This is a genomic window from Comamonas sp. BIGb0152 (genome assembly GCF_024809975.1).
Classification (GTDB): Bacteria; Pseudomonadota; Gammaproteobacteria; order Burkholderiales; family Burkholderiaceae_C; genus Comamonas.
In genome coordinates this window covers 680,466-735,543 of sequence record NZ_JANUDY010000002.1, presented here as the reverse complement: position 1 = coordinate 735,543, position 55,078 = coordinate 680,466, and the positions used below count along the sequence as shown (strand labels likewise).

Below are 55,078 nucleotides of genomic sequence, written 5' to 3'. Positions count from 1 at the left end.
TCGCGCTTTGGCAGCCCAGGCAAGGCCGTGTTTGGCTACAACGTCAAGCTGATCGATGGCGATACCGGCGCCGAGCTGGTCGAGCCCATGCAAAAAGGGGTGATCGCCATTGAAGGCCCCTTGCCACCCGGCTGCCTGATGACCGTGTGGCGTGACGACCAGCGCTTTGTCAACACCTACTGGAAGAGCATTCCCGGCCGCCTGGTCTACAGCACCTTTGACTGGGGCGTGCGCGACAAGGAGGGCTACTACTTCATCCTGGGCCGCACCGATGATGTGATCAACGTTGCGGGCCACCGCCTGGGCACGCGCGAGATCGAGGAGAGCATCTCCGGCCATGCGGAGATTGCCGAGGTCGCCGTGGTGGGCGTGGCGGATGCCTTGAAAGGCCAGGTGGCACTGGCCTTTGCTGTGCCGCGCAGCAATGCGGTTGCCGGCGACAGTGCCGCATGCGCCGCTTTGGAAAAATCGGTCTGCAACCATGTTGATAAGCAGCTGGGGGCGGTGGCCCGGCCAGCACGGGTGTACTTTGTGGCCACCCTGCCCAAGACGCGCAGCGGCAAACTGCTGCGCCGCGCGTTGCAGGCGGTGGCGGAGAAGCGGGATACGGGGGATCTGTCGACCATGGAAGACCCCGCAGCGCTGCAGCAGGTGGTGGAGGCGATGGCGGCGGACGCGCGTTGATGCGCTGGGCGAGGAGGGCGGTGTAAGGCCACGGCGCATCGGGCCTCACCATGCCTCCCCTGCCTGCATAGCCGAAAGCAGGGCGCAGCAAGTGGAATCCGCAGCCCATTGCAGACGCCTGCACAAATCCACACTGACCTGCGACCCGAGTACCAGCGCAAGCGCGAGCGAATACGGAAGAAAGCTTAGCCCAGTCAGCTCGGCGCAGCCACGGCTGGCACATGCTGGCGCACCGCCTCCAGCAGCAGCGTGGCCAGCCGGCTTGCCGGGGCCTCGGAATGGGCCTGCGCGCGATACAACACCAGCGATATCTGCGGCAGCGCTGGCAAGGACAGCACCGCGCGGTCGAGCGGGCGCACATGCGAGGGCAGACCGAACGGCGTGCGCACGGTGAGGCCCAGCCCAGCCGACGTGGCGGCCCACAGCGCGGCCAGGCTGGCACTGCTAAAGGACCGGCGCCAGGGCAGGCCAGCACGGTCGAGTGCGGTGATGACCATCTCGCGCAGCGGGCACGGCGCGTCGAGCATGATGAGCGGCAACGGCTCCTTGCTCTTGGGTTTGCGCGCGCCGGAGCCTGGGTGTTCGCGCTCTGTCCACCAGGGGGCATCGACCCGCTCCAATGCCTTCGGGCCAATCCACAACAACGGGAGCCGAGCCACGTGCTCGGCGTACTGCGAAAGCGGTTGGTCGCCCGCGTCCCATGCCAGCGCCAGGTCCAGCTGGCCCAGTTCGAGTCGCTCGCGCAGCTCGCTGCTGCGCGCCACGCAGGCCTCGATGCGCACCTTGGGGTGCGCGCGAGCGAAGCGGCCCAGCACGGCGGGCAGCAGCGTCTCGCCAAAGTCTTCCTGCAGCCCCAGCCTCACCCAGCCCTGCAGGTCGGCGCCACGCAGAGCGGCGCTGGCTTCGTCGTTCAGTTCAAGCATGCGGTGCGCGTAGGCCAGCAAAGTCTCGCCAGCATCGGTGAGCGCCAGGCCCCGGCCCAGCTTGCGAAACAGCACGGTGCCGGCCTGCGCCTCCAGCTTTTTCAGCTGCGCGCTCACGGCTGAGGTCGAGCGCCCCAGCTTGTCGGCCGCGCGCGCATAGCTGCCGAGCGCGATGCCGGTGGAGAACGTGCGCAGCACGTCGAGATCGAACATGGTCTGGCTCATGGTGGGGGTCTTTCTATCGTCCTGGTTTTCAGGATGATTGTCGCAATATTTTCTGATATTCAAAACATTTGCAGCGGCGGATACTGCGTTGCACCATGAGCTTATCCACTTCTTCTTCAACCTATCCAGCGGGCCACCGCTGGAAAGTGCTGGCCGCGGGTGTCGCCGCCAACGCGGCTTTTTCTGTAGCTTTCAGCGGCATTCCCATGACTGCGGTGCTGATGCGCACCGGCTACCAGCTCGACAACGCCTCGCTCGGCTTGGTGCTCGGCCTCATGGGGCTGGGCATCGCGGTGAGCGAGCTGCCATGGGGTCTCTTGACTGACCGCTGGGGAGACCGACCCGTGCTGCTGACCGGGCTGGGCAGCACCGCGCTTGCGCTGCTGGCGATGGCGCTCTGGGCCGCACCAAACGCGCAGCACATTCCAGGTCTTGGCTGCTTGGGCGCAGGCTTGTTGCTGGTCGGCCTGCTGGGCGGCAGCGTGAACGGCGCTAGCGGACGTGCGGTGATGACGTGGTTCGGCGCCAGCGAGCGCGGTCTGGCGATGAGCATTCGCCAGACCGCCGTGCCGCTGGGCGGCGGTATCGGCGCGCTAGTGCTGCCTTGGGTGGCCCTGCACTGGGGCTTCGCTGCGCTCTACAGCTTGCTGGCGGCGCTGTGCGCGCTGGGTGCGGTGATGGGCTGGGCCTGGGTGCATGAACCGCCCCTGTCTGCGACGACGCCGCGCACGCGCAACACCGCGGCAGATGCTGCTCTGGCACTGAAGGCCGGCCCGCTGCACGATGCACGCGTTTGGCGCATCGTGCTGGGCATCGGCATCCTCTGCGCACCGCAGTTCGCCGTGCTGTCCTTCGGCACCGTGTTCCTGCACGACTTTGGCCACGCAAGTGTCGCGACGATCACCGCCACCATGGTCTTTACGCAGGTCGGCGCGATGGTGCTGCGCGTGTGGAGCGGTCGCTGGACCGATCTTCGTCGCAACCGCCCGGCTTACCTGCGCGCTTGCAGCGCACTCAGCGTGGTCTTGTTCGCAGGGCTCGCGCTACTGGTTGTGGCCGTGGGCACGCAGACCGCCGACCCATTGGCGCTGCGTGTGGCGTTGGTCGTGTTGCTGGGTGTGAGCGGTGTCTGCGTGTCGGCATGGCATGGCGTCGCGTACACCGAGCTCGCCATGCTGGCCGGTGCGGCGCGGGCGGGCACCGCGCTGGGCATGGCGAACACCAGCGTGTTCCTGGTGTGCTTTGTCACGCCTTTATTGATCCCGCAGCTGCTCGCCCTGCAGGGCTGGCCAATGGTGTGGCTGGTTGCGAGCACCTGTGCGCTGGTGGCGATGCCGCTGCTGGCGCCGCGTACTGCGGCGACAGCCGTCGATTCAGAGATCCACAATCAGCAAACTTCCGTGGCTCCCCGATAAAACCGCATGAGGAACGCCGGCTTCGGCAATGTACATCTGACCCGCGTCAATGCGGAGCGCCTCGCCGGCAACTTCCAGCACCATTCGGCCACTGACGACCAGCAAGACCTCATCGTAGTCATGCGCTTCCTCGCCATACGGCAGTTGGTCCATCCGAAGCAATTTGATGTTTGTCGAGCCCACTCGTCCAAGTACTGTGGAGCGCCATGCCGCAGGCAGTGCATTGGCGATGGTAGGGAGGTCAAATAGGGGCATGTTTTTCGGCTTCCGAGTCTTGGTCCATCAGCAGAATTTCGGCGACACACATCGCGAGCACGGCTGCGGGTATACAGGCACGGACTTTAGCTGAAACATGGCATGGAGGGGCACCGTTGACGTCTCCATGAAACCCATCGCTAGGCCAGCGCAAGCCTTGGTGCTCGGATGCGCACTAGGTGCCGGTGACCGAATGCGCAGGATCAGGCCGTGCGCGGCAGCAACCGCTGTAAGGCCAACCCGGCGACGACGGGAGGTCGCAGCAAACGGATCTGAGTTGCTGGCTGACCAGTGCTTGAGCGGCAGCAGTCGCCAGGGCCAGGTGTTGAATGGGCGCTGTACTGATCGAGCGCTTCGGTGGTCTAAAAACAAGGGTAAACCCATGATTGCAAAGGTGTGGCCCACGCTACATTTAGTTAATCAATCAACATTTCCAAACGAGGCAATCATGCGCATCCACACCAGCAGGATCCATTTTGGCGGGGTTCGGCTATGGGCCGTATCGCTGGTTGCCCTCGCAGGGGCTTTTGCGGCGCCGTCCGCCTTTGCCCAGGCAACGCGAACCTGGGTGTCTGGAGTGGGTGATGATGCAAACCCCTGCAGCAGAACGGCGCCGTGCAAGACTTTTGCCGGAGCCATCTCTAGAACTGCCGCTAGAGGTCAAGTCAACATCCTTGACCCCGGTGGCTTTGGCGCGGTTACCGTCACCAAACCTATCTCGCTGGATGGTGCAGCCGCTGGCACGGCTGGCGTGCTGGTCAGCAGCGGCAATGCCATCATCATCGATATCGACACGGGAATCCATCCCAATGCCACCGTGGTTCTGCGCAACTTGAGTATTGAAGGACTCGGCACGAGCGCGTCAGGGATCCAAGTGCGCAGCGCATCCAAGGTTCTGGTCGAGCACACCCAGATCCAAGGTTTTCAAAATGCCATCGAAGTGCAGAGCGGCGCAAACGCCCAGTTGCTGGTGCAACGCGCCGATATCGTGAACAACCGCGCGGCAGCCATTTCCATGGGTGATGCCAATAGCAAGCTCTACCTCTCGGATTCGTCGCTTTTTGGGAATGCCACCGCCTTCAATACCACCGCCGGCAATGTGACCACCTATAACAATAACCGCCTTGAAGGCAATGACAGTCCCAGCACGCCCACCGCGACACTCTACGAGCGCTGAGCAGCAAAGGATCAGCCATGACATGCCCTCCACACTATCGGCTTGGCAGCGGCATTGCGCTGGTGATGCTGGCCTGCACCCTCAGCCCGCTGGCGCGCGCCGCCGAACTCGTGGTCAATGGTGGCTTTGAGCAAAACGCTGGCGCGGGTTCACTGGGCTTTACCGGCTGGCAAGCCATGTCCCAGCCGGGATCGCAGGGAGGCTTTTATGCACAGCAAGGCACCCAAAGTGCCCTGACGCCTGTCAGCGTCGCAGCGCCGCCACAAGGCACGTTTGCAGCGATGTCCGATCAGCCTGGTCCTGGGTCGCATGTCCTGTACCAGGATATCGCTGTGCCCGCAGGCAAAAGCGCGACACTCAGCGCGCAGGTGTATCTGCAAAGTGCGGCACCCCCATCGGCCGCACCCGCTAGCCTGGATTATCAGACGGTACCCAACCAGCAGGCACGTATCGATATCATGGATCCGGCGGCGCCCTGGAACGACCTGGGCACTGGCGTTCTTGCCAATGTCTTCCAATGGTCGGGCGCAAGCGTCGGTAGCGGCTATCAAAGCATTCAGTTCGATGTGACGCCCTATGCAGGGCGCAGCATTCGCCTGCGGCTTGCCGAGGTGGACAATCGCCAGAGCCTTTTCTTTGGTGTTGATGCGATCAGCATCAGCGCATCCGATGTCACGCCCCCGGCCAGCGTTGGTGCAGACAGGCAAGGCAATACCGTCACATTAAACTTCCCTCCCGTCGCATCCACCCCTACGGAGACCGTCACGGGCTACCAGGCCCAGTGCGTGCCCGTCGGTGGCGGTGCCGCCATCACGGCGTCTGCAGGGCAGTCGCCCATCACGGTGCCGGGCTTAGCCCCAGGCGTTGCTTATATCTGTACGGTCGCTGCGCAGACCAATGTGGGCACCGGGCCAAGCAGCCCCCCTATCACTGTTCCAGGCGCATCGACTGCAGCAGCCGCGCCCATACCTGCATGGAGCCTTGTCGCCACGCTGCTGGCATCGTTGTTCATGCTGGTCGGCTTGTTCTTCCGTTCTCGGGATCGCTCCCGCCACCCTCTACGACGCTAGCAACCCTCTGCAAAACGTCCTGCCTGGGTCTGAACGCGGACGCAGGCGCTCCGCTGCGTTGTCTTGCTTGTCCATAGCCCGCTATTGGCTGCAAAGACGCCTTGCGCCTGATCCCGATCCGTGTCCATCCCATGGGCGAAGGCTTGTGCTGAGGGTCCCGGGATGCAGAGGAGGGCACCAAGCCAGCGTTGGATGCGCTTCTCGTTGTAGCCGTGGATGCACGGCTCGACCACCGCAGTGGCCAATGTCCTCGCTAGCGTTGCAAATCAAGGTCATAACTAACCCAGTGGGTCACTTGTGCCAGCTGGTCGTAGAGCTGGCGCGCCGGGGCATTGGAATCCGCCGTTATCCACCGCAACACAGCCCAGTTGCGCTCTTTCCCTTTGGCCGCCACGCCAACGATCAAGCGGCGGCCAATGCCTGAGCCGCGCCTGTCTGGCGCCACAAACAGGTCGTCGAGAAACCCGACGTCCTGTGCGATCAGCGGGTCAGGGCAGGCACGAAAGTGCGCCAGTCCCAACAACTGCTGATCCTCTGCCTCTGCGACCAGTCCCTCCAGGGGATGGTGTGGGTCCATCAGCCATGACCATGACCGATCCAGAATCGCATCGGTCATGGTGGATTGGTAGAAGTCCGCATACTGGCGGTAGAGCTGCGCCCAAGGCGTTCGATCGCGCGTTTCCAGGGGGCGGATTTTCAGGGGGCTCAGCGTGGGGCGGTCTTTGTTCATACGGGCTCTGGCTCTGGCTTTGTCATTCATGGGATGGTCGGAGGTCACCAGGTCACGCAAGCTGCCGGCACTCCTTCGTGCGAGGGGAAGTGCGGCAGCACCTCCCGGGCCAACTCCTCCAGCACTTCGGCTGGCGGGCGCTGTGAGAACTGTATGCCAAGTGCAGCGTGGTTCACCCCTGCTGCCTGCCACTCCTCAAGCAAGGCGATCAGCCCTTTGCGCCCGGTGCGCAGAACATGGCCTCCGTGCAAGGGCGTGCGGGGATAAGCAGGGTCATCCACCAGGTCGATCCACTCGTTGGTCATGTGCGGTCGAAACGCACCCCCAGGAATCAGCGCACGCCAAGCCCGAATCTTTTCCGCCAAGTGCTGTGGTCCTCGGGGTGTATGGGTTGCGTTGGGGTAGGTCAGCCAGCCATCGGCATTCTCAGCAATCCACGCCAGTGATTGTCCCGAGGATCCTGTCACCATCAGTGGAATGCGGGCGGACACGGGCTGGGGCAGAAGCTCGGCGCCTTCAAAGCGCCCCAGCGGAGAGCTGATGTCCAGATGGCCGGACTGCAGGAGCTGGCGCAGGTAGGAAATTGCCTGGGCAAAACGATCGGCGCGGGCAGCATGCGCCAGTCCATAGGCCGGAAACTCCAGGGGTCTGTCGCCAGATGCCACACCCATTACCAGGCGGCCGCCGGAGAGCTGGTCAATGGTGGCGGCTGCTTTCGCCACGTCGATGGGGTGGCGCAAAGAGACAATGGCGCTCCCCGTTGCCAAGGCCAGCTTTGTGGTTCGCGCTGCCAGGTAGGACAGATAAGCGAAGGGATCGAACACCTGCCCTGCATCTCCAAACGAGGGATCGAACAAAGGTACGTCGCGCACCCATACGGCAGCAAAGCCCTGCCCGTCCATCTCGGTGACCAGGTCGGCCTGACCTTGGAGTACCGACATATCCCCTTTGAAACTGCGCAGCGGTAAAAAGATGCCCAGGGTCAGCCGGTCTGGCGCGAACATGCGCCGGTAGCCAGGGTGTGCGTAAAACGAGGCGTAGGAGGCGCCGGCCAGGCGTTGAGAGGGGTTGGATGTGTTCATTTCTAGGATCTGTTGCGGGTTCATGCACTGGTTGCGGGGGCTGGCAATGTGGTGCCCTTGCGTACGGCGGGCCGATCCGCGACCCGCTCAAACCATGCACTGAGGCAGCGGTAGTGGCTGAAGTCAAAGTGGATGATTCGTGCAATGTGCAGCCAAGCGAAATGGGCAATGTCTGCGATGGAGTAGTCGACACCGGCGAAATACGGGCGATCTGCCAAGGCCTGGTCCAGCACTGTGAACGCCTCCTCCGTCAGGCGCTGGTAGCGCTCCGTGGCCGACGGGATGGGCGGATCTGCAAAAAGCGAGAAGTGCACGCGCTGGCCCAGCATGGGCCCGACGCTGGATGCATGGAACTGCAACCATTTGATTGCCTCCCATCGGGCTCGCGGATCCGTCGGCAAAAGCTTTCCAGTCTTGTCGGCCAGGTACAAAAGGATGGCTGCGGACTCGAACAGCACCACACCTGTCTCGCTGTCCGTGAGTACCGGAATTCGGCCATGGGGGTTGAGCGCTAGAAAACCGGGCTGTCGGTGGTCGCCTTCATCGATGCGCACATGGTGCAGTTGGTAAGGCAAAGAAAGCTCTTCAAGCGCAATGGTCGCTTTGAAACCATTGGGGGAACTATCGGAATAAAGGTGCAGCATTGAGTTTGCAGATAAACTAAAATTAAAAGAATGACTGGGAAGGCAAATTCTCTTGTTAAATACGTTGCCTGAAAAGCGATCATTTTTGCTTAGTAAATTTAGTAAATCTAAAGATATATATGGCCTATCCGTTACAGGCACTGCGCACATTTGTAGAGGTTGGGCAGCGCAAAAGCGTCAAGGCCGCAGCGCAGGCCCTGCACGTCACCCCCGGCGCCGTCAGCCAGCAAATCCGTGTGCTGGAAGATCGCCTTGGGGTTGTGTTGCTGGAGCGTGAACGCTTTGGCATGCGCCTGACTGAGGCAGGTGCCAGCGTGTACCCGAGGCTGCGCGACGCGTTTTTTCAGATTGACCAGGCCATGCAGACCTTGGAAAGCGCCAAGGAAAGACGCAGCCTGACGGTCAGCACAGTTGCCACCTTTGCCGCATCGTGGCTGGTGCCTCGCCTTGGGCGGTTCAAGCAACTGCACCCGGATGTTGAAATCCGCGTGGAGGCCACGTCGGAATTGGTCGACCTGCTACGTGACCGCGTGGATGTGGCTTTGCGCCATGGACTGGGAGACTACCCAGGGCTGGAGGTCAGCCCGCTGATGGCGCCGGTTTTGACGCCGGTCGCGTCCCCCGAATTCATGAAGCGCCACAAGGCGGTGATCCGCGAGGCGGGCGATTGCCTTGCCTACCCCTTGCTGCACGACGGCGATCGCGCAGATTGGCCGCTTTGGCTCAAAGCGCATGGAGTGGCTGACGACGGGCGATCAGAGCGGGGCAACGCATTTGAAGACGACTTCCTGCTGATTCGCGCGGCAGAGGCGGGCCAGGGCCTGGCGCTGGTGCCGCAAGCCTATGCCTTGGAAGAGATCGCGGCAGGCCGGCTTATTCAGGTGCTGGACAAGCCTTGGCCAGCAAGATTTGCGTACTACGCGGTGACGCGGCCCGGGGCGGTTGAGCGCCCTGAAGTGCGCGCGTTCTTGGACTGGATCTGTGCAGAGGCGGCCTTGTAAGCGCAGCCAGCCAATAACTACGCTGCATCTCTGGCCAGCTTGTTCGTGCGTCGGCAAGACGAGTCAGGTCCCGTCTGCTTTTGGGCTTTTGGGCCTTTGGCTTTTGGGCTTTTGACGGCCCTTGGACCCAGATCGCTGCGCGACAGCAACGACCCGCAGCGGATATCGCGATCAAGCGTCTAGAACAGATTCGGCGCAAAGCCGGCCCAGAAGAGGGGCCAGGATGACCCCGGGGTGCGCGACCAGCGCAAACAGGCCTTCGATCTCACCGACTGGGCCGCAGAGGGGCTTGCCGTCCGCCGTCATCGGACGCTGTGCAGCGTTGATGGCGACCGGGCTAGGTGCCACTGCAAGCCCGAACAGATGCGCAATACGATCGCCCGTGCGCGCTGCAAGCGCGGACAAGCCGCTGTCACCGTTTTCTGGATAGTCCGCCGCAGAAACCAGCCCACCCGCTAGCGAGGGGCGCAGCTCCAGGTCCTGCGCACAAACGAGGTGCCGAAGGCCATAGGCTTCTGTACCAAATCGAAGCAACACCGCTGGCGATTGCTGGAGGGGCAGATCAACGCCTGCAGTCCAGGCGAGCGCGCGCGCTCCATAGCCATTGGCAAGCACCACTGTGTCGGCAGCCAGTCGCTGCCCTTGCACAACGACGCCCACGACCCGGTTGCCCACCACGTCGACAGCATCAACGGTTGCTTGGCGCAGGCATGTTCCTAAGCCCTGTGCGCCGGCCAGCAGCTGGCGTGCAAATGCGGCGGGCTCCAATGCGAAATCGTCGGGCGCCCAGGCGGCGAGTGGCGGCGGCTTTGCAAGCGTCTGCTCCTTTTCGGTGATCTGGGCGCGCACAAGACCTTCCATTCGCGTGCCGGCGGCCCTGTGCTCCGCAATCATGGCGGCTGTTTCGTCTTCCTGTGACCACCAAAGCAGCGCGCCGCGCGCGGCGATCGGCAACGGGCCGAGTTCGCGCTCGATCGATCCGAACTCTGCCAGTGCCTTCAACCTCTCAGCGAAGGCTGACTGGTTGTCAGAAGGGGTGCTGGCGCTGGCACCGACCCAGCCGAAAGAGGAGGATGTCGCGGTGCTGAGGCTGCCTGGGGCGCTTTCGATCAAGGCCACGGCTGCGCCGGCTTTGGACAGATGCCAAGCAGCCGATGCACCCATGACACCACCGCCCACTACGATGGCCTGGATTCGGCGGTTGGCGGCTGGAATGGGTTTGAACAAGATCGGCATGGGTGTGGAGGTGTTGGGAGGTGATGCGCTGATCCCAAGGGCTGGAACGTGTTTCCGCATCCATTGAAGAGCGCGGGCCTCCATGGGCGGCGGGTCGGTCAGGGGATGCTGCACTCAGACGAAGGGCCGGTACGGGCCGCATTCTGCCTGCCACGCCCGTGCTCCGAAAGCCAGCGACGAGCGGCCCCATGTTCAGCCATGGCGCACGACGTTGTAGCCTTCCTCCACGCTTGGCGCGGCGAAGTGTGCAGTGATTTGGTCGAACTCCGCATCGGTCGTTTCAAAGGGGTGCGCTCCAGCGAGATTTCGAGCACGCAGGCGCGTCTTGCAGACCTCGTCGGACACATCCAAGTAGTGCAGGTAATGGGTGGCCCCCGTTTTCTCGAAAATGCTGCGAGCCCAAGCTCTGGTCTTTAGCGTGTTTGCAGGGAAATCGAGCACGACCGAGGTGCCAGCGCAAAGCAGCGCCTCAATGTGGCCGGCCATCGCTTCACGCAACCTGCCGGCACAACGAACGTAGTCGGCGATGGCGTGAATCTCGTTGGGGTACAGGCGTGCGAGCCAATCATCTTCACTGATGAGAACCGTCCTCGGCTCCGTCGCCAGGCGCTGGGCCAGCGTTGACTTGCCAGCCCCGATCTTCCCGCAGACCATGTGCAGCACAGCGGGCACGCAAACGGATGTGCCGGTCTGCGTCTTATCGAATTCGCTCATTCCTATCTCCTGTGGTCCAGAAAGCCCCAGGAGGCAGAAAAAAACCGCCTCAGGGGGCGGGTTGCTTATGGCTGCTCAGGCCGCGCGCTAACCCACCATCCTCGGGATGGTGCGAATCATCAATGCGATGTGCGAGCAGGCCATGGCGCGCAAGCATAGCGACTGCTTTTGGGCGTGTCAAACCGGTTCATGCCGTTCAAGTTCGAGCTGCACGGCGCTGCTTTATAGAAAAAAATGATAAAAATTAGAATTTATATAATTATCAGTGTATAATAAGCCCCGGCAGAGAAGTGTGCGCTGGATGTGCAACGGCTTCTTGGCCCGCTTGTTCGTAGCGCAGTGCTACCTCAAAGCATCTTTTGCGTAACTCGCCTTGTTGACCTGTAGAGCTGCAGTCAACACAGTACTTCCAAGCTCGCGCAGGTCTGCAAGACCTGTGATCCTGATTGATCCACATTTCTAAGACTTTTATTTCCATGGGCAAGTACGTCGTTTCGCCCACGACCCTCGAGACCAGCAGTGGCCGCTTCAGCGCCTCTTTCTCGGTCCAGCGATCGCAAGGCAATGGCAACTATTGCCGCGTATTCCGCTTTGACAAGACCTTTGCTTCTCGGGAAGCAGCACGGATGTTTGCAGTCACCCAAGGCTGGCTTCAATCGTGCATGCCGCACCCTCCGGCATGTTGAGGTTCTGGTGAACCCAGATCCCATCCAAACTCCCTCGCATATGTGACGTTGATCCTCACGTTCGCATTCGATCAGTGCGCTCTTTCACAGCGCACACTTATTTAGAAAGGCTCCAACATGAGCAACAAAATTTATGTGGGCAACTTGCCCTACTCGGTGACCGATGCCAGCCTCAAGAGCAACTTTGCCGAATTTGGTGATGTCTCCTCCGCCAAGGTCATGATGGACCGTGAAACCGGCCGCTCCAAGGGTTTCGGTTTTGTCGAAATGGCATCCGCTGAGGTGGCCCAGGCAGCGATCTCTGCGTTGAATGGCATGTCAGTGGATGGCCGCGCGATCGTCGTCAACCTTGCCCGTCCGCGTGAAGAATCCAGAAGCGCTGGTGGATATGGCGACGCCGGCTTCCGCTCCAGCGGCCGCTCGGACGTGGGTTATGGCAACGGTGGTCATGGTGGTGGACGCTACTAACGTCCTGACCATGTCAAAGACCTGGCGCGCAATGAACTGAGCCCAAGAGCTTGGACGGTTGAATGCCAGAGGCCCAAGGCCTGAGCACGGTACGTTACCGGGCTCAGGCCTTTTTGTTGGGCCTTTAGTCGCTGATGGTGGCCGTTGTGAATGCCGTCGAGCAGCCGGCATGGGCCGCAAAAGCTCAGCGGCAGGCCGCAGCCATGCGCTGTTGCCGGCCAACACTGCGCTTTGTGGGCAACGCCCACTGAGGCAGGGGGCTGCCTTGGAGACAGCTGGCGCCCCCAGTCAGTCCCCGTCTTTTTTCTGATGCAGGGTCAGTGTCTCTGCCCCATCACACCGCGTCGCCAATCCTCCCCGTCACGCAAAGGCTGATGGCTTTGTATGTCAAGAAACGGGGATGGATGGCTTTGCCTGGCTGGCCGCTGGGCCATGGCTTTGCGTTTGCGCGGTTTTGTTGACTGGCATGCACCGTTGAATGCGCCTGTCCCGCGTGGAATAGCTGAAATAAGGGATATACGCCGCGTGAATGGGCGGCTAAAGTAAGCAATTGTCAAAAAGGCAGTCGCTTGTGACGCGCCTGAGGGGCAGGGGAGGGGCTTTTCTGCACCTGTTCCTTTCGTTTTTTCCAGGCGAACCCATGTTGCATCGACTCCATTCCACTCCCTTTTGCGCCGTACTTGTGCAAGCCAGCGCTGTGCTGGCCACAGCGGCTGCCGCGCCGGCGGCCCAGGCCCAGAGCATCACCGTGGCGCCCCTGGCGGCGCTGGCTCCGGCGGCCATCCCCGTGGGGCATCCCCTGGCCCTTGCGCTTCTTGCGCTGGCCATGGGGGCTTGCCTGGCCTGGGGATTGCGCAAAGGCCACATTTCCCTGCACTCCCTGCGTGCCTGGGCTATGGGCGGCGCCATGGTCGTCACAGCGTCCCTGGCCGTCTGGGGAGATCGGGTCCAGGCGCAGATCCAGGAGTTGCAGGAGGCTTTCATCCAGGCTGCGGGGGAAACGCGCAGCATTCCGGTACAGGCAACAGCCCTGGCGGCCGATGGCGCGCCCTTGGGATTCTTGCCGGTGGTCTACCAGAACCAGGCCCCGGCCAGGCTCAAGATCACGAACCTGACGGAGCCCGCGTGGAACACCTGCTTTCCTCTGGGCGTGCCGGCCATCCTTCCCACCACCACGCCGCGCCCGGGCAGTGCCTGCGCGGTGGGTTTTGTGCTGGAGACCGCAGGTTCAGGCTCCTGCTGGGTGGATGTGGCGCAGCTGTGCGCCGATGCGGCGGCCACCGTGCGCGGCAGCCACCCCAGCGTGCTCACGCCTGACAGCGTGCTGGTGGACACAGCCGGGCAGCGCGCGGGCAATGTGCTGTCCAACGATTCCGATGCCGATGGGGCGCTCGTGGTGGCCAGCTTCAGCTACGAAGGCCAGACCGTGGCGGCCGGCAGCTCCCGCAACGTGGCGGGGCGCGGTACCTTCGCGCTGCAGGCGGACGGTAGCTTCACTTTTCAGGCGGATGCGAACTACAGCGGCAGCTATCCGCTGGTCATCGGCTACAGCGTCCACACCGGTGCGTCCAGTACGCTGAATATTTCTGTGAACCGGGTGCCCGTGGCTGGTAACGATACGGCTACCACCGATGCCGGTAGCTCCGTCACCATCGCCGTGCGCGGGAACGACAGCGATGCCGATGGGGACAGCCTGACCGTCACCGGCGTCAGCCAGGGCGCCAACGGCTCGGTGGTTGTGGATGCTGTCTCGGGCAATCCGATCTACACGCCCCATGCCGGCTTCTCGGGCGTCGATCACTTCACCTATACCGTCGGCGACGGCAGGGGCGGCGGCGTCGCGGCCAGCGTCACTGTGACGGTGAATGCCATCGTCCCGGGAAACCAGCCGCCGGTGACGGTCGCAGACGCGATCTCCGTGAGCCAGGGTGGGACGGCCAACACGCTCGTGGGCGGTGCCACCAGCGTGCTGGCCAATGACACGGACCCCGATGGCAACGCCCTGGTCGCCGTGCTGGTGACCGGTCCTGCGCAGGGAATGCTGATCTTGAATGCGAATGGCACTTTTAGCTATACGCACAACGGCAGCCCTACGGTGACAGACAGCTTCACCTACCGCGCCCATGACGGGCAGGCCAACGGCAACCTTGCCACCGTCACCATTGCGGTCGTGCCGCTCAACCGTGCTCCGGTGGCCAATGACGACCGCTTTGTCGTGAAGGTCAACACGGCGCAGGCCATTTCGCTCTCGCAGCTGCTGGACAACGACAGCGATCCCGATGGCGACAGTCTGGCGGTTGCGTCTGTCCAGTCCATCGTCCATGGCACCCTGAGCGACATGAGTGGCCAGCTTGTGTTCACTCCCGACGCGGATTTCGAAGGCCTGGCGGGGTTCGACTACACCATCAGCGACGGGCACGGGGGCAGCAGCACGGCCAGGGTCCATATCACCGTGGGCTCTGCGACCGCGCCTTCCCTCGTGCTGCTCAAATCCCTGCTGGCCATCGCGCAGGGCACGGGCGGCACCAGCGTAGGATTTCCGGTCAACACCCGACTGGTGGATACCGACGGTTCGGAATCGCTGTCGGTGAGGATCAGCAACGTGCCCACGGGCTTGACCTTCAGTGCGGGCACCAACCTGGGCGGCGGCGTCTGGCAGTTCACGGCAGCCGAGCTGCCCCTGCTCATGCTGAACCTGCCCGGCAGCTATAGCACGAACGCCAGCAATCTGACGGTGCAGGTTACGGCCACCGAGGTGAACGGGGGGGCCACGGCCTCCACATCCAGCGTGGTCACACTCAAGGCGGCCTACACGACCGTGGACATCACCACCACGGAGAGCGGCAGCTACACGGGCAATTCGGCCAATGAGTACATACAGGGGAGAAGCGGCAACAACACGATCCATGCCGGCAGTGGCAACAACATCGTCCTGGGCGGCGCAGGCAATGACACGCTGGCGTCTGGCCCTGGCTCTGACATGCTCTCGGGAGGCAGTGGCAACGACAGCCTCAACGCGGGCGCCGGGTCCGACTGGCTTTGGGGCGGCGCCGGCAATGACACGCTCATCGGCGGCGATGCCGGTGAGAATTTTGTGGATGTGTTTGTCTGGCGTCTTGGCGATCAGGGGGCGGCAGGCACCCCTGCGGTGGACCGTATTCAGAACTTCGCCACGGCTGCGGCAGGGTCTAATACCGCCGGCGGCGATGTGCTGGATCTGCGCGAGCTGCTCCAGGGGGAATCGGTGGGGCCCGGCAATGGCGCGGGCAACCTGGCCGACTACCTGCACTTTGAGGTGTCCAGCGGCAACACCGTGGTGCACATCAGCCACACGGGAGGATTTGCCGCAGACGCGCATGCGGTCGGTACCAGCTACACCGCAGCGCAGGAGACGCAGCAGATCCTGTTGGAGGGCGTCAACCTGCCATCGCTGTACGCCGGCGCCACGACGGACCAGCAGATCATCACGCAGCTGCTGAACAACCACAAATTGATCGTGGACTGACCGGCGCAGGCCCTGCGGCGTTCGGGCGCGATGGGGTGCAGGGCCGGCTTCTGTGGCCACCATGGCATGGCGCAAGCAAACCTGAAGCGACCATCGTGGCGGGTTTCCGAATCGGTGAGCCGCCTGGGTGGAACCAAGTCGCTCCCGTTCAGCGCATGCCGTAGGCCCGCTCCACCTTCGCCACCCGCACCGCGTAATGCGCGTACCAGCGTTCTGTGCCCATGCGCTGGGCGATCAGGTGGTCGCTGTGGGCTTTCCAGCGGCGGATGTCGTCCTCGGTTTGCCAGTAGGACACGGTGATGCCCAGGCCATCGCTGCCTCGGCAGCTTTCTGCGCCTAAAAATCCCGGCTGCTGCCCTGCCAGCGCCACCATGGCATCGGCCATGTCGGCATAGGCCTGGTGCTCGGTGTCGCTGCGTTGCGAGGTGAAGATGACCGCGTAGTACGGTGGCTGCGGTGTATTTGCGAAGATGGCGCTGTGCATGGCGTTGGCTTTGGGTGGGCGCGGACAATAAAAAAGCCAGCACGGCGGCTGGCTTGGCGGGATTCAGGGGGCGAGCATACAGCGTGGCGTCCCTGCATGAAGGGTAGCTCAGCGGATCAGGTCCTTGAGCTTGTCGGGCATGCCATTGGCCTCGTCGGCGCCTTCCATCGGCGTCTTGCGCTTGGTTATGCTCTTCCAGCCGTCGGCCAGTGCCAGCTCGGCATTGAGCTTGATGAAGGCCAGCTGGTCGGCGGGCACATCTTCTTCGGCAAAGATGGCGTTGGCAGGGCACTCAGGGATGCAAACGGCGCAGTCGATGCATTCGTCCGGATCGATGGTCAGGAAGTTCGGGCCTTCGCGGAAGCAGTCAACAGGGCAGACGTCCACACAATCGGTGTATTTGCACTTGATGCAGTTTTCGGTGACGACGTGGGTCATGGAATGGGTTTCGCCAGTGATTCAGACAAACAAACAGCGGAGGATTTTACGGTTTTTGTGCACAAGCACCTAGCCCACCTCCGAATAACGTGGTTTTTAACTGCGGGACTTGGGGCTTTACTCCACCAGTACCGCAGCAGCTGTGCTGTTGGAGGCTGTGTCCACCAAGATCAGCGAGCCCAATTCACGCGAGCGCACAAAGGCGGCTGCAGGAATGGCCTCTTGCAGCGTGATCTCGACCCGGCCGATGGCATTGGGCTCGAGCTGCTCTGCGGCATGGCGCTCCAGCGTGTTGATGTCCAGGCGGTTGAGCACCTTGCGCACCTTGGCCTTGATCCAGCGGCGGCCATGCAGCGCCCAGTACACGCGGCCGGCCAGCAAGGGCTCGTTGTCCATCCAGGCAATGGTGGCGGTGATCTCGCGCGTCACAGGCCAAGCAGCTTGCTCGGCGGGGGTATCAAAATCGTCATCGGCTGCACGCGCTGCAACCGCTGCCGGTGCGGCAATGATCCAGTCCCCACGCGAGACGTCTACCTCGCGGTCCAGCACAATGCCGGCGCTTTGGCCTGCACCGCGTGCCAGGGGCTGGCGGATGTGGTCCAGCACCTGGGCCACGGTGGCGCGCTGGCCGCTAGGCAGGATCTGCACGGCCGTGCCGGGCGCTACATCACCAGTGCCCACACGGCCCCAGAAAATGCGGCGGCCCTGGTGGGTGTCGGCCGAGGCAGAAAACTTCTCCACCCACTGCACTGAAAAAGCGAAAGGCTGGTCGGCGTCGGCCGGGGTGCTGGGCAGGGTTTCCAGCAGCTCCAGCAGGCTCGGGCCCTGGTAGCCGGCCCAGCCGGTATGGGCGCTGACCACGTTCCAGCCCTTCAAGGCCGACACGGGGATGGTGGCTGCCACGGTGATGCCGGCCGCCTGGGCGAATGCCGCCAGGGCATTGCGGATATTGGCAAAGGCGAGCGCCGGGTCGGCCACTGCATCGAGCTTGTTGACCGCAAACACCAGCGAGTGCACGCGCAGCAAATGGGCCAGCAGGCTGTGGCGGCGGGTCTGGGGCAGCAGGGCGAGCTGGGGGTTCTGCCAGTCCAGCTTGGTGGCATCCACCAGCACCACGGCGGCGTCGGCGCTCGATGCAGCGGTCACCATATTGCGGGTGTACTGCTCGTGGCCGGGCGCATCGCCAATGATGAACTTGCGCGTTTCGGTGGCGAAGTAGCGGTAGGCGACATCGATGGTGATGCCTTGCTCGCGCTCGGCAGACAGGCCATCGGTGAGCAGGGCCAGATCGGTCTCGCCGCTGCGCTGCACACCGGCGAGCTGGTCCAGGAGCACCGATTTGCTGTCGACCAGCAGGCGCCCGATCAGGGTGGACTTGCCATCATCGACCGAGCCGCAGGTGATAAAGCGCAGGGCCGAAGCCGTGCCGGTGTTGGTGTGTGCAGGGCTGCTGGTCTTGCCTTGTGCAGCGCTGGCCAGGGTATCGGTCGTCATCAGAAGTATCCGTCTTTCTTGCGCTTTTCCATCGAGGCATCGCTGGTCTTGTCATCCATGCGGGTGGCACCGCGCTCGCTCACATCGGCGGCCAGGGTCTCCAGCACAATGTCGTCGGCGGTGGCGGCATCGCTGCTCACCGGGCAGGTGCAGGTGATGTCGCCCACGGTACGAAAGCGCACGGTGCGGCTCTCGACGGTCTCACCGTCGCGGGCGGGAGTCAGCGGGGTGATGGGCACCAGCAGGCCCTTGCGCTCGACCACATCGCGCTGGTGGGCGTAGTAGAGGCTGGGCAGCGCAATGTTTTCGCGGGCAATGTACTGCCAGACGTCGAGCTCGGTCCAGTTGCTGATCGGGAACACGCGGAAATGCTCGCCGGGTGCCAGACGGGTGTTGAACAGGGTCCAGAGCTCCGGGCGCTGGGCCTTGGGCTGCCACTGGCCAAAGCTGTCGCGGTGGCTGAAGATGCGCTCCTTGGCGCGGGCTTTTTCTTCGTCGCGGCGCGCGCCGCCAATCAGCGCATCAAAGCGGAACTCCTCGATCGCTTCGAGCAAGGTCACCGACTGGTGCACATTGCGCGATTCACCGGGGTGGGCCAGGCGCACGGTGCCGCGCGCCATTGAATCCTCGACACTGCGCACGATCAGCTCAGCACCCAGCTCCTGGGCGCGCAGATCGCGGAAATCCGTGACCTCGTGGAAGTTGTGGCCGGTGTCGATCATCAGCAAGGGGTAGGGGATGCGGCCGGCGCCAAAGGCTTTTTCGGCGCATTTGAGCATCACCAGCGAATCCTTGCCGCCAGAAAACAGCAGCGCAGGGCGCTCAAAGGCGGCAGCCACTTCACGCAGGATAAATATGGTTTCTTCTTCCAGCGCGTCCAGGTGCTGGTTGCTCAGGTGGTTGAGCACATCGGTTTCAACACGGGCGTTCATATCAAACTTTCTTGTCAGGCGGGCAGCGCGCATTCAGTGGGCGATGTGCAGGCCGCATTCGCGGTTCTCTTCGCCCTTGGTGGGGTCCACATAGTCAAAATTATTGGGCAGACCGTGCTTTTCGCAGTACTCGTACAAATCCTTGGACGACCAGTGCAGCAGCGGTGCCACCTTGATGAGGCCATCGGGGTTCAAGCTGACAGGCTCCATCTGGGCGCGCACGGCCGTGTCGGTGGCGCGCAAGGCGGTGAACCAGACTTGGGGCTGGGTCTCGCGCAGCGCGCGGGCAAAGGGTTCGAGCTTCACTTCTTCTGTAAAGGCGGCGTGGCGGGGGTCGTCCAGCGCGGGCGTGGCGCCTTCCACGGCCTCGCGGTGGGCACGCGAGCGGCGGGGCAGGTAGATCTTCAGGTTCAGCCCCAGCTGCCGGGTCACCGCATCGGCAAAGCGGTAGGTGGCCTCGGTGTTGTAGCCGTTGTCCATCCAGACCACCGGCACATCCGGCCGCACTTGGCTCACCAGGTGCAGGATCACCGCTTCAAACGGGCGGAAATTGGTGGTCACGATGCTGGTCTGGCCCAGCGACAGGGCCCAGCGCACCAGGCCGGCGGCGTCCTTGCCCAGCTCGGCGTTCACGCGGGCCAATTCTTGGGGGCTGAGGGTGGTCGTGCTCATGCGGCCGCCTGGTCAAAATGGGGCTTGGCTTCCACGTCGCCCTGGTAAAAACCGGCAAAACGCTCGAACTGGCGCGCCGCATCGGCCGCATCCACGCCTTCTTTGAGCACAGCACTGCTGAAGCCCGTGCGGTGCATCTGCACCAGCTGGTCAATCAGCACATCACCCAGCGCGCGGATATCGCCCTTGAAGCCACGGCGACGGCGCAGCAGGTAGGCCTGGCTGAATGCGCGGCCATCGGTAAAGGCGGGGAAGTCGAGGTCAATGCGTTCAACGCCATCCAGCGTCACCTGCATTGCATCGGCATCGTTGGCCAGCAGCAGCACGCGGGTGTCGCCTTCAGCAGCTGGCGTGTGGGCGCCTGCGGCCAGGATCTGGAAATCGGTAGGAATGCTCATCGTTGCTCTTCTCAAGGCTCAGGCTTCGGTGGTTTCGGTAGCGGTATCCGCCGCTTCAGGCAGGCGGGCGGATTTGCCAGCTTCCTTGAACGGGTCCAGGCCTACGCGGCGCACGGTGTCGATAAAGCGCTCACCGTTGCCGCGCAGATCTCGGTAGGTGGTCAGCACGGCTTCGATCACGCCCGGCACTTCGGCGGCGCTGAACGAGGGGCCGATGGCCTTGCCGGCCTGGGCTGCACCCGACAGCGTGGCGCCGTCGGAGCCGCCCACGGTGATCTGGTACCACTCCTTGCCGTCCTTGTCGACGCCCAGGATGCCGATGTGGCCGCTGTGGTGGTGGCCGCAGCTGTTGATGCAGCCGCTGATATGCAGGTCGATATCGCCGATGTCATCGAGCTCGTCCAGGTCCTGGTAGCGCTCGGTGATGGCCGCGGCAATCGGCAGGCTGCGGGCATTGGCCAGCGCGCACAGGTCGCCGCCGGGGCAGGCGATCATGTCGGTCAGCAGGTCCACATTGGTGCTGGCCAGGCCCAGGGCCTTGGTTTGCAGCCACAGCGCGTGCAGCTGGCTGACATGCACCCAAGGCAACACCACATTCTGGTCATGGGTCACACGGGCTTCGCCGGCAGAAAACTGGTCTACCAGTTGCGCCAGTGCGTCGAGCTGGTCGCCCGAGGCATCGCCGGGCGCCTGGCCCACGCGCTTGAAGGACAGCACCACGGCGCGCAGTTGGGGGTTTTGGTGGGCACGCACATTGCGGCTGACCCAGCGGCCAAAGGCAGGTTCACGCACGCCTTGCTCGGTCAGCTGGTGCTTGGCTTCGGTGGCGTTGACCTGCGGGTAGCCCGACAGGTCTGGCGCGACAAAGCAGGCTGCCACGCGGTCAAACTCGGCTTGGGGGATGGTGTGCGGGCCGCCATCGACCTCGACAATCTGGCGGAACTCTTCTTCCACCGCGTCGATATAGACCTGGCCTTCGGCCTTGACCAGAATCTTGATGCGGGCCTTGTACTTGTTGTCACGGCGGCCGCGCTCGTTGTAGACGCGCACAATCGCTTCGATGTAGTTGAGCACCTGGTTCCAGGGCAAAAACTCGCGGATGGGGGTGCCGATGACCGGCGTGCGGCCCATGCCGCCGCCGACAAACACCTTGAAGCCGATCTCACCGGCCGCGTTCTTGGTCAGGTGCAGACCCACATCGTGCCAGCCGGTGGCGGCGCGGTCTTCCTCAGAGCCACTGATCGCGATCTTGAACTTGCGCGGCAGAAAGGCGAACTCGGGGTGCAGGGTGGTCCACTGGCGCAGCACTTCGGCGTAGGGGCGGGGGTCTACCAGCTCGTCCACGGCAACGCCGGCCAGCGCATCGGTGGTCGTGTTGCGGATGCAGTTACCGCTGGTCTGGATGCCGTGCAGGTTGACGCTGGCCAGCAGGTCCATCACATCGGCGGACTTGGACAGCGGAATCCAGTTGAACTGCACATTGGTGCGGGTGGTGAAATGCGCGTAGTGCGTGGGCAGGTAGGTGGTGCCCATGGCGCCCTGGGTTTTCAGCGCCTCTTGGTAAAGCTCGGCCTCGGGGGCGTCGTATTCCCGCGCAATGCGGGCCAGCACGCGGATTTGGTCGGCATTGATCTCGCCGTAAGGCACAGCCACCCGCAGCATGGGGGCGTAGCGCTGTACATACCAGCCGTTTTGCAAACGCAGCGGGCGGAATTCTTCTTCGCTCAATCGGCCAGTTTCCCAGCGGTTGAGCTGGTCGCGGAACTGGTCGGCTCGGGCCTGGACAAACTGGCGGTCAAATGGGGTGTATTGGTACATCGTGGTGCAGGTGTTGCAACTGGCTAGCCCGGGATGGCCCGCTGCCCCAATGGCGGCGTAGCTAGGCTGTTTCGATGTACTGTAAAAAGTTTTTATATAAACTCAAACTACTTTTTTCTCAGTCCTGTATGACATTGAGTTATATAAAAATGGCAAATGCTAGTGAGTAAATGGCATATTGAAGGGCGCCATCTCAGGCGGTGCACCTGGGTGTTTGCCTGTTATTGGCAGTAGCGGTCGCTGGCCAGCGCCAGGGCCAGCGGGTTGGCCAGCGGTAAAGGCTCGGCATGCAGGCGGGCGGCCAACAACTCTGCGCAGAGCAGCGCCCAGGTCAGCCCGCGCGATCCCATCGCCGTGGCCACCCAGGGGCTCAGCAGGCCATCGGGCAGTGCCTGCGCTGGCAGCAGCGGCCCGACCAGCGGCAGGCGGTCGGTCGATGCACAGCGCAGCTGGGCCCAGTGTTGGGCTTGGGCAAAGGCCGAGGCATCGGGCCGGTGGCCGGTGGGCAGCAGGGTTTGCAGCTTGGCCCAGTTGCCGGCATGGGCGGCAGCGGCATCTTCTGCCGTGGGCGGCAGCTGGTGCTGGCCGCGCTCAAAGCTGGATCCCATCACCCAGGCCGCCTCGGCAGCGGTGCCACTATGAAAGCAGGGCACCCAGCTGCCATGGCCGTTGACCGGGTGCCGCACGGTGGGCGCCTGGCCTGCCGGGTAGACCCCCCAGCTGACCTGACCGCGAATGGTTTGCAGCGCCTGGCCCGCACGGGGGGGCTGGCCGTTGATGCGGATGCTGGGCGTGTGCGGCCCGGCGCAGAGCACCACCAGATCGGCCTGGGCGTGTTCCTGGCCTTGCGCATCCTTCAGCGACCACTGCAATGCGCCTTCCAGCGCCTCCATCGCGTCCACCGGTGCAGCACCTACAAAGCGGATGCCGGGGTGGTCCAACAAGGCATGGACCAGGGCGGCGGGCCGCAACCAGCCACCGCGCGGGTGCCAGAGCGCGGGGGTGCCGACTGACAGGCCCTGGGCTAGCAGCTTTTCGGCGCCGGCTTCCACACTCCAGCCGGCAGCCAGCTCTGCCAAATCTGTGGACCAGGCCGGCGGCCGCTCATGCGCGGCACGGTGCACCGGGGCTGTCGCCGGCCCATCGCCATGGGCAGCGGTTTCGTCATTGGGCGTGGCGAGCTGGCGGCGCTCCAGCACGCCGGTCATCTGCCAATCCAGCCCCGCTTGCAGCAGCTGCTGCGCCCACTGCAAGGTGCAGCGCTGGCCGGCGCGGGTGATGCGGGAGAGCAGGCTGTCATCGCTGCTGGTGTGGGGCGCAAAAATGCCGGCGGGCAGCGCAGAGGCGCCGGCTGCGGGCTGAGCTGCCGCATCCAGCACCGTCACCTGCCAGCCGCGCAAGGCCAGCTGGCGGGCGCAGGCCGCACCGGCAATGCCGGCGCCCACGATGGCGGCATGGCGGGAACCGCTGTGCAAGCGGGCGGGCAGCTGTTGCGCACCCAGGGGCCACAGCGGGGCCTTGCGGGGCTCCCAGCGGGGGGCAAACACGGCATGCAGGTGCTCGCGCTGCGGGGGCTGCGCGCTCGTCACCTGCTGCACCTCAAAACCGCATTGGGCCAAGTCTTGCCGCAGTGGGCCAGCCAGGTTCCAGCTGGCCAGCTGCGTGCCACGCCGGGCGCAGCGTGCCACCGCTTTCAGGCTGTGCAGGCTCCACAGGCCAGGGTTGCTTTCTGGGCCCGAGCCGTTCAGGTAGATGCTGTCGGCCACCAGCTCCTGCTGGCGCAGCATGGTTTGGCTGTCGCCAATCAACAGGCTGAGCAGCACTTGGCCGCCCGCCAGGCGTAGCCGGTGTACGCCGGGCAGTAGCCCCCAGCATTGCGCGGCCAGCTCCTCGGCCAGCGGCAGCAGATGGGGAAACGTGCGCGCCTGCTCCAGCAGGTCGGCCGCGGCGATGGGGAAGGCCTCGGTGGCCACAAAGTGCAGCAGTGCAGGGCGGGCCGGGTCGTGCTGCCAGGCATGCCAGGTGACCAGAAAATTCAGCCCCAAGCCAAAGCCGGTCTCCAAAATGCGCCACTGCGGCTGGCCTGCCCAGGCCTGGGGCAGGCCACAGCCGGCTAAAAACACCTGCTCGGCCTGGGCCAGTGCATCAACGGCTTTGCGGGGGCTGGCGGGGCTGCCCTTGGCCATCGATTGCAGGGTCTCGGTCATGGCTTGCGAAGAAAGTCTCAAAGACTGGGCATTGTAGGGAGTTCAATCGCAAAGGCTGGGAAGGCTGGTCGTGGATGGCAGATCTGTGACAATTTGTTGTCAAACCCGTACTATCATGGCTTCCATGCCTGCTCGACTGTCTGCCCGTTTTCTCGCCTCTCACTGCATGCTCTGGGCGCTAGCCCATGCCGTCCCCAGCCATGCCGCCGATAGGCCGGCTGGCGCGCTGCCCGCCGTCCATAGCGCAGCGCAGGCGGAGCAAGCCCCATTTCTCAGCACGTTAAAGAACCTGGTTCACGTTGAATCAGGCAGCCGCGATTACGGCGGCGTGAGCTATATCGCCCAGGTGGCGGCCGAGCGGCTCAAGGCCCTGGGTGGCGATGTGCAGATCATCCCGGCCACAGAGGTGCTGCGCCTGGAAGACACACCCGAGCAGGTAGGCCCCATGGTGCAAGCCTTCTTCAAGGGCCGGGGCCAGTCCAAGATCATGATGATTGCGCACCTGGATACCGTCTACCAGCGCGGCGACCTGGACAAGCAGCCTTTTCGGATTGACGGCGAGCGCGTGTACGGCCTGGGCGTGGAGGACGAAAAGCAAGGCGTGGCCCTGGTGCTGCACAGCATCGCCATGCTGCAAAAGCTGGGCTACGACGCCTTTGGCGAGATCACCGTGCTGTTCAACAGCGACGAAGAGATCAGTTCGCCGGGCTCGCGCCGGCACATCACGGCACTGGCGCGCGACCAGGATGCCATTTTTTCGTTCGAGAGCGGTGGCCTGCAAGGCAGCTTGCACCTGGCGACCAGCGGCATCGGTGCCCTGTTTTTGGATGTGCAGGGCAAGTCCTCCCACGCTGGTGCCAAGCCCGAAGCGGGGGTGAATGCGCTGTATGAGTTGTCGCACCAGCTGCTGCAGATGCGTGATCTGTCGCAGCCCGAGCGGGGCTTGAAGTTGAACTGGACCGTCGCGCAGGCGGGCACCAGCCGCAATGTGGTGCCGCCCCATGCGCAGGCCCAGGGCGATGCCCGGGCGCTGCGGACCCAGGATTTTCAGGCGCTGCAAGATGCGGTGCAGGAAAAGATCAAGAACCGCCTGCTGGAGGGCAGCAAGGTGACGGCCCGCTTTGAGTTGCGCCGCCCGCCCATGCAGGCCAGCGACGCCGCGCGCCGCATTGCCGCGCAAGCAAAAGCCATTTACCAAGATGAACTGGGCTTGCCCCTGCATGTGAACGACATTGCGCTGGGCGGCGGCACCGATGCGGCCTTTGCCGCTCTCAACACCCGGGGCGGGGTGATTGAGGGCATGGGCGTGTGCGGCTATGGCGCGCATGACCTCTATGGCGAGCACATCCTGCTGGACTGCATCGTCCCCCGGCTGTACCTGGTGGCGCGCATGGTGATGGCGCTGTCGGAGCCAGCCCCACCTTGAGTGCCTGGCTCCGGGGTGCTCGTTAGCCCTTTTTCTGCAGCATCTTGATGACGCTGGAGAAGTCTTCGCCGCCATGGCCCGCAATGCTGTGCGCCGCGTACAGCTGGCGTGCCATGCCGCCCAGCGGGGTGCTGGCCTTCACGGTCATCGCGCTTTCTTGTGCCAGGCCCAGGTCCTTGAGCATCAGATCCGTACCAAAGCCGCCGGTATAGCCGCGCGTGGCGGCGCTGGCCTCTTGCACGCCGGGGAAGGGGTTGTAGACCTCCAGCGCCCAGTTGCCGCCGGAGCTGCGGCGCATGATCTCGCTGAGCACCTTGGGGTCCAGGCCATTGGCAACGCCCAGCGCAATGGCCTCGCTGGTGCCAACCATCAAAATACCCAGCAGCATGTTGTTGCAGATCTTGGCGGTCTGGCCCGCGCCCACGTCGCCGGCGTGGAAGATGTTCTTGCCCATTTTTTCCAGCAAGGGGCGGGCGCGCTCCAGATCAGCGGCGCTGCCGCCCACCATGAAGGTGAGGGTGCCAGCAATGGCACCGCCCGTGCCGCCCGAGACCGGCGCATCGATAAAGCCAATGCCCAGCGCTTGGGCGGCCTTGGCCACCTTTTGGCTGGTCGCTGCGGCAATGGTGGAGCTGTCGATGATCAGCGCTCCCTTGGCAATGCCTGGCAGCAGACCGGGCTGGCCGCCCTGGCCCAGAAACAGGCCTTCGACATGCTGGCTGGCGGGCAGCATGCTGACGATGACTGCGGCGCCTTGCACTGCGTCTTGTGCATGGGCGGCAGCACTGCCGCCTGCTGCGACGACCTTAGCGACCGCATCGGCGCTCAAATCAAAGGCCTTGACCTGGTGGCCGGCCTTGGCCAGGTTGATGGCCATGGGCGCGCCCATATTGCCCAGGCCGATGAATGCGATAGTTGCCATGTTTGTCTCCTTGAAGGTGTTATTGCGAGGGGTTGTTGGTTGGCATGGATAGCGAAAGACAGCGTGAGTGCTCAAAGATCGCTGTCAAACACGCTGTGGCGTTTGCGGGCGGTGGGGGCCGGGCCCGCATCGCCCGCAGTCTTGGCGGTTTTTGCTTGTGTCGCGGGCTTGGCGGATGGATCGGTTGGGGCGGCCTTGGGTTTTTTCTTCGGTGTGGCCTTGGCCCGGGGGTTAAAGGCCAGCGCCGCATCGATCCAGTGTTGCCAGGCTTCACGCGTCGCATAGGCGGCGGGGCCTGCCAGAAAATAGCCGTCCATCAAGCCCTTGGACGACAGCGGCCGCAGGCCCGGTGTTTCTGCCACCTGCGCATGGCTTTCGGGCGCCAGGCGCAGCAGCAGCTCATCGTTCTCCACGCCCAGGCACATCTTGCCGTCCACCATGAAGACATGGCAGCCGAACATGGTCTTCTCTTCCACCGAGACGCCCACGGCTTGCTCTGCCAGTGCCAGGCGCACAGCATCAATCAGGCGCAGGGTTTCGGGGTCTAGAGGGCGGCGTGGCATGGGTGGGGATACCTTGAGAACAGGGGGGCTTAGCGGATGGCCTCTGGCGCATCCCCATCGAGCATGCGCCGGGCGATGATGACCCGCATGATCTCGTTGGTGCCTTCCAGAATCTGGTGTACCCGGGCGTCGCGCAGAAGGCGCTCAAGCGGGTACTCGCGAATATAGCCGTAGCCGCCGTGCAGCTGCAGTGCTTCGTTGCAGACATGGAAGCCGGCGTCTGTCGCAAAGCGCTTGGCCATCGCGCAGTAGGTGGAGGCATCGCGCGCGCCGGCATCGAGCTTGCTGGCGGCCAGGCGCACCATCTGGCGCGCGGCAACCAGCTCGGTGGCCATGTCAGCCAGCTTGAACTGCAGGGCCTGAAAGCTGGCAATCGGCTTGCCAAACTGCTTGCGCTCCTGCATATAGCGCTGCGCCTGGGTGAGGGCGCCTTGGGCGGCGCCCACTGAGCAGGTGGCGATGTTGATCCGCCCGCCGTCCAGGCCCTTCATCGCAATCTTGAAGCCCTCACCCTCGCGGCCCAGCAGGTGGTTGGCGGGGATGCGTACGTTGTCAAAGCTGATGGTGCGGGTGGGCTGGCTGTTCCAGCCCATTTTTTCTTCTTTCTTGCCGTAGCTGATGCCCTCTAAGTGCGCGGGCACGGCAAAGGCGCTGATGCCCGAGGCGCCCGATTGCGCGTCGCCCGTGCGTGCCATCAACACCAGCATGTCGGTGGCGCCGGCCCCGCTGATAAAGGCCTTGCTGCCGTTGATGACGTAGTCATGGCCCACCAGCTCGGCCCGGGTTTTGAGCGAGGCGGCGTCCGAGCCGGCACCGGGCTCGGTCAGGCAGTAGCTGGCCAGCTTTTGGCCGCTGCTGAGCTGTTCGCCCCATTCGGCACGCACCGCATCGCTGGCCCAGGTGCCCAGCATCCAGGTCGCCATGTTGTGGATGGAGATAAAGGCGGTGGTCGAGGGGTCGATGGCTGCCAGCTCCTCGAACACCAAGGTGGCATCGAGCCGGGGCAGTGCCAGGCCGCCGGCGTTCTCCGGCGCATACAGGCCGCAAAAGCCCAGCTCGCCGGCTTTTGCAATGGCTTCGCGGGGAAAGACGGCTTCGGCATCCCAGTGTGCGGCATGTGGGGCCAGCTCCGCCTGGGCAAAGGCGCGTGCGGTATCGGCAAAGGCGCGTTGGTCTTCTGAAAGCTCGAAATCCATGGCTGGTGTCTCCTGTCTTTTATGCGGGGGTGCCGGGGGCGGGGGCCCTGGCACTGCCGTTTTTGTTTTTTACCGTGCGCTTGCTGTGCTACAGCAACGCGGCTGGCTATGGTTTCTGCAAAGCCTCGGGCGGCGGGCCTTCATGCAGCCAGACCATCAACTCCTGCTTGCGCTTGCCAATTTCGGCCACCAGGCATTCGTGGTAGCGACGCGGCCAGTCGGGCTGGGCCTCGTGCGCGGCCTGCTGCTTTTTGCAGTTGGCCGCGCGCTGGCGTATCCAGTCATTCTGGTTGCGGCGCAGGGCAGGGCGCTCGTGGGCCGAGAGAATGCGCATGACATCGCCATACAGGATGTTGTTGTCGGTATCGGCCTGCTGAAAGGCCTGCACAGCGCAGGCATTGGTCTGCTCGGTGCTGCCGCCGCTCACGCAGGTAGCGCCCGCTTGGGCGAGCGCGCACTGTGGGGCGAGGGCAGCCGAGGCTGCAAAAAACAGAGCCAGCAGCGCTGGGCGGGATGGAAATGAAAGAGCCATACCTGCGATCATCGCCGCAAAAACAGCGGCAGCCCAGCAAAGGGCCGCCGCTGTATTGGGCTTACTTCAGGCTGATGGTGGTGTTCACGCCGTGCGAGATGGTGCTGTCGTCAAACCAGCGGGCCGTGACCGTCTTGGTCTGTGTGTAGAACATCACGACTTGCTTGCCGTAAGGGCCCAGGTCGCCGAGCTTGGAAGCGCGGCTGCCGGTGAACGAGAACAGCGGCACTGGCACAGGGATGGGCACATTGATGCCGATCTGGCCGACATCGATCTCTTCCTGGAACTTGCGTGCGGCGGCGCCGCTTTGCGTGAAGATGGCCGTGCCGTTGCCGTTGGGGTTGGCGTTGATGAAGGCGATGGCTTCATCGATATCGGCCGCTTCGGCGATGCAGAGCACGGGGCCAAAGACCTCCTGGTCATAGATGGCCATGCCGGGCTTGACGCCGGAGAAAACGGTAGGGCCGACAAAGTTGCCCTTCTCGAAACCTGTGACGGCGGGCTTGCGGCCATCGAGCTCCAGCTTGGCGCCGTCGGCAATGCCGCGCTCGATCAGGCTTTCCACCCGCGACAGGGCTTGGCAGGACACGACCGGGCCCACATCGGTACCGGCCTCAGTGCCGGCAGACACCTTCAAGGTCTTGGCTTTTTCGACCAGATCTGGGATCCATTTTTGGGCCTCGCCCACCAGCACCACCACCGACAAGGCCATGCAGCGCTGGCCAGCGGCGCCAAATGCGGCACCCGCCAAAGCGTTGAGCGACTGCTCTTTGTTGCAGTCAGGCAGCACGATGGCGTGGTTCTTGGCGCCCATCATGCACTGCACGCGCTTGCCGTTGAGCGACGCGCGGTTGTAGACATGGGTGCCGACCTTGGTCGAGCCGACAAAGCTGATGGCCTTGATATCGGGGTGGTCGCAGATGGCGTTGACGGCGTCTTCGCCGCCGTGGATCACGTTCAGCACGCCAGGGGGCACGCCGGCTTCCAGCGCCAACTCGCACAGGCGCATGGTCACCATCGGGTCTTGCTCGGAGGGCTTGAGCACAAAGGTGTTGCCCGTGGCAATCGCCATCGGGAACATCCACAGCGGAATCATCGCCGGGAAGTTGAAGGGTGTGATGCCGGCGCAGACACCCAGGGGCTGGTTCAAGGTATAGGTATCGACGCCATTGGCCACATTGTTGGCCAGCTCACCCAGCTGCAGCGAGCCGATGTTGGCGGCATGTTCAACCACTTCCAGGCCACGGAACACATCACCTTCGGCATCTGGCAGGGTCTTGCCTTGCTCGGCCGTCAGGATGGCGGCCAGCTCTTTCATGTTTTCGCGGATCAGCTGCTGGAGCTTGAGGAAGATGCGGGCGCGTGCGCCGATGGGCGTCTTCTTCCAGGTTTTGAACGCTTCTTTGGCATTGGCCACGGCGGCGTTGATTTCTTCCGGCGTGGCATAGGGCACGCGGGCCAGCACCTGCTGCGTGGCGGGGTTGACCACGTCACGCCATTGCGTGGTCTTGGATTCGACCAGTTGGCCGTTGATCAACAGCTTGACCGTTGGCGCCAAGGTGCTGGTGGATTGCGGTGCGTTCATATTTTGTCTCCTGGGAATCGGGGTAACGAAAGAGCCGCGGCAGGCTGCAGGCAGGCAGCGCACCGTTGATGCACATGGTAGATGTGCGCAATCGCCCAGACAAGAGGTTGGCTGCACATGGGCTGTGCAGCTGTGCACATTTGGCGGCGGCGAAGACCTGGGTGCATACTGCTTGGCGTGCATTTTCCAAGGAGGTGGCCATGGGTTTTTTCGACAAGCTAGGTCAGTTACTGGGTGGCAAAGCGGCAGCGGCGGCGGCTCCGCTCGCCTCGGAACCGCCGGCTGTCGCCGCCGTCACCACGCAGGATTGGCAAGCACTGTGTATGGCCTTCGCCCAAGCGCTGGTGCCTGACGATGCACAGGGCTTGTGGGGCGAGGTGCAGCAGGCACTGGAGCATCCCGCGCAGTATCTGGACCGCTTTGCCGCAGAGTTGGCCAACCGCGGTATGAACGAGCCGGCGCATGTCACGCCTTGGCTGGCACTGGTCGAGGGCCTGCAGTGGCGTGGCCAGAACTACGAGCTGGATTGGAAACTGAACATGGACGATGCCATCTGGGCGCTGCAGCAGCTTAAAGCCGTGCAGCAGCGCGCGCTGCCCTTGCAGGCCTTGGCGGGCAGCGCCGCCTTGGGCCACGATGCCTTGCTGGAAGCGGGCGACTATCTGCGCAGCCAGGGCCTGAGCCTTGTTAGCATCGATATCGAGAGCGACTGCTATCCGCTGTCGGTGCTGGAAACCAGCGCTGTCGCGCCTTTGCAGGCCTTGGCGCAAAAGGTGGGCGGCAAGCTGGTGGTGCTGCACAATTAGTTGCGCAACAAAATAACCTTTTGCCTTTCTCAGGGCAAACCCTGTTTTATCCTTGCGCACCTTCGCGGTGCGTCCCAGTCTTAGCTGGGAGAGCGCACTGTCTTTTTCGCTAACGTACTGCGCTTTATCCCATGAGCAAACAGGCCCCAGCGGAGCAATCGGGGGCCGAGCCTGGCACCGACGATCTCCAACGCAATCTCAGCAACCGCCATATCCAGCTGATCGCCATCGGTGGCGCCATCGGCACGGGGCTCTTCATGGGCTCGGGCAAAACCATCAGCCTGGCGGGCCCGTCCATCGTGCTGGTCTACGCCATCATCGGCATCATGCTGTTCTTTGTGATGCGGGCTATGGGCGAGTTGCTGCTGTCCAACCTGCAGTACAAGTCCTTCATTGATTTCTCGGACGACCTGCTGGGCCCTTGGGCCGGCTTTTTTACCGGCTGGACCTACTGGTTCTGCTGGGTCATCACCGGCATCGCCGATGTGATTGCGATCTCAGCCTATGCCCAGTTCTGGTGGCCTGATTTGCCGCAGTGGGCACCGGCGATTGCCTGTGTGGCGGTGCTGCTGTCGCTCAACTTGCTCACGGTCAAGCTGTTTGGCGAGGTTGAGTTCTGGTTTGCCATGATCAAGATTGTGGCCATCGTCGCCCTGGTGGGCACGGGCCTGTACATGGTCAGCACCGGCTTTAGCTCGCCATCCGGGCGCCAGGCCAGCCTGGCCAACCTCTGGAATGACGGGGGGCTGTTCCCCCATGGGGCCATGGGCTTTTTCGCCGGCTTCCAGATAGCGGTGTTTGCCTTTGTCGGGATTGAGCTGGTCGGCACCACCGCCGCCGAGGCCAAGGACCCGCACCGCACCCTGCCGCGTGCCATCAATTCCATCCCGATTCGCATCATCATCTTCTACGTCTGCGCGCTGATCGCCATCATGGCAGTCACCCCCTGGCGCGATGTGGTGCCCAGCAAGAGTCCGTTTGTGGAACTGTTTGTGCTCGCCGGCTTGCCGGCTGCGGCCAGCGTGATCAATTTTGTGGTGTTGACCTCGGCCGCCTCGTCGGCCAACAGCGGCGTGTTCTCTACCAGCCGCATGCTCTACGGCCTGGCGCTCAAGGGCGATGCACCGCGCTCGTTTGGCAAGCTTTCGGCCAGCAGCGTGCCGTCGCGTGGCTTGTTGTTCTCCTGCGTCTGCTTGCTGGGCGGCGCTTTCATGATGTGGGTCATCCCCAACCTGGTGGAGGCCTTTACCCTGGTCACTACCGTCTCGGCCATCCTGTTCATGTTTGTCTGGTCGCTGATCCTGCTGTCCTATATCAGCTACCGCAAGCAGCGGCCTGCGCTGCACCGCGCATCCCACTACCGCATGCCCGGTGGTGTGTTCATGTGCTGGGTGTGCCTGGCGTTTTTTGCCGCGGTGCTGGTGCTGCTCACCCTGGAGCTGGACACCCGCCAAGCGCTCATCGCCACGCCAGCCTGGTTTGTGCTGCTGGGCCTGGCCTATGCCTGGCAACGCCGGCGCGCCAAACTGGCTTGATGTGACGTAGTAGCCGCGCCATGCGCGCCATGCAGCGGCCCCGATGTTGCAAATTTGCACAATAATGCTGTGCATCATCGACAAGGGGCTGGCATGGATTGGGATCATTTGCGCTTTTTCTGGGCCTTGGTGCAGGCGGGCACCTTGGTAGGCGCCGCCAAGGCGCTGGGCGTGGAGCACACCACCGTATCGCGCCGCATCCAGGCGCTGGAAAAGCAGCTCGGCGCCACCTTGTTCACCCGCGAGGGCAGCGGCTACAAGCTGACCGATGCCGGCCGCCAGCTGCAGCCGCGTGCCGAGGCCATGGACCAGATTGCGCGGGGTATCGCGCCCATTGCGGCCAGCCAAAATGCCGAAACCCCCAGCGGCGTGGTGCGCATCGGCGTGACCGAAGGCTTTGGTACCCAGGTGCTGGCCAAGCACCTGGCCTTGCTGGCCCAGCGCTATCCCTTGCTCACCATAGATTTGCTGGCCGTGCCGCGCATGCTGCAGCTCTCGCGCCGCGAGGCCGATATTGTCATCTCGCTCGATCGCCCCGTGCGCGATACCGTCGTGACCAGCCGCCTGACCGAGTACCGGCTGTACCTGTATGGCCAGCGCGAATACCTGGCGCGCCACCCGCTGATCACCGCGACTGAGGGCCTGGCCAGCCACCGCTTTGTGCATTATGTGGATGACCAGTTGTTTACCAAGGAGCTGCAGTTTCTCGACAGCCTGAGTGCGCCCCAGCGTTTTAGCTTTCGCAGCACCAGCATTCTGGCGCAGTACACCGCTGTGCGTACTGGCGCAGGCCTGGGGGTGCTGCCGGGCTTTTTGGCCGACAAAGATCCCTTATTGCAGCGCGTGCTGCCCGAGCAGGCCCAGTTCACCCGCACCTTCTGGATGTCCATGCCGCCCGAGCTGCGCTCGGTGCCCGGCATCCAGGTGGTGTGGCGCTTTTTGCAGGCGACGGTGCAGGAGCAGCAGGCGCTGCTGATGTGCTGAAGACCCTTGTACCGTTGTGCAGGCGCATTGGGGCCAGGCATAAAAAAACCGGCTGCCGAGGCAACCGGTTAGTGCAATGCCTGGAACGCAGGGCTTACATATTGTTAGGCAACACGGTAACGATCTCGGGGAAGAACCAGAGCAGCACCAGTGCCAACACCATCAGTGCAAAGTAGGGTGCGCAGACGCGGGCCAGGTAGGTGATCTGCTTGCCGGTCATGCCTTGCAGCACAAACAGGTTAAAGCCCACCGGCGGCGTGATCTGCGCAGTCTCTACGGTGATCACCAGGAAGATGCCAAACCACAGCGGATCGATACCTGCGGCCTGGATGATAGGCAGCACCACACCCATGGTCAGCACGATGGTGGAGATACCGTCCAAGAAGCAGCCAATGAGTATGTAGAAGATACCCAGCACGATGATCAGCATCGCAGGCGACAGGTTCAGGCTGCCGACGAATTCGGCCAGCTGGCGTGGCAGACCGATGTAGCCCATGGACAAGGTCATGAAGGCGGCGCCGGCCAGGATCAGCGCGATCATGCAGTACAGGCGCGTGGCACCAAACAGCGAGTCCTTGAAGTTCTTCCAGGTCAATGCACCCTGCGCGGCAGACAGTATCAACGAGCCCAGCACGCCAATGGCAGCGGCTTCGGTGGCCGTGGCAATGCCCGAGTAGATGCTGGCGATCACCGAGGCGATCAGCAGCACCACCGGGATCAGGTGGCGTGACTCGTAGAGCTTTTGCTTGAAGCTCATGGTGCTGTCGGCCTTGGGGATCTTGCTGGGGTTGAGCAGGGACCAGACGATGATCCAGCCGCTGAACATCAGCGCCAGCATGATGCCGGGCAGCACGCCGGCCATGAAGAGCTTGGAGATCGACATTTCAGCCGCCACACCGTAGACGATCAGGATGATCGATGGCGGAATCAGCAGGCCCAGGGTGGCAGGGCCGCCCAGGGAGCCGATGACCATGTTCTCGGGGTAGCCGCGCTTCATCAGCTCGGGCACATTCATCTTGCCCACGGTGGCGCAGGTCGCGGCTGAGGAGCCGGAGACCGCTGCAAAGATCGTGCAGCCGATCACATTGGTGTGCAGCAGGCGGCCGGGCAGCAGGTTGACCCAGGGCGCGAGGCCACGGAACATGCTCTCCGACAGATTGGTGCGGTAGAGAATCTCGCCCATCCAGACGAACAGCGGCAGGGCCGTCAAGGTCCAGCTGCTGGCCGAGCCCCAGATGGTGATGGCCATCGCATCACCGGCTGCACGGGCGGTGAAAAACTCCATGCCGAACCAGGCCACACCGGCCAGGGTCAGACCCACCCAGACGCCGCCGCCCAGCAGGGCCAGCAGCACCACGATCAGCGCAATGCTGGCGGTAATTTCATTCATGGTGGGCATCCTCTTTGGCCACAGCTTGGCGTTTGCCCATCAGCTCCAGCACCAGCTCGTCGCAAAAGGCGATAAAAAACACCAGCGTACCCAGTGCCATGAAAAGCTGTGGAATCCACAGCGGCGAGGCGTCCATGCCCACGGAGATATCGTCGATCTCCCAGGATTGCCAGACCAGGCGTGCGGCGTAGAACGCCAAAAAGCCTGACAGCACGGTGGCGATAACCAGCGCAATCACCTCCATGGTCTTGAGGGCAGCGCCCTTGAGCGCCCCCAGCAACAGGGTGACACGGATGTGCTCGCCCTTTTTGAGGGTGCTGGCCAGGGCCATGAAGCCCGCTCCGGCCATCGCGTAGCCGGCATAGGCATCGGTGCCGGGGGCACTGAAGCCCACCAGCCGGCTCACCACGGTGAGCAGCACCATCACGAGGATGCCGATCATTGACAGCCCCGCCAGCCAGGCAGAGGCGTCATACAGTCCATTTAATAGCTTGCGCATGCTTGTCATTCAAAGCAGTAAAGGTTGCTGACTGTGCAGCCCGCCAAGACCATGCCGGCGGGCTGCATAGAGAGGAGGCCCTGGCTTACTTGGAGGCCTGGTAGGCGTCCAGGATGGCTTTGCCTTCGGCGCCGGCCTTGTCGGTCCATTCCTTGACCACGGTCTCTCCCACCTTGGCCAGGTCTGCCTTGAGTTGGGCCGATGGCAACTCAATGCTCATGCCGCCTTGCTTCAAGGTTGCCAGCGACTTGGCATCGACTTCCTGGGATTCCTTCCAGCCGCGCGCTTCGGCTGCGGCAGCGGCCTTGAGCACCGCTTCCTGCTCTGGCTTGCCCAGCGCGTTGAAGGCCTTCTTGCTCACGGTCACCGCATTCTTGGGGATCCAGGCCTGCACGTTGTAGTAGTACTTCAGGTTTTCGAACAGCTTGTTGTCGGCGCCGGTCGCGCTGGAGGTAATCAGGCCATCGACCACGCCGGTAGCAAGTGCTTGGGACAGCTCGGCCTCTTGCACGGTGGCAGGTTGCGCACCAATCAGCTCGCCGATGCGGGCGGTGGTGGGCGAGTAGACGCGCCATTTCATGCCCTTGAGGTCCGCCACCGAGTTGATGGGCTTTTTGGTGTAGATGCCTTGGGGTGGCCAGGCCACCGAATACAGCAGCACCTGGCCTTGTTTGTCCAGCAGCTTTTGCAACGCCGGCTTTTGGGCCTGGTAGAGCTTGAAGGCCTGCTCATAGCTGCTCACCAGAAACGGCAGTCCGTCGACGCCAAAGATCTGCGATTCGTTTTGGAAACTCACCAAAAAGAATTCACCCATCTGGGCATTGCCGGTTTGCACCGCACGCTTGATTTCGGGCATCTTGAAAAGCGATGCACCAAAATGGGGAGTAATCTTGAGTTTGCCGGCCGTCGCAGCATCCACATCCTTGACGAATTGTTCATTGTTCTTGGAGTGGAAGTTAAAGGGCGCATACGCGGTAGCGAAATCCCATTTGGTTTGCGCAGCAGCTGCGGTGGCAAATCCGATGCTGGCAACCAGGGTGGCGGTGGCACAAAAAACTCGACGCTTCATGACGGCTCCTTCTAGAGACAAATAGGGCGCAGCGGATGCTGCCCGGGATGAATACGATCAACAGCCACAGCAGCGCACCCATGGCAGCTGCTATGCTGGTGAATTGTTTGCCAAAATTAACATTTATTGCAATGCAGCGCTATACGGGGTTTCAACAATAACTAAATTTTGTAGGCTTCAAAATTTCTTTTGTGGGGTGTGGTATTAAAAATTGTTCAACGATTTTTGATTCTGACCGGACATGCTCATTATTTTTGCCTTCATAGAACCCTAGGGTTAATACTGGGTTTGCCTGGAAAATGGGCCTGTCTGCTGCATAGGCGGCAAGGCGTTAAGCAAGCCTTAAGAACCACCAAAGTTTGGAAAAATACAGACGAAAAAAAGCCACCATGGCGGCCTTAGCGCGGTGGTGGCTTGGCTGAATAAGCCGGGTAGCAGTGGGGTAATCAGCCCGGGGTGGGGCGCTGCGCTGCGGGCTTGTCCGCAGGGCTATCGGTAGTGGTTGCCACCGCTGCAGCGCTGGTGCTGCTTGGCTTGGCAGCTTGCCAGCCGATGAACTGGGGGTAGATGGCAGCCACCCCTGCGCCATTGAAATCCCAGCCCTTGCACTGCCCCAGGTGGCGGGGTGGCTGGTCGGATTGGGGGCGGGCAAAGGCCTGGTTCACGCTTTGGAAAGCGGCGGTGGCCATGTTGAACAGCAGCTCGCGCATATGGGTGCAGCCTTCTATCTGGCCCAGGTTGGCCTCGATGGCCTTGCGCCAACCCCGGGCCATGCAGCTACCGACCATGCGCTGCATGGCAGGCAAGGCCAGCGGGCACTCGCCGAGGGGGTGGGCATCCATTGCTACTTCGATGGCACGAACTGTAAGTGTTGTATCAATGGTACAACGAATCCACATGTGGTGAATGGGCTCTCCGGCCTGGCGTTTTCGCTCGCCGGACAGCACCAGGTCATAGGCCTTGGTGTCCACCAGCTCGCCCTCGACATCCCACAGGCCATCGTCGCGCTCAAAGCTGCGGTAACGCACATCGCGCAAATGTTTGGGGACTCGGTTGGGAACGGGGGACAGTGGCATGGGGATGGGTGTCGCGGTGGGGTTGTTTTTGTGAATGACCCGGCTTGGTGCAGTCTGGCGCTTTCGCTACGGCGCCGCCATGCCACCAGTACTGAACACTATGGGACTGTTGCTGCGGGCTGTCTGTGCAGCAGGTGACAGGCGGCTGTTCGTTGCGCACAGCCCGCTATTGTAAAAACAATCGCGCCGCCGCTGCGCAAGGCTGCAGGGGCGGCGCTGGGGGTGGGGCACCAGGGGGTGCCCGCAAGTCCTTCTATCAGCCGTATCAGCCGTGGCGGATGGCGACGGTCTTCAAGGTGGTAAAGCCGTAGAGCGCCTCAAAGCCCTTTTCGCGGCCATGGCCGCTGGCCTTGGTGCCGCCAAAGGGCAGCTCCACGCCGCCGCCTGCGCCGTAGTTGTTGATAAAGACCTGGCCGCTGCGCAGGCGCTTGGCCACGCGGAACTGGCGGCCGCCATCGCGCGTCCAGACACCGGCCACCAGGCCGAACTGGGTGGCGTTGGCCATCTGGATGGCTTCTTCCTCGGTGTCAAAAGCCATGGAGCTGAGCACAGGGCCAAAAATCTCTTCCTGGGCCAGGCGGTGCTGCACGGGTACATCGCGCAGCAAGGTGGGCGCCTGGTAATAGCCACCCTCGGGCGCTTCGTCGATGATCTGGCCTTGCGCGACGACGGAGATGCCGTCGTTGTGCGCATCGCTCAGAAAATCCCAGACGCGTTGCTGCTGGCTCTGGCGGATCAGCGGGCCCAGGTCCAGGTCCAAGGTGGCGGGGCCCACGCGCAGCGCTTCAAAAGCGCTGCCCAGGCGTGCCAGCAGGGTTTCGTAAATGCTGCGCTCTACCAAGAGGCGCGAGCCGGCCGAACAGGTCTGGCCGGAGTTCTGGATGATGGCGTTGATGATGGTCGGAATGGCGGCATCCAGATCAGCATCGGCGAACACGATCTGCGGGCTCTTGCCGCCCAGCTCCAGGGTGCAGGGGCAGTGGCGCTCGGCAGCGGCCTGCTCGATCAGGGTGCCGATGCGCGGGCTGCCGGTAAAGCTGATGTGGTCCACATCGGGGTTGCGGGCCAGCGCATCGCCCACCTCATGGCCAAAGCCGGTGACGATATTGATGGCGCCGGCGGGGAAGCCGACATCGGCCGCCAGCTGCGCCACGCGGATGAGGCTGAGGCAGGCGTCTTCAGAAGGCTTGACCACGCAGACATTGCCTGCCGCCAGCGCCGCGCCCACGCAGCGGCCAAAAATCTGCATCGGGTAGTTCCAGGGCACGATGTGGCCGGTCACGCCATGGGGCTCACGCCAGGTCAGCACGCTGAAATCGTTGGGGTAGGGGATGGTCTCGCCATGGAGCTTGTCGGCAGCGCCGGCATAAAACTCGAAATAGCGGCCCAGGGCCAGTGCATCGGCCTTGGCCTGCTTGGTGGGCTTGCCGCAGTCGCGTTGCTCGATGGCAGCCAGCTCGTCGGCATGCTCGAGCACCTTGGCCGACAGGCGCATCATCAGGCGGCTGCGCTCTGCGGGGCTGAGCTTGCGCCACACGTTGTCGTAGCACAGGCGCGCGGCTTGCACGGCAAGGTCCACATCCTCCGCATTGCCGCGCTGGATTACGTCGTAGGGCTGCCCGTCCGAGGGGTCGATCACGGGAATGGTCTTGCCCGACAAAGAGGGCACAGAGGCGTTGGCGATGTAATGCAATTGCATGGCGTTGTTCCGTTCTGGGTGCAATAGGCGGCCGAGACTGCCCGATGGCAGGCTCAAAACGGCCCCCACGATAGCGCAGGAATGGGCCAGCGCCTACCGGGATGAGCCCGTGGTTGTCACGGGTTTGACCACCGCATTTGACGATGCGGTTGGCATTTTTTGGGCAGCGGCTGGCCAATGCACCTAAAATCACGGGGTTTTGCCGGTGGCTGGCGGCTTTTTCAGACGCCCTCCAGGCACTCCATTCAATTGACCTCATAGGAATCGCATGTCCTTCGAAAAACTGACCCCTGGCTCCAAGGCCCCTGATGTCTTCAACGTTGTGATCGAAATCTCGGCCAACTCCGCTCCTGTGAAGTACGAAGTGGACAAGGATTCGGGCTGCGTGTTCGTGGACCGCTTCCTGGGTACCGCCATGCACTACCCCGTGAACTACGGCTATGTGCCCCAAACCCTGTCGGGCGACGGTGACCCCGTGGACGTGCTGGTGATGACGCCTTTCCCCCTGCCTACCGGCGTGGTGGTGCCTTGCCGCGCTATCGGCATCCTGCACATGGAAGACGAGTCGGGCGTGGACGGCAAGGTGCTGGCCGTGCCCACCCAAAAGCTGCTGCCCGCCTACGACAAGATCAACCACCTGAGCGACATCCATGACCTGGTGCTCCAGCAGATCTCGCACTTCTTCGAGCACTACAAGGACCTGGAAAAGGGCAAGTGGGTCAAGGTGCTGGGCTGGAAGGGTGTGGACGAGGCCCACAAGGAAATCGTAGACGGCATCGCCAACTACAACAAATAAGCAGACGCGGCCTGCAGGGGCCGTGCAGCCCTTGCCAAGCAACGCCTACGAAAGCCGGTTTTTAACCGGCTTTTTGTTTTTGGGCCGGGCGCCAGGCGCTAAGCTGGCGGGCATATAAAAGCAAAGGAGCGAGCAAGTGGCCGATATTGTCGATTGCGTGGTGATTGGTGCGGGTGTGGTGGGGCTGGCCGTGGCCCGTGAGCTGGCCCTGGCCGGGCGTGAGGTGCTGGTGCTGGAGGCGCAGGACGCCATTGGCACGGGCACCAGCTCGCGCAACAGCGAGGTGATCCATGCCGGGATTTATTACCCGCAAGGATCGCTGAAAGCGCGCTGGTGTGTGGAAGGCAAGGCCCTGTTGTACGCCTACTGCCAGGAGCGCGGTATTGACCACCAGCGCTGCGGCAAGCTGATTGTGGCCACCTCCGAGGCGCAGCGTGCCAAGCTGCAGGACATTGCCCGCCACGCCGCCGCCAATGGCGTGGGTGACCTGGTGCTGCTCAGCCGCGAAGAGGCAAGGGCGCTGGAGCCCGCGCTGGAATGCGTGGCCGCCCTGCATTCGCCCAGTACCGGCATTGTCGACAGCCATGGCCTGATGCTCAGCCTGCAAGGTGATCTGGAAAACGCCGGTGGCATGGTCGTCTTCAACAGCCCACTGGTTGCGGCCCGCTGCCAGGATGGCGGCATCCTGCTGCGCACCGACGATGGCACGGAGCTGCAGGCCAGCACCGTGGTCAATGCCGCTGGCCTGTGGGCGCCTGACCTGGCGCGCAAATTCGAAGGCGCTGATCTGGCGCAACTGCCGGTGGCCCATTACGCCAAGGGCAACTACTTCACCTTGGGCGGCCGCGCGCCGTTCAAGCACCTGATCTACCCGGTGCCCGAAGTCGGTGGCCTGGGCGTGCACCTGACCTTGGACCTGGGCGGCCAGGCCAAATTTGGCCCGGACGTGCAGTGGGTAGCCAGTGCAGACGATTTGGTGGTGGATCCAACCCGTGGTGAGGCCTTTTATGCTGCCGTGCGCCGCTACTGGCCTGCGCTGCAAGATGGTGCGCTGGCGGCAGGCTATGCCGGTATCCGGCCCAAGATCAGCGGCCGCGGCCAGCCCGATGCCGATTTTGTGCTGCAGGGCCCCGAGGTGCATGCTGTGCCTGGCTTGTTCCACTTGCTCGGCATCGAGTCGCCCGGTCTCACCAGCTGCTTGGCGATTGCCAAGGCGGTGAAGCAAGCGGTCGGCGCGTCGGCCGTGTAGACGCTGACAACGCAGAAGCAGTGCAAAAAACTACAAATAGATGCTTTTTGACGGCGATAGTCGGAATCTTCTGACAGGCAGGGGTGCATATCGGAACCTGGGGTCACAGGTTTCTCCGTTAACATGTAACCGAGCACTCGCTATGCAACGGCTGGTATGTCCGCTGCGTAGTGAGTGCGACACTTTCCTGTAGCCTGACCAAGAAAAGGATGATGAATATGCGTAAATCCAATTTGCTGAGCGATACCGTTGAGAATGCCCAGGCTGATCTGGAAAAACTGGTGAGCGACCTGCGTGGTGTGCTGTCGAGCAAGGATCTGGACAGCATCCCAGACATCAAGCAACTGCGCCAACGCCTGGAAGACAGCGCTGGCGATGCCCGTGAAGGCGCTGTGCGCGCTGCGCAAGAAGCCGCCCGCCAAGCCAAGGAAGCCGCACTGGCCGCAGACCGCTATGCCCACGACGAGCCATGGCGTGTTGCCGGTGCCGCACTGGCCGTTGGTGCACTGATCGGCTTTATCTTCTCACGCCGCTAAGCCACGCTGCCAGCGTCGGCCCACCGGCCGTGCTGGCTGGCCCACCGGGCCGACACCAAGAACAAGGGGCACTGAGCGGCCCCATACGCACGAGGAGAGTCCATGAACTGGTTGTCTGTGCTGGGCGTGGACGACATGCTGGCGCGCTTTCGCGCTTTGCTGTCGGAAAGCGCTATAGCTGCCGAAGACCGAATGGATCTGCTGGCCATTGAATGGCAGGAGCAGAAGAAAAACCTGATTTGGTTGGTGCTGATGGGTTTGGTGGTCGCGGGCCTGACCATCGTCGCCCTGACGGTCCTTTCTGGCGCCATCATTATTTCCTTCTGGGACACGCCTCACCGCATGCTGGCGACTTGGTTGGTCGCTGGCGCTTGGCTGGTGTTGTGGCTGGGGGTTTTGGCCTTTTTGTACCTGACCACCAAGAAGGCGGCCAATCCTTTCAGACTGACGAAGACGGTGCTGCGCCAGGACTGGCAAGCTGTCAAGGGACGTCTCAAATAATGCAGGGGAGCAATGCGATGATCAACCCAAGCAAAGACGCTGATCTGTTGCTGCTGCAGGTGACCGATCCCGAGGCACGCGATGTGCTGCAGCGCATCCAGATGCAGCGCGAACGCATTGACGGGCGCCGCCTGGCGCGCCAACAAGCGCTGGCTTTGCGCCGGGACACCGGCGGCCAGCACGCCCCTGTGGGCCAGGGCACGCTGGTGGAGCGCCTGGTGGTATTTGGCCGCGAGCACCCGGTGGTGTGTGCTGGGCTGGTGGGTATTGGCCTGCTGGTGGGTCCGCGCAAGCTGATCCGCTTGGCAACGATTGCGATGCCAATTGTGATGAAACTGCGCCGCAGCCACTGACGCTGCCATTCACGATACCCGTCCGCACCCAGGCGCTACGACAGATCTGTGCGCACCCTCAAACCGCCATGCCGCAACGCATGGCGGTTTTTTCATGCCCTATCGCCCTGCGCCTAGTCCCGGCCATAGGGACAGTCCGCTTGCTGCCTGCGTTGGCATAGCGAAAATACGGTTTCAAGCGCCGCTTATCTGGTTAGAATGCGCGGCGCGCTGTGTATATACGCATTGTGTGGTGCATCTGCTTTGTGCGTTGTGCCTGGCGTTGCGAGCGCTGACGCTTGCGGGCCGGCCATGGCCTGTTGCTCTTAAAAATGGAGCAGCTACCCGCCTCAGCACCACGTTGGCGCAAGACACGGTACAGAACTTGCTTCTCTCGCCCGCCCACTTGATCGCAAGTGGATCTCACCTCTCTAGGAGCTTCTTGATGACTACACGGCGTCGTATTGTTCAAACCTGCCTGGCTGCGCTGCCCCTCGCGCTGGCTGGCCTCTCGGCTGCACCGGCATGGGCCCAAACCAAGGTCAAGGTCGCGGCGGTGTACACCGTGCCGTACGAGCAGCAATGGGTCAGCCGCATCCATGAGGCGCTGAAGGCTGCCGAGGCGCGCGGTGAGATCGAGTACAAATCGAGCGAGAACGTGGCCAATGCCGATTACGAACGCGTGATGCGTGAGTACGCCACCGGCGGCGCGCAGCTGATGTTTGGTGAGGTGTTTGGTGTGGAGTCGGCTGCCCGCAAGGTGGCCAAGGATTTCCCCAAGACTGCGTTTGTCATGGGCTCGTCCGGCAAGGTCCAGGCGCCCAATTTCAGCGTCTTCGACAACTACATCCAGGAGCCGGCGTACCTGTCGGGCATGGTGGCTGGCGGCATGACCAAGACGGGCAAGATCGGCATGGTCGGCGGCTTCCCCATCCCCGAAGTCAACCGTTTGATGCACGCCTTCATGGCCGGCGCCAAGGAAACCAACCCCAAGGTGGAATTCACCGTTAGCTTCATCAACAGCTGGTTCGATCCACCCAAGGCCAAGGAAGCCACCTTTGCCATGATCGACAAGGGCGCTGACGTGCTGTATGCCGAGCGCTTTGGCGTGAGCGATGCGGCCAAGGAAAAGGGCAAGCTGGCGATTGGCAATGTGATCAACACCCAGGCGCAGTACCCCGATACCGTGGTGGCCTCGGCCCTGTGGCACATGGAGCCGAGCGTGGAGCGCGCCATCCAAGCGGTCAAGGACGGCAGCTACAAGGCCGAGGACTACGGCCCGTATTCGATGATGAAGCACAAGGGCTCGTCGCTGGCACCTTTCGGCACCTTCGAGAAAAAGCTGCCAGCCGACCTGATCGCCAAGGTGCAGGCCAAGCAGGCCGATATCCTGTCGGGCAAGTTCAGCGTAAAAGTCGACGACACGCAACCCAAGTCCACGGCCAAGTAAGCCTGGCTTGGATTGCATAGGCGCTGCGTGTTGAAGGCACGGCGCCGCTAACTTCCAGCCCTGGCTACGGCCGGGGCTGTTTCAGTGCCAGCTTCAAGGCCCCCGTCTTTTGCCCAGCGAACCCAGCGGCCACCACCCATGTCTCCTCCAAGCTCTTCTCCTGTCGTGCTCCAGCTGCATGGCATCACCAAACGCTTTGGCCCGCTGGTCGCCAATGACGCCATTTCGCTGACCTTGCACCGGGGCGAGATCGTGGCCCTGCTGGGCGAGAACGGCGCGGGCAAATCCACCTTGATGTCCATCTTGTTTGGTCACTATGTGGCCGATGCAGGGCATATCGAGGTGAGGGGCCAGGCGCTGGCACCCGGCCAGCCGCGTGCCTCGCTGGCCGCTGGCATCGGCATGGTGCACCAGCACTTTGCGCTGGCCGACAACCTGAGCGTGCTGGACAACATCATGGTGGGCAGCGAATCGCTGTGGCGCCTGCAGTCGGCCAAGCGCCAGGCCCGCGCCAAGCTGGTGGCGGTGGCCCAGCAGTTCGGCCTGGTGGTCGATCCCGATGCCCGGGTAGGCAGCCTCTCGGTAGGCGAGCGCCAACGGGTGGAGATTCTCAAAGCGCTGTACCGAGGCGCCAACATTTTGATTCTGGATGAGCCGACTGCGGTGTTGACGCCGCAGGAGAGTGAGGCGCTGTTTGCGACCTTGTCCCAGATGGTGGCGCAAGGCCTGTCCATCATCTTTATCAGCCACAAGCTGGGCGAAGTACTGCGCGTGGCCGACCGCGTGGCCGTGCTGCGGCACGGAAAGCTGGTGGCCGAAGCACCAACCGCCGGCAGCACCCAGGCGCAGCTGGCGCAGTGGATGGTGGGCGAGGCCGTGAGCCTGCCCGAGCGCAAACCTGCAGCCCGGGTGGGCGAGGAGGTCTGCAGCCTGCGCAATGTACACACCGCAGGCTCCGCCAAATCTACCGCACGCGATCGCCTGGTCGATGTCTCGCTGGTGCTCAAAGCCGGGGAGATGGTGGCGATTGCCGGTGTCTCTGGCAACGGCCAGGTGGCTTTGGCGGACATGCTCTGCGGCATGCGCCGCCCGGGCCAGGGCAAGCTGCAGTATTTGGGCTTGCCCATGCCGGCCTCGGCCCTGGCCTTGGTGGCCCAGGGCGTGGCCCGCATTCCGGAAGACCGCCATGGCACCGGCGTGGTGGGCGATTTGCCAGTCTGGGAAAACGCGGTGTCTGAGCGCCTGCGCAGCCGCTGGTTCTCACGCTGGGGCTGGGTGCGCCGTGCGCAGGCACGCAGCCAGGCGCAGCATGTGTCCCAGCAGTTCGATGTGCGCGGAGGCGGGCTGGACGCGCCGGCCCGCTCGCTGTCGGGCGGCAATATGCAAAAGCTGATTCTGGGCCGGGCCCTGCTGGCACCCCAGGGGGTCGAGGGCATGGCCCCGCGCCTGATTGTGGCGCACCAGCCCACCTGGGGCCTGGATATTGGCGCGGTGCGCTTTGTGCACCAGCAACTGCTGGCCGCGCGCGATGCCGGTGCGGCGGTGCTGCTGATCTCGGACGATTTGGACGAGGTGCTGGCGCTGGGCGACCGCATCGGCGTGATGCACGAGGGGCAGCTGTCGCCCGTGCTGCCTTTTGCGGACTGGAGCCGCGAGACCATTGGACTGGCCATGGCCGGATCCCCCATGACAGCGCCTGCGCGCCAGGGCTGAGAGACTGCAATGCGTATAGAAAAAAGAGCAACCCCCTCGAAGCTGGCCATGGTGGCCGCGCCCTTGGGTGCCGTTGTGTTTACCTTGGCCATCAGCGGCTTGCTGGTGCTGTGGGCGGGTGCGCCCGTGGGTGCGACCTATGTGGCGCTGTTCAAAGGAGCCTTTGGCTCGCTGTTTGCGCTGTCCGAGACCTTGACGCGCGCAGTGCCGCTGATTCTTACCGGTCTGGCCGCCGCAGTGGCCTTTCGGGCGCGGCTGTTCAATATCGGCGCAGAAGGCCAGCTCTATGCCGGCGCGGTGGCAGCCGTGGCTGTGGGCGGCATGCATGGCGGCACCGGCTTTGAGCTGCCCATTTATCTGCTGTTTCCGCTGATGATGCTGGCCGCCGCCTTGGCCGGTGCTGCCTTGCTGCTGGGCCCCGCCTTGATGAAAACCAAGCTGGGCGTGGACGAGGTGGTCACCACCTTGCTGCTGAACTTTGTCATGCTGCTGGCGGTGTCTTATCTGCTCGACGGCCCGATGAAAGACCCGATGGCCATGGGTTGGCCGCAGAGCGTGGCGCTGCAGGGTGACCTGGAGCTGGGCAAGCTGATTGCGCAAACCCGTTTGCACAATGGCTTGCTGATTGCGGTGGGCCTGGCCGTCGCGCTGTGGCTGCTGCTGCAGCGGGCCGTGCCGGGTTTTGACATTCGCGCTGCAGGTGCCAATCCGCGTGCTGCCGCCTTTGCAGGGGTGCCGGTGACGCGGACTGTCGTGCTGGTGGCCCTGCTGTCGGGCGGCCTGGCCGGGCTGGCGGGCGCCATTGAGGTAGCAGGCCGCACCAGCTACCTGACCCTGGACATGTCGCCCGGCTATGGCTACAGCGGCATCGTGATTGCGATGCTGGCGGGCCTGCACCCGCTGGGCGTGGTGGCCTCGGCCGTGTTTGTGGCCGGCATGCTGGTGGGGGCCGACAGCATGAGCCGCGCCGTGGGCGTGCCCAATGCGATTGCCGATGTGATCGTGGCGGCCTCGCTGCTGTCTGTGCTGGTAGCCAGCCTGATGACCCAATACCGCTTGCGCAGAAAGTGAGAGCTGCGATGTTGAAACCCCAAGAACAAAGCGCAGCGCGAGGTGCCCTATGAGCGACGTGATGGATATTTTGGCCAATGCCTCTTTCTGGGTGGCTGTGCTGCGCACCGCTACGCCGCTGCTGCTGGGCACCCTGGGCGTGTTGCTGTGCGAGCGGGCCGGGGTGCTGAACCTGGGCATTGAGGGCATCATGGTGGCCGGCGCTTTTACCGGCTGGCTCACGGTCTACGCCGGCCACGGCCTGTGGACGGGCGTGCTGGTCGCGGCGCTCACGGGTGCGGTGCTGGGCAGCCTGCATGCCTGGCTGACGGTGGGGCTGGCGCTGTCGCAGCACGTCTCGGGCCTGGGCATCACGATGCTGGCGACGGCCTTGTCGTACTACGGCTACCGCGTGAGTTTTCCCAAGGTGAATACGCCGCCCACCATCACGCCTTTTGAGGCCATGGACTGGTTGCCGATACCGATTCTGGGTGAGCAAACGGCCTTGACTTTGTTAGCGCTGCTGCTGGTGCCGTTCTTGGCGCGGGTACTGTTTCGCACGCCGCTAGGCCTGGCAGTGCGCATGGTGGGCGAGAACCCGCAGGCTGCCGAAGGCCAGGGCGTGGCGGTGATGGCGGTGCGCAGTGGTGCCATCATTGCCGGCTCGGCGCTGATGGGCGTGGCGGGCGCGTTTTTGACCCTCTCGGCCTTTAACGCCTTTTTCTTCAACATGGTCAACGGCCGGGGCTGGATCTGCGTCGCCCTGGTGGTGTTTGCCTCCTGGCGGCCGGGCAAGGCCTTGCTGGGTGCGCTGCTGTTTGCGTTCTTCGATGCGCTGCAGCTGCGCCTGCAGCAGTCGGGCGATGGCCTCGTGCCTTACCAGTTCTACCTGATGCTGCCGTACCTGCTGTCGATCTTGGCGCTGGTGCTGGTGGCCCGCAAAGCCGCGTACCCGCAGGCGCTGATGAAACCCTATCGCAAAGGCGAGCGCTGAGCTTCGCGCCCCACGATGCAGCCTATGGTCTGCCTACAAGGATAAAAAATGCTTGATTTATTGATTCGCAATGCCAGCTTGCCCGATGGCCGCAAGAACATGTCGGTCGCTGTGCAAGACGGCAAGATTGCCGAGGTGAGTGAGGGCCTGCAGGCGCCCGCTGCCGAGGTGGTGGATGCCCAGGGCCTGCTGCTGAGCCCGCCTTTTGTGGACCCGCATTTCCACATGGATGCGACCCTGAGCTATGGCATGCCGCGTGTGAACGAAAGCGGCACCTTGCTCGAAGGTATTGCGCTGTGGGGCGAGTTAAAGCCCCAACTGACCCATGATGCGCTGGTGGAACGCGCGCTGGCGTACTGCGACTGGGCGGTGGCGCGGGGCCTGCTGGCCATCCGCAGCCATGTGGACACCAGCGACCCTAGCTTGCTGCCGGTCGAAGCCATGCTGGATGTGCAAAAGCGCGTGGCGCCGTATATCGATCTGCAGCTGGTGGCCTTTCCGCAAGATGGCGTGCTGCGCACACCGGGCGGGCTGGACAACCTCAAGCGCGCGCTCGACCTGGGCGTGGATGTCGTCGGCGGCATTCCGCACTTTGAGCGCACGATGGCCGATGGGGCCGAGAGCGTGCGCATCCTCTGCGAGCTGGCGGCCGAGCGCGGCAAGTTGGTCGATATGCACTGCGATGAATCGGACGACCCGATGTCGCGCCATGTGGAAACGCTGGCCTACCACACACATCGCCTGGGCCTGCATGGCCGCGTGACCGGTTCGCACCTGACGTCCATGCACAGCATGGACAACTACTACGTCAGCAAGCTGATGGCGTTGATGGCCGAGGCGCAGCTGGGCGTTGTCAGCAACCCCTTGATCAATATCACCATCCAGGGCCGCCACGACACCTATCCCAAGCGCCGGGGCATGACGCGGGTGCCGGAGTTGATGGCCGCAGGCCTGACGGTTGCCTTTGGCCATGACTGCGTGATGGACCCTTGGTACAGCCTGGGATCAGGTGATGCGCTGGAAGTGGCCCATATGGGCCTGCATGTGGCGCAGATGACCAGCCGCGCGGGCATGCAACAGTGTTTTGAGGCTATTACCCACAACCCGGCTCGCTTGCTGGGGCTGCAGGGCTATGGCATTGAACAGGGCGCACATGCGGACTTTGTGCTGCTGCATGCCAAGGACCCGGTGGAGGCCTTGCGCCTGAAGGCGACGCGCCTGGGCGTATGGCGCCGTGGCCAGCGCATTGCCAGCACGCCAGCGCCGGTGGCCACCTTGAATGTGCCAGGCCGGCCAGGCAACACGTCGCTGCTGAGCGCCCGTTAAGACGAGGCGGAGCCGGCCCGTTCAGGGCTGTTGCAAACGCTTGCGGATGGGCTCGAACTCAGGCGTTGCGCTGCGCTTCACCGGGTCCGGCAAGCCTTTTTCCATCGCATCCCAGTAGGGCCAATCGCTCTTGGCCTTGCCCAGTTCGTAGTCCATGGCATCCCAGGCGTCTTCGCGAAAGCTGTAAAACGCCCAGTGGTAGTGCTTTTCTTCGGCGTAGGACAGAACATCGTCCAGGTACTGGCTGCAGCTGTCCAGCCCTAAGCTTCGCGGTGCAGAAACTGCTTGCGGTAGCTGGCGGGCGAGATCGAAAACATGCGGGTGAACTGCAAACGGAATGACACCGTTGAGCCAAATCCCGCCGTCTCTGCCACCTGGTCGATCGAGCCATCCCCCCTTTCCAGCAGGCGCTGGGCGACGGCCAAGCGCTGGTGCAGCAACCACTGCACCACGGTGGCGCCGGTCTTGCGCTTGAAGTGGCGGCTGAAGTTGCGCGGGCTCATATGGGCCTTCTGTGCCAGCTGCTCGATATTGATGGGCTCGTTGAGATGGGCCATGGCCCAGTCCAGCGCGGCAGAGACGGCATCCGGGCGCTCTGTCTCGGACAGCGGCATCTCAATGTACTGGGACTGGTTGCCGTGGCGGTGCGGGGCCACGACCAGGCGGCGTGCCACCCGGTTGGCGATTTCTGCGCCATGGTCGACGCGGATCAGGTGCAGGCAGCAGTCGATGGCGGCTGCGGTGCCCGCCGAGGTGGTGATATTGCCGTCATCGGTGTAGAGCGCATGGCGGTCAAGCTTGACGTCGGGGTGGTCTTTGGCGAAATCATCGGCCCAGGCCCAGTGGGTGGAGGCCGAACGCCCCTTGAGCAGCCCCGCTTGGGCCAATACAAAGGTGCCTAAACACAGCCCCACCACCCGCGCGCCACGGGCATGGGCTTGCTGCAGTGCGGCCAGCATGGCGGTGGAAGGCTGCGCATCGGGTGAGCTCCAGGACGGAATGATGACGGTGTCGGCCTGCTCCAAAGCGCTCAGGTCATGCGCCACCTGGATGGCGAAACCGGACAAGGTGGACACAGCCCCGGTGCGCTCAGCGCAGACCCGCAGCTCATAGCGCGGCGCGCCCAGGCGCAGCAGGTCGTCGCCAAACACGATGCAGGGAACGGACAAATGGAAGGGACTGATCCCGTCGTAGGCAATAACAGCAATCGTGTGCATGGCGGTGAATCTGTGGATTTGGCCGGATCTTAGCGCAACTTGTCTATTTGGCTACTTTTGCATTTTCTGCCAATGAACAGAATAGAACTATCGATTCGGGCACACATAAAACCCTTGCTGGTCGGTATCTAAGCGCTTATTCAATCTTTTAATACTAGGAGTTAATGATGAAATTTTCCATTGCTGCCGCCGTTCTGGCCACCTCTTCTTTGATCGCTTGCGCCGCAGGTGCCGCTGATGGCCTGGTGTCGGTTCCAGTGTCGCAACTCAAGTGGACCGAATTGGCAGGTTCGGGCGGCATCAAGTATGCCAATCTGCGCGGCGATCTGACGGGCAAGGACGCCTACGAAGCCTTTGTGCTGTTCCCCGCTGGCCGTGACAACCCCACCCACCACCACAGCAAGTCGCTGCCGACCGTGGTGGTGCAAGGCACGTTCTATGCTGTGATCGATGGCAAGCGCACCGAGTACCCCGCAGGCTCCTTCTACGATCTGCCTGCCGGCCTGATCCATGAAAGCGGCTGTGTGGCAGGTATGGATTGCTTGCTGTTCCAATACCAGAGCGGTGGTTTTGATCTGGTGGCTAAATAATATCTTTCTCTGAATATATGATTTACTGCATCCGCAGATAGTCCATCGCCCTGAGAGATAAAAAAATGGCAGCCTAGGCTGCCATTTTTTATGCCCGGGTCAGACCCCTGGCAAACGCTGCTCAACGCCGCAGCATCAATCGGCGGTAGGCGGCACGTAGCCGACGGCGGCATCGGCACCGTCGCCAAAGAAATGGTTTTCCATTTGGCGGGCCAGGTACTGGCGCGCACGCAGGTCGGCCAGGTTCAGGCGGTTTTCATTGACCAGCATGGTCTGGTGCTTGAGCCAGCCCGCCCAGGCTTCCTTGCTGACACTTTCCCACAGACGCTTGCCCAGCTCACCCGGGTAGGGGGGAAAGTCGAGGCCCTCGGCTTCTTTGTGCAGTTTGACGCAGTTGACCATACGTGCCATGGGAGATGTTTCCTTCGTTGGGTTGACGCTGGGGCGCTTTCAAGGCGCTGGTCCCAAGCTGCAGCAGCGTGATGGCCATGCCAACCGCTGCATGCCTTGTCCAGGTATGGACAGGCGCTTTTGCGTCTTGTTAATAACTTTCAGTCATTAAAAACTGAATTAATAGTAGTTTGAGTTTTGATGGCGGCGTTTCAGAATGTGTTCAAGCCTTGCAATCCACAAGATTTTTGCCATTCTGAAAGTGTTCCATGCAACAACGCCGCCACTTTATCAAGTTTCCGATAGCCGCAGCCGCAGCCGCGTCTCTGATGGCGCTTGCGCCTGCGTTTTTCAGCAGCGCGGTACATGCCCAGGCGGCAGCGCCCGTGACCTTGCTCAATGTGTCCTACGACCCCACGCGTGAGCTGTACAACCAGTACAACCAGGCCTTTGCCAAGCATTGGAAGGACACCACCGGCCAGACGGTGACGATCAAGCAGTCGCACGGCGGCTCGGGCAAGCAGGCGCGGGCCATCATCGATGGCATCGAGGCCGACGTGGCAACCCTGGCCTTGGCCGGTGACATTGACGCCTTGAACAAGTACGGCCAACTGGTGCCCGCCGACTGGCAAAAGCGCCTGCCGCTCAACAGCGCACCTTACACCTCGACGATTGTTTTCCTGGTCAAAAAGGGCAACCCCAAGGGCATCAAAGACTGGGGCGACTTGATCAAGTCCGATGTGAAGGTGATCACCCCCAACCCCAAGACCAGCGGCGGCGCGCGCTGGAACTACCTGGCCGCCTGGGAATTTGGCAAACGCAACTACGGCGGTGAAGCCGGTGCCAAGGACTACATCACCAAGCTGTTCAAGAATGTGCCGATTCTGGACACCGGTGCGCGTGGCTCGACCGTGACCTTTGTGCAGCGCGGCCAAGGCGATGTGCTGCTGGCCTGGGAAAACGAGGCCTACCTGGCGCTGAAGGAATTTGGCCCTGAGAAGTTCGAGATCGTCACGCCCTCGCTGTCGATTCTGGCCGAGCCCACCGTGACTGTCGTGGACAAGGTGGTCGACAAGCGTGGCACCCGCAAGATTGCCGATGCCTACCTGCAGTACTTGTATTCGGAAGAGGGCCAGGACATTGCCGGCCGCAACTTCTACCGCCCCACCGCAGAAGCGGCCAAGGCCAAGTACGCCAGCCAGTTCGCCACGCTCAAGCTCTTCACCATCGATGAGGCCTTTGGCGGCTGGGCCAAGGCCGATGCTGCGCACTTTGCCGATGGCGGCAGCTTTGACCAGATCTACACCAAGAAATAAGCAAGGACGCTAAACCAGCCGCCGGGGCCCCCTGGCGGCTGGGTCCAAAAAGGTGAATGTTATGAATTTTCAGCAACTGCGGGCCGTGCGTGAAGCCGCTCGCAATGGCTACAACCTGACCGAGGTGGCGCATGTGCTTTACACATCGCAGCCCGGGGTCAGCCGCCAGATCCGTGAGTTGGAGGACGAGCTGGGCGTGGATATCTTTATCCGCGCCGGAAAGCGTTTGACCGGGCTGACGCCGCCAGGCGAGGCCATTTTGCCGATCGTGGACCGGCTGTTGCTGGAGTCCGAAAACCTGCGCCGCGCCGGTGCCGATTTTCATGCCAGCCGCAGCGGCCAGCTGAGCATTGCGGCCACCCACTCGCAGGCCCGCTACGCCTTGCCGCTGGTGGTGCGCGATTTCCGCGAGCAGTTCCCGGATGTGGCCCTGCATTTGCACCAGGGCTCGCCCCGCCAGGTGGCGGAGATGCTGCTGAGCGGCGCTGCCGATATTGGCGTGGCCACCGAGGCCTTGACCGGTTATGCCAGCCTGGCGACCTTGCCGGGTTACCGCTGGACCCACTCGGTGGTGGTGCCCCCGGGCCACCCCTTGCTCGCCCAGCAGGAGGCCGGCCGCCCGCTGACTTTGCAATCCCTGGTGCGGTTTCCGATCATCACCTACGAGCAGGGCTACACCGGCCGCTCCCACATCGATGAATCGTTTGCCGCAGCCGAGGTGACCCCCAATGTGGTGCTGACTGCCATGGACGCGGACGTGATCAAGACCTATGTGGAGCTGGGCATGGGCATTGGCATCGTCGCCTCGATCGCTTTTGACGAGGAGCGCGACCGCAATCTGCGCGCCATCGATGCAGGGCATTTGTTCAAGGTCAACACCACCCGCATTGCGCTGCGCAAAGGGGTTTGGCTGCGCGCCTATGCGCTGCAGTTCATCGAAAGCTTTGTGCCCACCTTGAAGCGCGAAGTGGTGTTGCAGGCCGTATCGGCAACAGCCCCTGATGAGCCCGCCGCTCAAGCGACGGCCCAGAAAGCAGCCTGAGCCAACCACGGGGTATAAGCAAATCGAAGTTGATATGCAAACGCTATGATGCACGTTTTCAACGTGTAGATGAGGAGATAGCGTATGCGCAAAACTTTGATGCTCACAGGCCTGGTCGCCAGCCTGGCACTGGCCGGTTGCAAGACGATGGATGCGGGCAACCTCGGTGGTCTGATGGACTCGGGATCGACGGCGATGAAGGCCATGACCTTGACCGACGGCGATGTCGTGGCCCTGTCCAATGAATCCTGTGCCGCGCTGGACAAGCAAAACAAGCTCGCGCCCGCCAACAACAAATACAGCCAGCGCCTGGCCAAGGTGGTCGCCAATATGCCCCAGGACGTGGAAGGCAAGAAGGCCGACTACAAGGTCTACCTGACCAGCGATGTGAACGCCTGGGCCATGGCCAACGGCTGTATCCGGGTCTACAGCGGTCTGATGGACTTGATGAACGACGACGAGCTGCGCGGCGTGATCGGCCATGAAATCGGCCACGTGGCACTGGGCCACAGCAAGCGCCGCATGCAGACGGCCTACGCCACCTCGGCTGCGCGCCAGATCGCCGCCAGCAGCGGCAATGCCACACTGGCATCGCTGTCCAGCTCGCAAGCCGGTGAGTTGGGCGAGAAGTTTATCCATGCGCAGTTCTCGCAGGCCAACGAATCGGCGGCTGACAACTACTCTTTCGACCTGCTCACCAAGCAAAAGATGGAGCGCAAGGGCCTCGTCACGGCGTTCGAGAAACTGGCCAAGCTGAGCGGCGGTAGCGGCAACTCGCTGATGGACTCGCATCCACCGTCTGATACCCGTGCCAAGGCGATGCAAGCACGGCTGAACAGCGGCAAGTAAGCAGGCGATAGCCTGAGGAGGGACTGACGCGGTGCATGCCACCGCGCCAGTCCCTTTTTTGTGCGCGGCCATGTCTGAGTGCCGACCTTCTGTGGCTTGCGTGACGCCACCGCGCAGCTCGCGCTGCTATGCTGGCAGCCCAACTCAAAGAGGTGTTATGCATTTACTGTTGTTGAGCAACTCACGC

The 55,078-nt window shown here is 62.9% G+C and carries 55 protein-coding genes (2 of these 55 only partly in view); 27 read left to right on the top strand and 28 right to left on the bottom strand.

The genetic code is table 11. The features are described 5' to 3' along the window. Window positions 1-684 carry the end of a propionate--CoA ligase gene (locus tag M2375_RS06795; RefSeq protein WP_259164733.1) on the top strand. The gene continues 1,221 nt to the left of window position 1, outside the view, so 684 of the gene's 1,905 nt are visible here — the last part of the coding sequence; its start codon lies off the left edge, out of view; the stop codon is at window positions 682-684. 194 nt (window positions 685-878) lie between these two features. On the opposite strand, the gene M2375_RS06790 is transcribed toward M2375_RS06795, so the two are convergent. Then, window positions 879-1,832 carry a LysR substrate-binding domain-containing protein gene (locus tag M2375_RS06790; protein WP_259164732.1) on the bottom strand — a complete coding sequence of 318 codons (954 nt, stop codon included), beginning with the start codon at window positions 1,830-1,832 and terminating at the stop codon, window positions 879-881. Between the two features lie 95 nt (window positions 1,833-1,927). Here M2375_RS06790 and M2375_RS06785 point away from each other — a divergent pair, with 95 nt between their 5' ends. Next, the gene (locus tag M2375_RS06785) at window positions 1,928-3,247 is read left to right on the top strand and encodes an MFS transporter (RefSeq protein WP_259164731.1); all 1,320 of its coding nucleotides are present in this window, start codon (window positions 1,928-1,930) and stop codon (window positions 3,245-3,247) included. Here the strand turns inward: M2375_RS06785 and M2375_RS06780 are convergent. Beyond that, window positions 3,206-3,502: a cupin domain-containing protein gene (locus M2375_RS06780; protein WP_259164729.1), complete on the bottom strand. Its 297-nt coding sequence runs from the start codon at window positions 3,500-3,502 to the stop codon at window positions 3,206-3,208. The genes M2375_RS06785 and M2375_RS06780 overlap by 42 nt on opposite strands. 448 nt (window positions 3,503-3,950) lie before the next feature. On the opposite strand from M2375_RS06780, the gene M2375_RS06775 reads away from it, so the two are divergent. Both M2375_RS06775 and M2375_RS06770 read left to right on the top strand, forming a co-directional pair. Next, complete coding sequence (locus M2375_RS06775; protein ID WP_259164728.1) at window positions 3,951-4,679, top strand: right-handed parallel beta-helix repeat-containing protein; 729 nt, start codon at window positions 3,951-3,953, stop codon at window positions 4,677-4,679. Window positions 4,680-4,696: 17 nt separating this feature from the next. Continuing rightward, window positions 4,697-5,749: a fibronectin type III domain-containing protein gene (locus tag M2375_RS06770; RefSeq protein WP_259164727.1), complete on the top strand. Its 1,053-nt coding sequence runs from the start codon at window positions 4,697-4,699 to the stop codon at window positions 5,747-5,749. Between the two features lie 253 nt (window positions 5,750-6,002). Here M2375_RS06770 and M2375_RS06765 read toward each other — a convergent pair whose 3' ends face one another. The 3 genes from M2375_RS06765 to M2375_RS06755 form a co-directional block, all read right to left on the bottom strand. Next, complete coding sequence (locus M2375_RS06765; protein WP_259164726.1) at window positions 6,003-6,479, bottom strand: GNAT family N-acetyltransferase; 477 nt, start codon at window positions 6,477-6,479, stop codon at window positions 6,003-6,005. Between the two features lie 44 nt (window positions 6,480-6,523). Next, the gene (locus M2375_RS06760) at window positions 6,524-7,483 is read right to left on the bottom strand and encodes an LLM class oxidoreductase (protein ID WP_259164798.1); all 960 of its coding nucleotides are present in this window, start codon (window positions 7,481-7,483) and stop codon (window positions 6,524-6,526) included. A 98-nt stretch (window positions 7,484-7,581) separates the two neighbouring features. Beyond that, entirely contained in the window at window positions 7,582-8,205 is a 624-nt protein-coding gene (locus M2375_RS06755; RefSeq protein ID WP_259164725.1) for a glutathione S-transferase family protein, read from the bottom strand. Window positions 8,206-8,324: 119 nt separating this feature from the next. On the opposite strand from M2375_RS06755, the gene M2375_RS06750 reads away from it, so the two are divergent. Continuing rightward, complete coding sequence (locus M2375_RS06750) at window positions 8,325-9,206, top strand: LysR substrate-binding domain-containing protein (protein ID WP_259164724.1); 882 nt, start codon at window positions 8,325-8,327, stop codon at window positions 9,204-9,206. Window positions 9,207-9,377: 171 nt separating this feature from the next. On the opposite strand, the gene M2375_RS06745 is transcribed toward M2375_RS06750, so the two are convergent. Further along, on the bottom strand, window positions 9,378-10,442 hold the full coding sequence (locus tag M2375_RS06745; protein WP_259164722.1) for an FAD-binding oxidoreductase: 1,065 nt from the start codon (window positions 10,440-10,442) through the stop codon (window positions 9,378-9,380). Between the two features lie 192 nt (window positions 10,443-10,634). After that, on the bottom strand, window positions 10,635-11,156 hold the full coding sequence (locus tag M2375_RS06740; protein WP_259164720.1) for an ATP-binding protein: 522 nt from the start codon (window positions 11,154-11,156) through the stop codon (window positions 10,635-10,637). Between the two features lie 476 nt (window positions 11,157-11,632). On the opposite strand from M2375_RS06740, the gene M2375_RS06735 reads away from it, so the two are divergent. From M2375_RS06735 to M2375_RS06725, 3 genes are all read left to right on the top strand, one after another. After that, entirely contained in the window at window positions 11,633-11,842 is a 210-nt protein-coding gene (locus M2375_RS06735) for a hypothetical protein (protein WP_259164719.1), read from the top strand. A 117-nt stretch (window positions 11,843-11,959) separates the two neighbouring features. Further along, complete coding sequence (locus M2375_RS06730) at window positions 11,960-12,310, top strand: RNA-binding protein (RefSeq protein ID WP_259164718.1); 351 nt, start codon at window positions 11,960-11,962, stop codon at window positions 12,308-12,310. Between the two features lie 640 nt (window positions 12,311-12,950). After that, complete coding sequence (locus tag M2375_RS06725) at window positions 12,951-15,815, top strand: midcut-by-XrtH protein (RefSeq protein WP_259164717.1); 2,865 nt, start codon at window positions 12,951-12,953, stop codon at window positions 15,813-15,815. 148 nt (window positions 15,816-15,963) lie between these two features. Here M2375_RS06725 and M2375_RS06720 read toward each other — a convergent pair whose 3' ends face one another. The 8 genes from M2375_RS06720 to mnmC all read right to left on the bottom strand — a co-directional run bounded on the left by M2375_RS06720 (window position 15,964) and on the right by mnmC (window position 24,258). Next, window positions 15,964-16,299: an antibiotic biosynthesis monooxygenase gene (locus tag M2375_RS06720; RefSeq protein ID WP_259164716.1), complete on the bottom strand. Its 336-nt coding sequence runs from the start codon at window positions 16,297-16,299 to the stop codon at window positions 15,964-15,966. 108 nt (window positions 16,300-16,407) lie between these two features. Beyond that, entirely contained in the window at window positions 16,408-16,737 is a 330-nt protein-coding gene (gene fdxA, locus M2375_RS06715; RefSeq protein ID WP_259164715.1) for a ferredoxin FdxA, read from the bottom strand. 117 nt (window positions 16,738-16,854) lie between these two features. Then, the gene (locus M2375_RS06710) at window positions 16,855-18,231 is read right to left on the bottom strand and encodes a sulfate adenylyltransferase subunit 1 (RefSeq protein ID WP_259164714.1); all 1,377 of its coding nucleotides are present in this window, start codon (window positions 18,229-18,231) and stop codon (window positions 16,855-16,857) included. Then, entirely contained in the window at window positions 18,231-19,163 is a 933-nt protein-coding gene (cysD, locus tag M2375_RS06705) for a sulfate adenylyltransferase subunit CysD (protein WP_259164713.1), read from the bottom strand. Before cysD ends, M2375_RS06710 begins: the two co-directional genes overlap by 1 nt. A 33-nt stretch (window positions 19,164-19,196) precedes the next feature. After that, the gene (locus tag M2375_RS06700) at window positions 19,197-19,835 is read right to left on the bottom strand and encodes a phosphoadenosine phosphosulfate reductase family protein (protein WP_259164712.1); all 639 of its coding nucleotides are present in this window, start codon (window positions 19,833-19,835) and stop codon (window positions 19,197-19,199) included. Continuing rightward, window positions 19,832-20,233: a DUF934 domain-containing protein gene (locus tag M2375_RS06695; protein ID WP_259164711.1), complete on the bottom strand. Its 402-nt coding sequence runs from the start codon at window positions 20,231-20,233 to the stop codon at window positions 19,832-19,834. The genes M2375_RS06700 and M2375_RS06695 overlap by 4 nt, the downstream gene beginning before the upstream one ends. Before the next feature lie 18 nt (window positions 20,234-20,251). Further along, window positions 20,252-22,051, bottom strand: coding sequence for a nitrite/sulfite reductase (locus M2375_RS06690; protein WP_259164709.1), 1,800 nt, complete (start codon window positions 22,049-22,051; stop codon window positions 20,252-20,254). Window positions 22,052-22,272: 221 nt separating this feature from the next. Continuing rightward, a complete protein-coding gene (mnmC, locus tag M2375_RS06685; RefSeq protein ID WP_259164708.1) occupies window positions 22,273-24,258 on the bottom strand; it encodes an FAD-dependent 5-carboxymethylaminomethyl-2-thiouridine(34) oxidoreductase MnmC in 1,986 nt (661 codons plus the stop codon). 124 nt (window positions 24,259-24,382) lie between these two features. On the opposite strand from mnmC, the gene M2375_RS06680 reads away from it, so the two are divergent. Further along, complete coding sequence (locus M2375_RS06680; protein WP_259164707.1) at window positions 24,383-25,684, top strand: glutamate carboxypeptidase; 1,302 nt, start codon at window positions 24,383-24,385, stop codon at window positions 25,682-25,684. Between the two features lie 22 nt (window positions 25,685-25,706). Here the strand turns inward: M2375_RS06680 and mmsB are convergent, their stop codons facing one another. From mmsB to M2375_RS06655, 5 genes are all read right to left on the bottom strand, one after another. Continuing rightward, window positions 25,707-26,606, bottom strand: a complete 900-nt coding sequence (gene mmsB / locus M2375_RS06675) for a 3-hydroxyisobutyrate dehydrogenase (protein WP_259164706.1) — start codon at window positions 26,604-26,606, stop codon at window positions 25,707-25,709. Between the two features lie 71 nt (window positions 26,607-26,677). Further along, window positions 26,678-27,169 carry a TfoX/Sxy family protein gene (locus M2375_RS06670; RefSeq protein ID WP_259164705.1) on the bottom strand — a complete coding sequence of 164 codons (492 nt, stop codon included), beginning with the start codon at window positions 27,167-27,169 and terminating at the stop codon, window positions 26,678-26,680. Between the two features lie 29 nt (window positions 27,170-27,198). After that, entirely contained in the window at window positions 27,199-28,365 is a 1,167-nt protein-coding gene (locus tag M2375_RS06665) for an acyl-CoA dehydrogenase family protein (protein WP_259164704.1), read from the bottom strand. Window positions 28,366-28,471: 106 nt separating this feature from the next. Continuing rightward, a complete protein-coding gene (locus M2375_RS06660) occupies window positions 28,472-28,897 on the bottom strand; it encodes a lysozyme inhibitor LprI family protein (protein WP_259164703.1) in 426 nt (141 codons plus the stop codon). 61 nt (window positions 28,898-28,958) lie between these two features. Then, the gene (locus M2375_RS06655; RefSeq protein WP_259164702.1) at window positions 28,959-30,482 is read right to left on the bottom strand and encodes a CoA-acylating methylmalonate-semialdehyde dehydrogenase; all 1,524 of its coding nucleotides are present in this window, start codon (window positions 30,480-30,482) and stop codon (window positions 28,959-28,961) included. Between the two features lie 323 nt (window positions 30,483-30,805). On the opposite strand from M2375_RS06655, the gene M2375_RS06650 reads away from it, so the two are divergent. From M2375_RS06650 to M2375_RS06640, 3 genes are all read left to right on the top strand, one after another. Then, complete coding sequence (locus M2375_RS06650) at window positions 30,806-31,288, top strand: DUF6630 family protein (protein WP_259164700.1); 483 nt, start codon at window positions 30,806-30,808, stop codon at window positions 31,286-31,288. 131 nt (window positions 31,289-31,419) lie between these two features. Then, complete coding sequence (cycA, locus tag M2375_RS06645; protein ID WP_259164698.1) at window positions 31,420-32,823, top strand: D-serine/D-alanine/glycine transporter; 1,404 nt, start codon at window positions 31,420-31,422, stop codon at window positions 32,821-32,823. 93 nt (window positions 32,824-32,916) lie between these two features. After that, window positions 32,917-33,807: a LysR family transcriptional regulator gene (locus M2375_RS06640; RefSeq protein WP_259164697.1), complete on the top strand. Its 891-nt coding sequence runs from the start codon at window positions 32,917-32,919 to the stop codon at window positions 33,805-33,807. Between the two features lie 94 nt (window positions 33,808-33,901). On the opposite strand, the gene M2375_RS06635 is transcribed toward M2375_RS06640, so the two are convergent. The 5 genes from M2375_RS06635 to M2375_RS06615 all read right to left on the bottom strand — a co-directional run bounded on the left by M2375_RS06635 (window position 33,902) and on the right by M2375_RS06615 (window position 39,540). Beyond that, the gene (locus M2375_RS06635; RefSeq protein ID WP_259164696.1) at window positions 33,902-35,197 is read right to left on the bottom strand and encodes a TRAP transporter large permease; all 1,296 of its coding nucleotides are present in this window, start codon (window positions 35,195-35,197) and stop codon (window positions 33,902-33,904) included. Next, on the bottom strand, window positions 35,190-35,696 hold the full coding sequence (locus M2375_RS06630; RefSeq protein WP_259164695.1) for a TRAP transporter small permease: 507 nt from the start codon (window positions 35,694-35,696) through the stop codon (window positions 35,190-35,192). Before M2375_RS06630 ends, M2375_RS06635 begins: the two co-directional genes overlap by 8 nt. Before the next feature lie 85 nt (window positions 35,697-35,781). Next, a complete protein-coding gene (locus tag M2375_RS06625; RefSeq protein ID WP_259164694.1) occupies window positions 35,782-36,765 on the bottom strand; it encodes a TRAP transporter substrate-binding protein in 984 nt (327 codons plus the stop codon). A gap of 446 nt (window positions 36,766-37,211) precedes the next feature. Continuing rightward, window positions 37,212-37,841, bottom strand: a complete 630-nt coding sequence (locus M2375_RS06620; RefSeq protein ID WP_259164693.1) for a DUF2889 domain-containing protein — start codon at window positions 37,839-37,841, stop codon at window positions 37,212-37,214. A 265-nt stretch (window positions 37,842-38,106) separates the two neighbouring features. Then, window positions 38,107-39,540: an aldehyde dehydrogenase family protein gene (locus tag M2375_RS06615; protein ID WP_259164692.1), complete on the bottom strand. Its 1,434-nt coding sequence runs from the start codon at window positions 39,538-39,540 to the stop codon at window positions 38,107-38,109. Between the two features lie 268 nt (window positions 39,541-39,808). On the opposite strand from M2375_RS06615, the gene ppa reads away from it, so the two are divergent. The 10 genes from ppa (at window position 39,809) to M2375_RS06565 (ending at window position 49,487) form a co-directional block, all read left to right on the top strand. Next, window positions 39,809-40,336, top strand: a complete 528-nt coding sequence (ppa, locus tag M2375_RS06610; RefSeq protein ID WP_116927687.1) for an inorganic diphosphatase — start codon at window positions 39,809-39,811, stop codon at window positions 40,334-40,336. Window positions 40,337-40,472: 136 nt separating this feature from the next. Beyond that, entirely contained in the window at window positions 40,473-41,585 is a 1,113-nt protein-coding gene (locus tag M2375_RS06605) for an NAD(P)/FAD-dependent oxidoreductase (RefSeq protein WP_259164689.1), read from the top strand. Between the two features lie 218 nt (window positions 41,586-41,803). Further along, window positions 41,804-42,121 carry a YqjD family protein gene (locus tag M2375_RS06600; RefSeq protein WP_182323145.1) on the top strand — a complete coding sequence of 106 codons (318 nt, stop codon included), beginning with the start codon at window positions 41,804-41,806 and terminating at the stop codon, window positions 42,119-42,121. A gap of 135 nt (window positions 42,122-42,256) precedes the next feature. Beyond that, window positions 42,257-42,622: a phage holin family protein gene (locus M2375_RS06595; protein WP_259164796.1), complete on the top strand. Its 366-nt coding sequence runs from the start codon at window positions 42,257-42,259 to the stop codon at window positions 42,620-42,622. 17 nt (window positions 42,623-42,639) lie between these two features. Continuing rightward, a complete protein-coding gene (locus M2375_RS06590) occupies window positions 42,640-42,975 on the top strand; it encodes a hypothetical protein (RefSeq protein WP_259164688.1) in 336 nt (111 codons plus the stop codon). A 424-nt stretch (window positions 42,976-43,399) separates the two neighbouring features. Beyond that, window positions 43,400-44,404 (top strand): BMP family protein, encoded by a 1,005-nt coding sequence (locus M2375_RS06585; protein ID WP_259164686.1) that lies wholly within the window; start codon window positions 43,400-43,402, stop codon window positions 44,402-44,404. 138 nt (window positions 44,405-44,542) lie between these two features. After that, window positions 44,543-46,117: an ABC transporter ATP-binding protein gene (locus M2375_RS06580; RefSeq protein WP_259164685.1), complete on the top strand. Its 1,575-nt coding sequence runs from the start codon at window positions 44,543-44,545 to the stop codon at window positions 46,115-46,117. A 9-nt stretch (window positions 46,118-46,126) separates the two neighbouring features. Further along, entirely contained in the window at window positions 46,127-47,188 is a 1,062-nt protein-coding gene (locus M2375_RS06575) for an ABC transporter permease (RefSeq protein ID WP_259164684.1), read from the top strand. 49 nt (window positions 47,189-47,237) lie between these two features. Next, on the top strand, window positions 47,238-48,161 hold the full coding sequence (locus M2375_RS06570; protein WP_259164683.1) for an ABC transporter permease: 924 nt from the start codon (window positions 47,238-47,240) through the stop codon (window positions 48,159-48,161). Between the two features lie 48 nt (window positions 48,162-48,209). Further along, window positions 48,210-49,487, top strand: a complete 1,278-nt coding sequence (locus M2375_RS06565; RefSeq protein WP_259164682.1) for an amidohydrolase family protein — start codon at window positions 48,210-48,212, stop codon at window positions 49,485-49,487. Window positions 49,488-49,508: 21 nt separating this feature from the next. On the opposite strand, the gene M2375_RS06560 is transcribed toward M2375_RS06565, so the two are convergent. Continuing rightward, window positions 49,509-49,643, bottom strand: coding sequence for a hypothetical protein (locus tag M2375_RS06560; RefSeq protein WP_259164681.1), 135 nt, complete (start codon window positions 49,641-49,643; stop codon window positions 49,509-49,511). A gap of 104 nt (window positions 49,644-49,747) precedes the next feature. Then, complete coding sequence (locus M2375_RS06555) at window positions 49,748-50,704, bottom strand: GlxA family transcriptional regulator (RefSeq protein ID WP_259164680.1); 957 nt, start codon at window positions 50,702-50,704, stop codon at window positions 49,748-49,750. 167 nt (window positions 50,705-50,871) lie between these two features. On the opposite strand from M2375_RS06555, the gene M2375_RS06550 reads away from it, so the two are divergent. Continuing rightward, a complete protein-coding gene (locus M2375_RS06550; protein ID WP_259164679.1) occupies window positions 50,872-51,294 on the top strand; it encodes a cupin domain-containing protein in 423 nt (140 codons plus the stop codon). A 135-nt stretch (window positions 51,295-51,429) separates the two neighbouring features. Here the strand turns inward: M2375_RS06550 and M2375_RS06545 are convergent, their stop codons facing one another. Next, window positions 51,430-51,705 (bottom strand): oxidative damage protection protein, encoded by a 276-nt coding sequence (locus tag M2375_RS06545; RefSeq protein ID WP_259164678.1) that lies wholly within the window; start codon window positions 51,703-51,705, stop codon window positions 51,430-51,432. Between the two features lie 248 nt (window positions 51,706-51,953). Between M2375_RS06545 and M2375_RS06540 the strand changes: the two genes are divergently transcribed. The 4 genes from M2375_RS06540 to pepE all read left to right on the top strand — a co-directional run. Further along, the gene (locus M2375_RS06540) at window positions 51,954-53,000 is read left to right on the top strand and encodes a sulfate ABC transporter substrate-binding protein (RefSeq protein ID WP_310473164.1); all 1,047 of its coding nucleotides are present in this window, start codon (window positions 51,954-51,956) and stop codon (window positions 52,998-53,000) included. Window positions 53,001-53,061: 61 nt separating this feature from the next. Then, on the top strand, window positions 53,062-54,042 hold the full coding sequence (locus tag M2375_RS06535) for a CysB family HTH-type transcriptional regulator (protein WP_259164677.1): 981 nt from the start codon (window positions 53,062-53,064) through the stop codon (window positions 54,040-54,042). A gap of 84 nt (window positions 54,043-54,126) precedes the next feature. Next, window positions 54,127-54,891: a M48 family metallopeptidase gene (locus M2375_RS06530; protein WP_259164675.1), complete on the top strand. Its 765-nt coding sequence runs from the start codon at window positions 54,127-54,129 to the stop codon at window positions 54,889-54,891. A 157-nt stretch (window positions 54,892-55,048) separates the two neighbouring features. Then, on the top strand, window positions 55,049-55,078 hold the beginning of the coding sequence (pepE, locus tag M2375_RS06525) for a dipeptidase PepE (RefSeq protein ID WP_259164673.1). It continues 672 nt past the right edge of the window; only the first 30 of its 702 coding nucleotides appear in the window; the start codon lies at window positions 55,049-55,051; the stop codon falls past the right edge of the window.

What these genes read in the sequence shown, in the direction of transcription:
- M2375_RS06530 (WP_259164675.1), top strand. Translation starts at nt 54,127, where the DNA reads ATGCGCAAAACTTTGATGCTCACAGGCCTGGTCGCCAGCCTGGCACTG.
- M2375_RS06540 (WP_310473164.1), top strand. Translation starts at nt 51,954, where the DNA reads ATGCAACAACGCCGCCACTTTATCAAGTTTCCGATAGCCGCAGCCGCA.
- M2375_RS06550 (WP_259164679.1), top strand. Translation starts at nt 50,872, where the DNA reads ATGAAATTTTCCATTGCTGCCGCCGTTCTGGCCACCTCTTCTTTGATC.
- mmsB (WP_259164706.1), bottom strand. Translation starts at nt 26,606, where the DNA reads ATGGCAACTATCGCATTCATCGGCCTGGGCAATATGGGCGCGCCCATG.
- ppa (WP_116927687.1), top strand. Translation starts at nt 39,809, where the DNA reads ATGTCCTTCGAAAAACTGACCCCTGGCTCCAAGGCCCCTGATGTCTTC.
- M2375_RS06595 (WP_259164796.1), top strand. Translation starts at nt 42,257, where the DNA reads ATGCTGGCGCGCTTTCGCGCTTTGCTGTCGGAAAGCGCTATAGCTGCC.
- M2375_RS06655 (WP_259164702.1), bottom strand. Translation starts at nt 30,482, where the DNA reads ATGAACGCACCGCAATCCACCAGCACCTTGGCGCCAACGGTCAAGCTG.
- M2375_RS06625 (WP_259164694.1), bottom strand. Translation starts at nt 36,765, where the DNA reads ATGAAGCGTCGAGTTTTTTGTGCCACCGCCACCCTGGTTGCCAGCATC.
- M2375_RS06700 (WP_259164712.1), bottom strand. Translation starts at nt 19,835, where the DNA reads ATGAGCACGACCACCCTCAGCCCCCAAGAATTGGCCCGCGTGAACGCC.
- M2375_RS06640 (WP_259164697.1), top strand. Translation starts at nt 32,917, where the DNA reads ATGGATTGGGATCATTTGCGCTTTTTCTGGGCCTTGGTGCAGGCGGGC.
- M2375_RS06615 (WP_259164692.1), bottom strand. Translation starts at nt 39,540, where the DNA reads ATGCAATTGCATTACATCGCCAACGCCTCTGTGCCCTCTTTGTCGGGC.
- M2375_RS06565 (WP_259164682.1), top strand. Translation starts at nt 48,210, where the DNA reads ATGCTTGATTTATTGATTCGCAATGCCAGCTTGCCCGATGGCCGCAAG.
- cysD (WP_259164713.1), bottom strand. Translation starts at nt 19,163, where the DNA reads ATGAACGCCCGTGTTGAAACCGATGTGCTCAACCACCTGAGCAACCAG.
- M2375_RS06765 (WP_259164726.1), bottom strand. Translation starts at nt 6,479, where the DNA reads ATGAACAAAGACCGCCCCACGCTGAGCCCCCTGAAAATCCGCCCCCTG.
- M2375_RS06690 (WP_259164709.1), bottom strand. Translation starts at nt 22,051, where the DNA reads ATGTACCAATACACCCCATTTGACCGCCAGTTTGTCCAGGCCCGAGCC.
- M2375_RS06620 (WP_259164693.1), bottom strand. Translation starts at nt 37,841, where the DNA reads ATGCCACTGTCCCCCGTTCCCAACCGAGTCCCCAAACATTTGCGCGAT.
- M2375_RS06580 (WP_259164685.1), top strand. Translation starts at nt 44,543, where the DNA reads ATGTCTCCTCCAAGCTCTTCTCCTGTCGTGCTCCAGCTGCATGGCATC.
- M2375_RS06575 (WP_259164684.1), top strand. Translation starts at nt 46,127, where the DNA reads ATGCGTATAGAAAAAAGAGCAACCCCCTCGAAGCTGGCCATGGTGGCC.
- M2375_RS06745 (WP_259164722.1), bottom strand. Translation starts at nt 10,442, where the DNA reads ATGCCGATCTTGTTCAAACCCATTCCAGCCGCCAACCGCCGAATCCAG.
- M2375_RS06785 (WP_259164731.1), top strand. Translation starts at nt 1,928, where the DNA reads ATGAGCTTATCCACTTCTTCTTCAACCTATCCAGCGGGCCACCGCTGG.
- M2375_RS06725 (WP_259164717.1), top strand. Translation starts at nt 12,951, where the DNA reads ATGTTGCATCGACTCCATTCCACTCCCTTTTGCGCCGTACTTGTGCAA.
- M2375_RS06730 (WP_259164718.1), top strand. Translation starts at nt 11,960, where the DNA reads ATGAGCAACAAAATTTATGTGGGCAACTTGCCCTACTCGGTGACCGAT.
- M2375_RS06710 (WP_259164714.1), bottom strand. Translation starts at nt 18,231, where the DNA reads ATGACGACCGATACCCTGGCCAGCGCTGCACAAGGCAAGACCAGCAGC.
- M2375_RS06720 (WP_259164716.1), bottom strand. Translation starts at nt 16,299, where the DNA reads ATGCACAGCGCCATCTTCGCAAATACACCGCAGCCACCGTACTACGCG.
- M2375_RS06775 (WP_259164728.1), top strand. Translation starts at nt 3,951, where the DNA reads ATGCGCATCCACACCAGCAGGATCCATTTTGGCGGGGTTCGGCTATGG.
- M2375_RS06535 (WP_259164677.1), top strand. Translation starts at nt 53,062, where the DNA reads ATGAATTTTCAGCAACTGCGGGCCGTGCGTGAAGCCGCTCGCAATGGC.
- M2375_RS06755 (WP_259164725.1), bottom strand. Translation starts at nt 8,205, where the DNA reads ATGCTGCACCTTTATTCCGATAGTTCCCCCAATGGTTTCAAAGCGACC.
- M2375_RS06760 (WP_259164798.1), bottom strand. Translation starts at nt 7,483, where the DNA reads ATGTTCGCGCCAGACCGGCTGACCCTGGGCATCTTTTTACCGCTGCGC.
- M2375_RS06750 (WP_259164724.1), top strand. Translation starts at nt 8,325, where the DNA reads ATGGCCTATCCGTTACAGGCACTGCGCACATTTGTAGAGGTTGGGCAG.
- M2375_RS06560 (WP_259164681.1), bottom strand. Translation starts at nt 49,643, where the DNA reads ATGGACTACGAACTGGGCAAGGCCAAGAGCGATTGGCCCTACTGGGAT.
- M2375_RS06585 (WP_259164686.1), top strand. Translation starts at nt 43,400, where the DNA reads ATGACTACACGGCGTCGTATTGTTCAAACCTGCCTGGCTGCGCTGCCC.
- fdxA (WP_259164715.1), bottom strand. Translation starts at nt 16,737, where the DNA reads ATGACCCACGTCGTCACCGAAAACTGCATCAAGTGCAAATACACCGAT.
- M2375_RS06650 (WP_259164700.1), top strand. Translation starts at nt 30,806, where the DNA reads ATGGCCTTCGCCCAAGCGCTGGTGCCTGACGATGCACAGGGCTTGTGG.
- cycA (WP_259164698.1), top strand. Translation starts at nt 31,420, where the DNA reads ATGAGCAAACAGGCCCCAGCGGAGCAATCGGGGGCCGAGCCTGGCACC.
- mnmC (WP_259164708.1), bottom strand. Translation starts at nt 24,258, where the DNA reads ATGACCGAGACCCTGCAATCGATGGCCAAGGGCAGCCCCGCCAGCCCC.
- M2375_RS06740 (WP_259164720.1), bottom strand. Translation starts at nt 11,156, where the DNA reads ATGAGCGAATTCGATAAGACGCAGACCGGCACATCCGTTTGCGTGCCC.
- M2375_RS06660 (WP_259164703.1), bottom strand. Translation starts at nt 28,897, where the DNA reads ATGGCTCTTTCATTTCCATCCCGCCCAGCGCTGCTGGCTCTGTTTTTT.
- M2375_RS06590 (WP_259164688.1), top strand. Translation starts at nt 42,640, where the DNA reads ATGATCAACCCAAGCAAAGACGCTGATCTGTTGCTGCTGCAGGTGACC.
- M2375_RS06635 (WP_259164696.1), bottom strand. Translation starts at nt 35,197, where the DNA reads ATGAATGAAATTACCGCCAGCATTGCGCTGATCGTGGTGCTGCTGGCC.
- M2375_RS06665 (WP_259164704.1), bottom strand. Translation starts at nt 28,365, where the DNA reads ATGGATTTCGAGCTTTCAGAAGACCAACGCGCCTTTGCCGATACCGCA.
- M2375_RS06670 (WP_259164705.1), bottom strand. Translation starts at nt 27,169, where the DNA reads ATGCCACGCCGCCCTCTAGACCCCGAAACCCTGCGCCTGATTGATGCT.
- M2375_RS06735 (WP_259164719.1), top strand. Translation starts at nt 11,633, where the DNA reads ATGGGCAAGTACGTCGTTTCGCCCACGACCCTCGAGACCAGCAGTGGC.
- M2375_RS06680 (WP_259164707.1), top strand. Translation starts at nt 24,383, where the DNA reads ATGCCTGCTCGACTGTCTGCCCGTTTTCTCGCCTCTCACTGCATGCTC.
- M2375_RS06695 (WP_259164711.1), bottom strand. Translation starts at nt 20,233, where the DNA reads ATGAGCATTCCTACCGATTTCCAGATCCTGGCCGCAGGCGCCCACACG.
- M2375_RS06555 (WP_259164680.1), bottom strand. Translation starts at nt 50,704, where the DNA reads ATGCACACGATTGCTGTTATTGCCTACGACGGGATCAGTCCCTTCCAT.
- M2375_RS06570 (WP_259164683.1), top strand. Translation starts at nt 47,238, where the DNA reads ATGAGCGACGTGATGGATATTTTGGCCAATGCCTCTTTCTGGGTGGCT.
- M2375_RS06790 (WP_259164732.1), bottom strand. Translation starts at nt 1,832, where the DNA reads ATGAGCCAGACCATGTTCGATCTCGACGTGCTGCGCACGTTCTCCACC.
- M2375_RS06545 (WP_259164678.1), bottom strand. Translation starts at nt 51,705, where the DNA reads ATGGCACGTATGGTCAACTGCGTCAAACTGCACAAAGAAGCCGAGGGC.
- M2375_RS06630 (WP_259164695.1), bottom strand. Translation starts at nt 35,696, where the DNA reads ATGCGCAAGCTATTAAATGGACTGTATGACGCCTCTGCCTGGCTGGCG.
- M2375_RS06770 (WP_259164727.1), top strand. Translation starts at nt 4,697, where the DNA reads ATGACATGCCCTCCACACTATCGGCTTGGCAGCGGCATTGCGCTGGTG.
- M2375_RS06780 (WP_259164729.1), bottom strand. Translation starts at nt 3,502, where the DNA reads ATGCCCCTATTTGACCTCCCTACCATCGCCAATGCACTGCCTGCGGCA.
- M2375_RS06600 (WP_182323145.1), top strand. Translation starts at nt 41,804, where the DNA reads ATGCGTAAATCCAATTTGCTGAGCGATACCGTTGAGAATGCCCAGGCT.